Annotated in this window: 48 protein-coding genes and 2 pseudogenes (2 of these 50 only partly in view); 32 read left to right on the forward strand and 18 right to left on the reverse strand. The window is 67.8% G+C overall.

Annotation, left to right across the window (positions count from 1 at the left end; all coding sequences use genetic code 11):
* Positions 1-248: the 5' portion of a DUF6697 family protein gene (locus OEJ37_RS07170; RefSeq protein WP_175943685.1), read on the reverse strand. Its footprint begins 124 nt before the window's first position; only the first 248 of its 372 coding nucleotides appear in the window; its start codon is at positions 246-248; the stop codon falls past the left edge of the window.
* Positions 249-667: 419 nt separating this feature from the next.
* Entirely contained in the window at positions 668-796 is a 129-nt protein-coding gene (locus OEJ37_RS07175; RefSeq protein ID WP_263343737.1) for a hypothetical protein, read from the reverse strand.
* 227 nt (positions 797-1023) lie between these two features.
* Here OEJ37_RS07175 and OEJ37_RS07180 point away from each other — a divergent pair, with 227 nt between their 5' ends.
* Positions 1024-2172, forward strand: coding sequence for a porin (locus tag OEJ37_RS07180; RefSeq protein WP_174420330.1), 1149 nt, complete (start codon positions 1024-1026; stop codon positions 2170-2172).
* A 155-nt stretch (positions 2173-2327) separates the two neighbouring features.
* Here OEJ37_RS07180 and groL read toward each other — a convergent pair whose 3' ends face one another.
* The 3 genes from groL to OEJ37_RS07195 all read right to left on the reverse strand — a co-directional run bounded on the left by groL (position 2328) and on the right by OEJ37_RS07195 (position 5384).
* Positions 2328-3968 (reverse strand): chaperonin GroEL, encoded by a 1641-nt coding sequence (gene groL, locus OEJ37_RS07185; RefSeq protein WP_111019568.1) that lies wholly within the window; start codon positions 3966-3968, stop codon positions 2328-2330.
* A 12-nt stretch (positions 3969-3980) separates the two neighbouring features.
* A complete protein-coding gene (locus tag OEJ37_RS07190) occupies positions 3981-4271 on the reverse strand; it encodes a co-chaperone GroES (protein WP_011694564.1) in 291 nt (96 codons plus the stop codon).
* Between the two features lie 153 nt (positions 4272-4424).
* On the reverse strand, positions 4425-5384 hold the full coding sequence (locus OEJ37_RS07195) for a LysR substrate-binding domain-containing protein (RefSeq protein WP_174420328.1): 960 nt from the start codon (positions 5382-5384) through the stop codon (positions 4425-4427).
* 184 nt (positions 5385-5568) lie between these two features.
* Between OEJ37_RS07195 and OEJ37_RS07200 the strand changes: the two genes are divergently transcribed.
* From OEJ37_RS07200 to OEJ37_RS07210, 3 genes are read left to right on the forward strand one after another with little or no spacing between them, the layout of a single operon-like run.
* The gene (locus tag OEJ37_RS07200) at positions 5569-6690 is read left to right on the forward strand and encodes a M20 aminoacylase family protein (protein ID WP_263343865.1); all 1122 of its coding nucleotides are present in this window, start codon (positions 5569-5571) and stop codon (positions 6688-6690) included.
* Between the two features lie 59 nt (positions 6691-6749).
* Positions 6750-7532, forward strand: a complete 783-nt coding sequence (locus tag OEJ37_RS07205) for an ABC transporter substrate-binding protein (RefSeq protein WP_174420327.1) — start codon at positions 6750-6752, stop codon at positions 7530-7532.
* Between the two features lie 60 nt (positions 7533-7592).
* Positions 7593-8777: a porin gene (locus tag OEJ37_RS07210; RefSeq protein ID WP_174420326.1), complete on the forward strand. Its 1185-nt coding sequence runs from the start codon at positions 7593-7595 to the stop codon at positions 8775-8777.
* Between the two features lie 44 nt (positions 8778-8821).
* Here OEJ37_RS07210 and OEJ37_RS07215 read toward each other — a convergent pair whose 3' ends face one another.
* Positions 8822-9841 (reverse strand): zinc-dependent alcohol dehydrogenase family protein, encoded by a 1020-nt coding sequence (locus OEJ37_RS07215; RefSeq protein WP_263343739.1) that lies wholly within the window; start codon positions 9839-9841, stop codon positions 8822-8824.
* A gap of 126 nt (positions 9842-9967) precedes the next feature.
* Here OEJ37_RS07215 and OEJ37_RS07220 point away from each other — a divergent pair, with 126 nt between their 5' ends.
* From OEJ37_RS07220 to OEJ37_RS07250, 7 genes and pseudogenes are all read left to right on the forward strand, one after another.
* Positions 9968-10879 (forward strand): LysR substrate-binding domain-containing protein, encoded by a 912-nt coding sequence (locus tag OEJ37_RS07220; protein WP_263343740.1) that lies wholly within the window; start codon positions 9968-9970, stop codon positions 10877-10879.
* 177 nt (positions 10880-11056) lie between these two features.
* Positions 11057-11776, forward strand: a complete 720-nt coding sequence (locus OEJ37_RS07225; RefSeq protein ID WP_263343741.1) for an SDR family oxidoreductase — start codon at positions 11057-11059, stop codon at positions 11774-11776.
* A gap of 147 nt (positions 11777-11923) precedes the next feature.
* Positions 11924-13882, forward strand: coding sequence for an arylsulfatase (locus tag OEJ37_RS07230; RefSeq protein ID WP_263343742.1), 1959 nt, complete (start codon positions 11924-11926; stop codon positions 13880-13882).
* Positions 13883-13982: 100 nt separating this feature from the next.
* On the forward strand, positions 13983-15032 hold the full coding sequence (locus OEJ37_RS07235; protein ID WP_263343743.1) for a formylglycine-generating enzyme family protein: 1050 nt from the start codon (positions 13983-13985) through the stop codon (positions 15030-15032).
* The gene (locus OEJ37_RS07240) at positions 15029-15841 is read left to right on the forward strand and encodes a MetQ/NlpA family lipoprotein (protein WP_263343745.1); all 813 of its coding nucleotides are present in this window, start codon (positions 15029-15031) and stop codon (positions 15839-15841) included. The genes OEJ37_RS07235 and OEJ37_RS07240 overlap by 4 nt, the downstream gene beginning before the upstream one ends.
* Positions 15748-15966 (forward strand): annotated as a pseudogene (locus OEJ37_RS07245) (flagellin N-methylase); the annotation flags it as partial. The gene OEJ37_RS07240 and the pseudogene OEJ37_RS07245, both read left to right, overlap by 94 nt.
* Before the next feature lie 40 nt (positions 15967-16006).
* Positions 16007-16333 (forward strand): antibiotic biosynthesis monooxygenase family protein, encoded by a 327-nt coding sequence (locus OEJ37_RS07250; RefSeq protein WP_174420319.1) that lies wholly within the window; start codon positions 16007-16009, stop codon positions 16331-16333.
* A gap of 354 nt (positions 16334-16687) precedes the next feature.
* Here OEJ37_RS07250 and OEJ37_RS07255 read toward each other — a convergent pair whose 3' ends face one another.
* Positions 16688-17620, reverse strand: coding sequence for a LysR family transcriptional regulator (locus OEJ37_RS07255; protein ID WP_263343747.1), 933 nt, complete (start codon positions 17618-17620; stop codon positions 16688-16690).
* Positions 17621-17825: 205 nt separating this feature from the next.
* Between OEJ37_RS07255 and OEJ37_RS07260 the strand changes: the two genes are divergently transcribed.
* The 3 genes from OEJ37_RS07260 to OEJ37_RS07270 all read left to right on the forward strand — a co-directional run bounded on the left by OEJ37_RS07260 (position 17826) and on the right by OEJ37_RS07270 (position 23745).
* Complete coding sequence (locus OEJ37_RS07260) at positions 17826-18599, forward strand: putative hydro-lyase (protein WP_174420318.1); 774 nt, start codon at positions 17826-17828, stop codon at positions 18597-18599.
* Positions 18600-18686: 87 nt separating this feature from the next.
* Positions 18687-19985 (forward strand): MFS transporter, encoded by a 1299-nt coding sequence (locus OEJ37_RS07265; protein ID WP_174420317.1) that lies wholly within the window; start codon positions 18687-18689, stop codon positions 19983-19985.
* 121 nt (positions 19986-20106) lie between these two features.
* Positions 20107-23745, forward strand: a complete 3639-nt coding sequence (locus OEJ37_RS07270) for a hydantoinase B/oxoprolinase family protein (protein ID WP_263343749.1) — start codon at positions 20107-20109, stop codon at positions 23743-23745.
* A gap of 149 nt (positions 23746-23894) precedes the next feature.
* Here the strand turns inward: OEJ37_RS07270 and OEJ37_RS07275 are convergent, their stop codons facing one another.
* The gene (locus tag OEJ37_RS07275) at positions 23895-24257 is read right to left on the reverse strand and encodes a hypothetical protein (protein ID WP_263343751.1); all 363 of its coding nucleotides are present in this window, start codon (positions 24255-24257) and stop codon (positions 23895-23897) included.
* Between the two features lie 192 nt (positions 24258-24449).
* Here OEJ37_RS07275 and pdeR point away from each other — a divergent pair, with 192 nt between their 5' ends.
* On the forward strand, positions 24450-26453 hold the full coding sequence (pdeR, locus tag OEJ37_RS07280; protein ID WP_174420314.1) for a cyclic di-GMP phosphodiesterase: 2004 nt from the start codon (positions 24450-24452) through the stop codon (positions 26451-26453).
* Between the two features lie 60 nt (positions 26454-26513).
* On the opposite strand, the gene OEJ37_RS07285 is transcribed toward pdeR, so the two are convergent.
* Positions 26514-27377, reverse strand: coding sequence for a crotonase/enoyl-CoA hydratase family protein (locus OEJ37_RS07285; protein WP_174420313.1), 864 nt, complete (start codon positions 27375-27377; stop codon positions 26514-26516).
* A gap of 1038 nt (positions 27378-28415) precedes the next feature.
* Here OEJ37_RS07285 and OEJ37_RS07290 point away from each other — a divergent pair.
* From OEJ37_RS07290 to OEJ37_RS07350, 13 genes and pseudogenes are all read left to right on the forward strand, one after another.
* Positions 28416-29138: a winged helix-turn-helix domain-containing protein gene (locus tag OEJ37_RS07290; protein ID WP_174420311.1), complete on the forward strand. Its 723-nt coding sequence runs from the start codon at positions 28416-28418 to the stop codon at positions 29136-29138.
* Between the two features lie 4 nt (positions 29139-29142).
* Positions 29143-31746, forward strand: coding sequence for an ATP-binding protein (locus OEJ37_RS07295; RefSeq protein WP_263343753.1), 2604 nt, complete (start codon positions 29143-29145; stop codon positions 31744-31746).
* 157 nt (positions 31747-31903) lie between these two features.
* The gene (locus tag OEJ37_RS07300; RefSeq protein WP_263343754.1) at positions 31904-33181 is read left to right on the forward strand and encodes an ABC transporter substrate-binding protein; all 1278 of its coding nucleotides are present in this window, start codon (positions 31904-31906) and stop codon (positions 33179-33181) included.
* 68 nt (positions 33182-33249) lie between these two features.
* Positions 33250-34206, forward strand: a complete 957-nt coding sequence (locus tag OEJ37_RS07305; RefSeq protein WP_263343755.1) for a carbohydrate ABC transporter permease — start codon at positions 33250-33252, stop codon at positions 34204-34206.
* Between the two features lies 1 nt (position 34207).
* Positions 34208-35038, forward strand: coding sequence for a carbohydrate ABC transporter permease (locus OEJ37_RS07310; protein ID WP_096475105.1), 831 nt, complete (start codon positions 34208-34210; stop codon positions 35036-35038).
* Positions 35039-35073: 35 nt separating this feature from the next.
* Positions 35074-36210, forward strand: a complete 1137-nt coding sequence (locus OEJ37_RS07315) for an ABC transporter ATP-binding protein (protein ID WP_263343756.1) — start codon at positions 35074-35076, stop codon at positions 36208-36210.
* A 98-nt stretch (positions 36211-36308) separates the two neighbouring features.
* Positions 36309-37118, forward strand: coding sequence for a ThuA domain-containing protein (locus OEJ37_RS07320; protein WP_174420306.1), 810 nt, complete (start codon positions 36309-36311; stop codon positions 37116-37118).
* Positions 37115-38263 (forward strand): Gfo/Idh/MocA family protein, encoded by a 1149-nt coding sequence (locus OEJ37_RS07325; protein ID WP_175917450.1) that lies wholly within the window; start codon positions 37115-37117, stop codon positions 38261-38263. The genes OEJ37_RS07320 and OEJ37_RS07325 overlap by 4 nt, the downstream gene beginning before the upstream one ends.
* A gap of 148 nt (positions 38264-38411) precedes the next feature.
* Complete coding sequence (locus OEJ37_RS07330; protein ID WP_263343758.1) at positions 38412-39830, forward strand: maltoporin; 1419 nt, start codon at positions 38412-38414, stop codon at positions 39828-39830.
* Positions 39818-40759, forward strand: coding sequence for an aldo/keto reductase family oxidoreductase (locus tag OEJ37_RS07335; protein ID WP_411859243.1), 942 nt, complete (start codon positions 39818-39820; stop codon positions 40757-40759). The genes OEJ37_RS07330 and OEJ37_RS07335 overlap by 13 nt, the downstream gene beginning before the upstream one ends.
* 39 nt (positions 40760-40798) lie before the next feature.
* Positions 40799-41806, forward strand: a pseudogene (locus OEJ37_RS07340) (glucokinase); the annotation flags it as partial.
* Between the two features lie 342 nt (positions 41807-42148).
* Positions 42149-44119 (forward strand): APC family permease, encoded by a 1971-nt coding sequence (locus OEJ37_RS07345; RefSeq protein ID WP_263343760.1) that lies wholly within the window; start codon positions 42149-42151, stop codon positions 44117-44119.
* Between the two features lie 21 nt (positions 44120-44140).
* A complete protein-coding gene (locus OEJ37_RS07350; RefSeq protein WP_263343761.1) occupies positions 44141-44266 on the forward strand; it encodes a hypothetical protein in 126 nt (41 codons plus the stop codon).
* Between the two features lie 6 nt (positions 44267-44272).
* Here OEJ37_RS07350 and OEJ37_RS07355 read toward each other — a convergent pair whose 3' ends face one another.
* Positions 44273-44416 carry a hypothetical protein gene (locus tag OEJ37_RS07355; RefSeq protein ID WP_165948047.1) on the reverse strand — a complete coding sequence of 48 codons (144 nt, stop codon included), beginning with the start codon at positions 44414-44416 and terminating at the stop codon, positions 44273-44275.
* A gap of 235 nt (positions 44417-44651) precedes the next feature.
* Between OEJ37_RS07355 and OEJ37_RS07360 the strand changes: the two genes are divergently transcribed.
* Entirely contained in the window at positions 44652-46583 is a 1932-nt protein-coding gene (locus OEJ37_RS07360; protein ID WP_263343762.1) for a DUF3857 domain-containing protein, read from the forward strand.
* A 56-nt stretch (positions 46584-46639) separates the two neighbouring features.
* A complete protein-coding gene (locus OEJ37_RS07365; protein WP_263343763.1) occupies positions 46640-46807 on the forward strand; it encodes a hypothetical protein in 168 nt (55 codons plus the stop codon).
* Positions 46808-46861: 54 nt separating this feature from the next.
* Here the strand turns inward: OEJ37_RS07365 and OEJ37_RS07370 are convergent, their stop codons facing one another.
* From OEJ37_RS07370 to OEJ37_RS07380, 3 genes are all read right to left on the reverse strand, one after another.
* Positions 46862-48178 (reverse strand): MFS transporter, encoded by a 1317-nt coding sequence (locus OEJ37_RS07370; protein ID WP_174420299.1) that lies wholly within the window; start codon positions 48176-48178, stop codon positions 46862-46864.
* Positions 48179-48297: 119 nt separating this feature from the next.
* Complete coding sequence (locus OEJ37_RS07375) at positions 48298-49233, reverse strand: HpcH/HpaI aldolase/citrate lyase family protein (RefSeq protein ID WP_263343764.1); 936 nt, start codon at positions 49231-49233, stop codon at positions 48298-48300.
* Positions 49234-49274: 41 nt separating this feature from the next.
* Positions 49275-50504, reverse strand: a complete 1230-nt coding sequence (locus tag OEJ37_RS07380; RefSeq protein ID WP_263343765.1) for a Zn-dependent hydrolase — start codon at positions 50502-50504, stop codon at positions 49275-49277.
* Between the two features lie 141 nt (positions 50505-50645).
* On the opposite strand from OEJ37_RS07380, the gene OEJ37_RS07385 reads away from it, so the two are divergent.
* Positions 50646-51608 carry a LysR family transcriptional regulator gene (locus OEJ37_RS07385; RefSeq protein ID WP_263343767.1) on the forward strand — a complete coding sequence of 321 codons (963 nt, stop codon included), beginning with the start codon at positions 50646-50648 and terminating at the stop codon, positions 51606-51608.
* A gap of 19 nt (positions 51609-51627) precedes the next feature.
* On the opposite strand, the gene OEJ37_RS07390 is transcribed toward OEJ37_RS07385, so the two are convergent.
* The 5 genes from OEJ37_RS07390 to OEJ37_RS07410 all read right to left on the reverse strand — a co-directional run bounded on the left by OEJ37_RS07390 (position 51628) and on the right by OEJ37_RS07410 (position 56726).
* Entirely contained in the window at positions 51628-52554 is a 927-nt protein-coding gene (locus OEJ37_RS07390; RefSeq protein ID WP_263343769.1) for a 2-hydroxyacid dehydrogenase, read from the reverse strand.
* A 51-nt stretch (positions 52555-52605) separates the two neighbouring features.
* Positions 52606-53400, reverse strand: coding sequence for a class II aldolase/adducin family protein (locus OEJ37_RS07395; protein WP_263343770.1), 795 nt, complete (start codon positions 53398-53400; stop codon positions 52606-52608).
* A gap of 89 nt (positions 53401-53489) precedes the next feature.
* The gene (locus OEJ37_RS07400) at positions 53490-54137 is read right to left on the reverse strand and encodes an RraA family protein (protein ID WP_263343771.1); all 648 of its coding nucleotides are present in this window, start codon (positions 54135-54137) and stop codon (positions 53490-53492) included.
* A gap of 26 nt (positions 54138-54163) precedes the next feature.
* A complete protein-coding gene (locus tag OEJ37_RS07405; RefSeq protein ID WP_174420292.1) occupies positions 54164-55516 on the reverse strand; it encodes an MFS transporter in 1353 nt (450 codons plus the stop codon).
* Between the two features lie 160 nt (positions 55517-55676).
* Positions 55677-56726, reverse strand: a complete 1050-nt coding sequence (locus OEJ37_RS07410) for an AraC family transcriptional regulator (RefSeq protein ID WP_263343772.1) — start codon at positions 56724-56726, stop codon at positions 55677-55679.
* A 71-nt stretch (positions 56727-56797) separates the two neighbouring features.
* Here OEJ37_RS07410 and OEJ37_RS07415 point away from each other — a divergent pair, with 71 nt between their 5' ends.
* Positions 56798-57671, forward strand: the 5' portion of a protein-coding gene (locus OEJ37_RS07415) for an MFS transporter (protein ID WP_152856690.1). 329 nt of this gene lie beyond the right edge of the window; 874 of the gene's 1203 nt are visible here — the first part of the coding sequence; its start codon is at positions 56798-56800; its stop codon lies off the right edge, out of view.

The following is a 57671-nucleotide window of genomic DNA, read 5'->3' on the forward strand; positions in this document are numbered from 1 at the left end:
CGGAACGCATCCGTTTCCATCTTGATGAACACCGGAATCGCATCGCGTTGCGCGGCGAGCGTCCTGCCGGCCGCACGCGCGGACGCGCTGCCGTCGCAGAGGATCACGTCGGGTGCGTGCGGGTTGAGGTCCGTGCGCAGGCAGGCGGCCACGACCTTGCCGTTCTTCGTCGGCAGGAATGCCTGTTTGCTGCCGCCGCATGCGGTGTGAATGAATTCGCGTGTGTACTGCTTGTCGATCTCGAACATGGCCGGGCTCCGGTATCGGAAATTTCCGTGAATGAACTCAGGTATGCAAAGCAATCCGACCGGATCGGCATGCGGGATGCGGGCAAGCGATCGGTCATTGCTTTGGCGGCGGATCGATGGCGCGTCGTTGCAGCGGGATTCGTTGCGAGCACGCCTGAGCGCGCGATGCGCGATTACCGCATCGACGTCGTATTCAAGCGTGCACGGGAGTGACTACGGCGCGCACCGTCCGCCTGTCGGCAGGACGGTGGCTCGGGAAGGAGAGACGCAGGCGTCCTGCCTGTCAGGCAGAAAAGCAACTCGGGGGACGAGGACTTCGGATGCGCATGTCGCGTGCTCGGTGGTGGATTGCGAACATATTCTAGTGAACGCACGCGTGGCCGCAAGTAAAAAGGTCGTAAAGGCGCGTTGATCGCCTGCTACGTGCAATGCCGGAGGTGCACGCCGGTGCGGCACGGCGCACATCGGAACGTGTGGTTCGCGCCGCTGCTGCCCCACAGCCGTTCGCCGCCATCGACTTGCGGCAGGTTCGAATCGAGCTGCATCACGAAGCGCATCCTGCGGCCTCAATCCGGTGCGGACTCAGCCGGTCGATGCAACACGATGGAAGCCGCGCGGCCGCGACCGCCATTGTTGACGACGTTGCAAAGGTCCAATCCAGAATCGGCAATAGGTTCCGGGAAAATGACCGATTATTCTCCCGATCGCAGTGCCGGACTCCGGATGCGAGTGCTATCGGACTGCTTACAAAATCAATCGCTCAGGGAGGCCTTTCATGAAACGCATCGTCCTATCCGGTGGTATCGGCGCGGTGTTCGCCGTTGCAGCATCGTCCGCGTTCGCGCAGAGTTCCGTCACGTTGTATGGCCTCGTCGATACGGCGATCCGCTATCAGACCAATGCCGGCCCGGACGGCAAGGACCTGATCGGGATGACGGTCGGCCCGGAGACGCACAGCCGCTGGGGCTTGCGCGGCAGCGAGGATCTCGGCGGCGGGCTGTCGGCGATCTTCCGCCTCGAGAACGGCTTCGAGCTCGGCGACGGCAAGCTGCACGTCGCGAACACGCTGTTCAGCCGGCAGGCGTACGTCGGCCTGTCGAGCAACCGCTACGGTTCGCTGACGTTCGGCAACCAGTACGCGCCGCTGTACGACACGATGGGCGACATCTTCGATCCGATGACCGTCGGCGACTATTGGCAGGACAGCTGGGCGTACAACGGCATCGGCAACTACCTGACGGTGCCGAACTCGGTGAAGTACCAGTTCTCGTACAACGGCTTGAGCGTCGACGCGATCTACGGCTTCGGCAACCATGCCGGTGCGATGGGCCTCGACAGCACGTACGGCGTGGAGCTGACCTATGCACACGGGCCCGCGTCGATCAACGCGGGCTATCAGCAGACTTCCGTGTCGTCCGTGAACGGCAGTTCGGTCAACGGCGCGAAGGTGAGCTTTGTACACGTGAGCGGCGCGTATCAGGTCACGCCGTCCGTGCGGCTGCTGGCCGGCTGGCTGCACGGCCAGGACAAGACGGGCACGACGGACTTCAACATGCAGCAGGCCGGTGCGCCGACGCTGGGCGGCGGCAGCCCGAACCGCATCGACGATACGTTCTACGTCGGCGCGAACTGGCAGGCCACCGCGCCGCTGCTGATCACGGTGGCAGGCTACTACGGCCACGCGCGCAACGCGGCGCGGCTCGACGGCACGCTCGGCTCGGGGATCAACTACTCGGCGACCGTGCTGGCCGAATATGCGCTGTCGAAGCACACCGAGGTTTACGGCACGGTGGACTTCGCGCGCGGCAACGGCGCGTTCGCCGCCGACTATCCGGGCGCCACCAACCGACTCACGGGCAAGGTCGACCAGATCGGCCGGACCAACAACGTCGGCGCGGCGATCGGTCTGCGCCAGATGTTCTGAAGTTCTGAAGACGGTTGGCCCGTTGCGGCGCGGCCGGAGGCGGCGTCGCGTCCGCAACCGCCGTGCGCATCAAAAACGCGTGGCGACCGAGGCCGTCACGCGTTGCATGCCCGAGCGTATCGCCGCCCGGTTCGGGCGGCGCGCCGCGCCTGTCGTCAGAAGTCGAACCCCGGCCCGCCCGCGCCCGGTCCGCCCGGCACCGCGGCCGGCGCCGCATCCTTCGGCGCTTCGAACACGGTTGCATCGGTCGTCAGCAGCAGCCCGGCGACCGACGCCGCGTTCTGCAGCGCCGTGCGCGTGACCTTGGTCGGATCGAGCACGCCCGATTCGACGAGGTCGCCGTACTCGCCGGTCTGCGCGTTGTATCCGAAGTTGCCCGAGCCTTCCGCGACCTTCGCGACGACGACGCTCGCTTCCTCGCCCGCGTTCGCGACGATCTGGCGCAGCGGTTCCTCGAGCGCGCGCAGCACGATCTTGATGCCCGCATCCTGGTCGGCGTTCACGCCCTTCAGCTCGCGGATCGCCTGACGCACGCGGATCAGCGCGACACCGCCGCCCGGCACGATGCCTTCCTCGACGGCCGCGCGCGTCGCGTGCAGCGCGTCGTCGACGCGGTCCTTCTTCTCCTTCACCTCGATCTCGGTCGCACCGCCGACCTTGATCACCGCAACGCCGCCCGCGAGCTTCGCGACGCGTTCCTGCAGTTTTTCGCGGTCGTAGTCCGACGTCGCTTCTTCGATCTGCACACGGATCTGCTTCACGCGCGCCTCGATGTTCTTCGCATCGCCCGCGCCGTCGATCACGGTCGTGTTTTCCTTGCCGACCTCGATGCGCTTCGCCTGGCCGAGTTCGGCGAGCGTCGCCTTCTCGAGCGTCAGGCCCGTTTCCTCGGCGACGACCTGGCCGCCGGTGAGGATCGCGATGTCCTCGAGCAGCGCCTTGCGGCGATCGCCGAAGCCCGGCGCCTTGACCGCGACCGTCTTCAGGATTCCGCGGATGTTGTTCACGACGAGCGTCGCGAGCGCTTCGCCTTCGACGTCCTCCGCGATGATCAGCAGCGGCCGGCCCGACTTCGCGACCTGTTCGAGCACCGGCAGCAGGTCGCGGATGTTCGAAATCTTCTTGTCATGCAGCAGGATGTACGGGTTCTCGATCTCGGCGATCTGCTTGTCGGGATTGTTGATGAAGTACGGCGACAGGTAGCCGCGATCGAACTGCAGCCCCTCGACGACGTCGAGCTCGTCGGCGAGCGACTTGCCGTCCTCGACGGTGATCACGCCTTCCTTGCCGACGCGGTCGATCGCTTCCGCGATGCGCTGGCCGATCGATTCCTCGCCGTTCGCGGAGATCGTCGCGACCTGCGCGATTTCCTTGCTGGTGGTGGTCGGCCTGCTGATCTTCTTCAGCTCGTCGACGGCCGCTGCGACGGCCTTGTCGATACCGCGCTTCAGGTCGAGCGGGTTGAGCCCGGCCGCGACGTATTTCTGGCCTTCGCGCACGATCGCCTGCGCGAGCACGGTGGCCGTGGTCGTGCCGTCGCCGGCCGCGTCGCTGGTGCGCGACGCGACTTCCTTCACGAGCTGCGCGCCGATGTTCTGCAGCTTGTCCGCGAGTTCGATTTCCTTCGCGACCGACACGCCGTCCTTCGTGACGACCGGCGCGCCGAAGCTGCGTTCGAGCACCACGTTGCGGCCCTTCGGCCCGAGCGTGACCTTCACCGCGTTCGCGAGAATGTTCACGCCTTCGGTCAGCTTCGCACGTGCGACGTCGCTGAAAATGATTTCCTTCGCTGCCATGATTGCGCTCCGTTATTGATTGACGACCGCGACGATGTCTTCCTCGCGTAGCACGAGGAATTCATTGCCGTCCACCTTGACGGCCTGGCCCGCGTACTTGCCGAACAGCACGCGTTCGCCCACCTGCAGGTCGGGCACGATGCGCTGGCCGTCCGTGTCCTTGCGGCCGGGGCCAACGGCGATCACTTCACCCTGGTCGGGCTTCTCCGCGGCGCTGTCGGGGATCACGATGCCCGACGCGGTGGTGGTTTCCTGATCGAGTCGCTTCACGATGACGCGGTCGTGCAAGGGGCGTAGGCTCATCTTTTCGTCCTGTGCTGTTCTGTCGAAATTGGTTGGCACTCTTCATCAGAGAGTGCTGACGAGTATAGAAACGCACGACGGCGCGATCCAATAACGGATTCGGAAAAGCATTTGCGCGGATGCGCTATGGACGGGAGACGGGCGGGGCGGAGGTCAGATCAGCAGCGATAACGTCCTGAACAGCGCAAGATCTTCCTTGCGCGCGGATCGCGCATGTCTGCGGATCACGTGCAGCAGGCAGTCGATGAAGCAGCGAGCGGCGTCGCTCAGCGTGCTGCTGCGGCGCGTGACGATCCCGAGGTCGCGCGGCTCGAACGTCTCCTTCAGTTGCAACGGCCGCATCCGTTCGCCGAACGGCGGCACGGCCGCGAGTATCGTCGGGCACCACGTGCACATGTCGGCCTGCTCGAGCATCGTCTGCAACATCGCGACCGACTGCGCGCGCACGATGCGCCGTTCGTCGATCCGTGCGCCGTGGCGCGTGAACAGGTAGTCGACGAGCGCGGCTTGCCCGTCGGCCGCGAAATTCAGCACCCAGTCGTGGTCGAGCAGGTCGTGGATCGATCGTGCGCGTTCGCGCGGATGGCCGGCGCGCACCATGACCGAGGTCTCATAGCGCAGCATCGGCTCGAACGCGAATTCCTGCATGCCGCCCGGTTGCACGTGCCCGAGCGCGAAGTCCATGCTGCCGTCGCGCAGCAGCGGCTGCGCGACGGCCATCAGCGCTTCGTAGAGTTCGAGGCGCACGTCGGGCATCCGCTCGCGAAAACGCAGCACGGCTTCCGCGAGGAACGTCATCGTGAGCCACGGCGTGACGCCGATGCTCAGCCGGCCCTCGACGCGGCCGCGCATGCGTTCGAGATCGCTCTGCGCGTGCTCGAGCTGCTTCAGCACGAGCTTCGCGTGCTGAAGCAGCGTCTTTCCGTATTCGGTGAAGCCGATGCCCTCCGGCGCACGCACGAGCAGCGGCAGGCGCTCGCTCGCCTCCAGCTCGCGCAGCGCGCGCGTGACGGCCGCCTGCGACAGCCCGAGCGTGCGTGCCGCGCCGCGGATGCTGCCGGCCTCCGCGCTCGCGACGAGCGCCTGCAACTGATGCAGCTTGATGTTGCTCATGGTGCGATACCCGACAACGAAAGGTTGTCATCATAACGAAACCGCGGCTGGTCGCCGGGATTTTCGCTGCATACGATTCGGCCACGATCGGTCATCCGGGCGATCGGCAAGCGGAATGCATCGGGGAGAATCGGGGTTGGACCAGAAACATATTCATCCGGAAATAGCGGGCATCGAGGCGGAGATGATCGCACTGCGTCACCGGCTGCATGCGCATCCCGAACTCGGCTTCGAGGAACACGCGACAAGCGATCTCGTTGCCGATTGCCTGACAACGTGGGGTTATCGGGTGACGCGCGGGCTCGGCGGCACGGGCGTGGTCGGCACGCTGACGCGCGGCGCCGGGAAACGGCTCGGGTTGCGCGCGGACATGGACGCGCTGCCGATCCGCGAGACGACCGGGCTGCCGCATGCGAGCCGGCGCGACGGCGTGATGCACGCGTGCGGCCACGACGGCCATACGGCGATGCTGCTTGCGGCGGCCCGCTGCCTTGCGGGGCGCGCGCGCTTCGCGGGCACATTGAACCTGATTTTCCAGCCGGCCGAGGAAGGGCTCGGCGGTGCGAAGCGGATGATCGACGACGGACTGTTCACGCAATTTCCGTGCGATGCCGTGTTCGCGATGCATAACGTGCCGGGCCTGCGGGCCGGCGTGCTCGGCTTCTGCGACGGCGCGGCGATGGCGTCGGCCGACGAGGTGCGCGTGCGCGTGATCGGACGCGGCGGGCATGGCGCCGCGCCGCACACGACGATCGATCCGGTGGTCGTGTGCGCGTCGATCGTGATGGCGTTGCAGACGGTCGTGTCGCGCAACGTGAATCCGCAGGAACTCGCGATCGTCACGGCCGGCTCGATCCATGCGGGCACCGCATCGAACGTGATCCCGCCGCATGCGGACCTTGAACTCAGCGTGCGTGCGCTGTCGCCGGACGTGCGCGAGCTGCTCGAGCGGCGCATCCGCGAGATCGTGGATGGGCAGGCCGCGAGTTACGGCGCGACGGCCGAGATCGACTATCGATACGGCTATCCGGTGCTCGTCAATCACGCGGCGGAAACGGCATTCGCGCGCGACGTGGCCCGCGAATGGGGCGGTGACGCGGCGCTGATTCCGCATCTGCGGCCGATCGCGGCCAGCGAGGATTTTGCATTCATGCTCGAGGCGTGCCCGGGCAGCTACCTGTCGATCGGCAACGGCGACGGTGCGGCCGGATGCGGGCTGCACAACCCCGGCTACGACTTCAACGATGCTTGCCTCGCGACGGGTGCGAGCTACTGGACCGCGCTCGCGGAGCGTTACCTCGCGTGACGGGGCGGCACGGATTCGATTCAAGCTTTCGATTCACGATTTACACAAGGAGACGGGCAATGAAACAGTGGATGGCGGCGCTCACGATAGCGCTGGCGGCAGGATCGGTGCATGCGGGCGACTGGACGGGCAAGGAGATCCGCCTCGCGGTCGATCCGACTTACCCGCCGCTCGAATACAAGCTGCCCGACGGCACGCTGACGGGTTTCGGGATCGACATCACGAATGCGTTGTGCGCGGAGCTGCACGCGCGCTGCGTGTGGGTCGAGTCGAGTTTCGACGGGATGATTCCGGGGCTGCTCGCGCGCAAGTTCGACGTGATCGCGTCGTCGATGACGATCACGCCGAAGCGGATGCAGCAGATCGCGTTCACGAACCGGATCTCGAACGCGCCGGCCCGGCTGATCGCGCACAAGGGCTCGCCGCTGCTGCCGACGGCCGAATCGCTGAAAGGAAAACGCGTGGGCGTCGAACAGGGTTCCGCGCAGGCCGACTACGCGGTCGCGAACTGGCAGCCGGCCGGCGTGCAGATCGTGTCATACCAGAACCAGGATCAGGTGTACGCCGATCTCGTGACAGGGCGGCTCGACGCGGCGTTCCAGGCATCGATCGCGGCCAGCGACGGCTTCCTGAAGAAGCCGCAGGGCAAGGACTTCATGTTCGCCGGCGCGCCGATCGACGACGTGAAGTACTTCGGGCAGGGCGACGGCCTTGGGTTGCGCAAGCAGGACAACGACCTGCGCGACGCGTTCAACCGCGCGCTCGCGACGATTCTCGCGAACGGCACGTACCAGCGGATCAACCGGAAGTATTTCGACTTCGATATCTACGGCGCGAAGTAAGCGGCAGCGCACGAAATGTGCGCGATCGACCATAAATAAATAAATAAATAAGGAATACGGATGAACTGGAGATCTATTTTTGTCGCGATTCCGGCGCTGTGCGCAGCGCCCGCGTTCGCGCAAGGCAGCGTCACGCTTTACGGCCTCGTCGATGCGGGCATCGACTATACGAACAACGTCGGCGGCCATGGCGCGTGGCAGATGGCGAGCGGCTTCGCGCAGGGCAGCCGCTGGGGGCTGAAGGGTACCGAGGATCTGGGCGGCGGCTACAGCGCGCTGTTCCAGATCGAGAGCGGCTTCAACGTGAACAGCGGCACGCTGGCGCAGGGTGGCCGCATGTTCGGGCGTCAGGCCTACGTCGGGCTCGGCAGCACGCGCTTCGGCACGCTGACGCTCGGCCGGCAATACGATTCGGTCGTCGACTATCTCGCGCCGACGACCGCGAACGGGAGCTGGGGCGTCTATCCGTTCTCTCACCCGCTCGACAACGACAACACCGGCAACACGTTCCGCACGAACAATACCGTGAAGTATGCGAGTCCGGATTTCTCCGGCTTCTCGTTCGGCGGCACGTACAGCTTCAGCAACGACACGGGCTTCGCGAACAACCGGGTATGGAGCGTCGGCGCGCAGTACGAGCAGGGCGGCCTGCTCGTCGGTGCGGCGTTCCTGAACGCGGACAACCCGGGCGCAACATCGGGCGGTGCGATCGCGGGTTCGGGGTCGGTCGGCGCCGATGCGAATTTTGCGTCGGCACGGCTGCGGATCTTCGGGGCGGGCATCAACTACACCGCAGGGCCCGCGACGGTCGGGTTCGCGTACACGAACAGCAACGTCACGCGGCCGACCGCGAACGTCGGTTACCTGTTCGGCGACGAAACGATCGAACCGGTGACGGGGCCACTCGCAGGCGGTACGGTGACGGCGATCAAATATCAGAACTTCGAGGTGAACGGCAAGGTCCAGTTCACGCCGGCGTTGTTCGTCGGCGCGCAATACGTGTACACGACGGTGCGCTACGACGCGACGACCGGCGCCGCGAAGCCGAAGATCCATTCGATCGGCTTGATGGCCGACTACAACCTGTCGAAGCGCACGGATGTGTATCTGATGGGTGCGTACCAGCGGATCGCCGGAGACGCGACCGGCTCGTCGCTCGATCAGGCGTATATCCCGGGTGCGGCCGATCTGTCGTCGACGTCGAAGCAGTTGATGGTGCACGCGGGAATTCGGCACAAGTTCTGATTGAACCTGCCGGAAAGAAGGCGGCGGCTAACCGCCTTCATCCATCACGAAGCGACGCGAATCACGACCTTGCCGAAATGCTGCCCCGACTGCAGGTACGCATACGCTTGCGGCGCTTCGTCGAAGCCGAACACGCGATCGACCACCGGCTTGATCTGTTTCGCATCGACGAGCCGCACGACGTCGTCGAGCATCGCGCGGCTGCCGACCATGATCCCGTGCAATTGCCGAATGCCGCCGATCAGCGACAGCAGCCCGAGTTCGGGGCCGCCGAACCCGCTGACGCCGCCGATCACCGACACGATGCCGCCCAGCTTCGTCGCGGCGACCGAGCGCGGCAGCGTGTCGTGTCCGCCGACTTCCAGGACGAGATCCGCGCCCGCGCCGCCGGTGAGCCGCAGCACTTCGTGCTCCCACTCGGGCGTCGCGCGATAGTTGATCGTGGCGTCCGCACCGAGTGCGCGGGCGCGGTCGAGCTTCGCGTCGCTCGACGACGTGACGATCGTGCGCAACCCCGCCGCGTGCGCGAGCTGCAGCGCGACGATCGATACGCCGCCCGTGCCGAGCAGCACGACGGTCGAGCCCGGCCCCGCGCCGCCGTCGGCGAACAGCGCGTTCCAGGCTGTGATGCCCGCGCACGACAGCGTCGCCGCTTCGTCGTAGTCGAGATGCGCGGGGATCGTGACCAGCGCCGCTTCGTCGGACACGAAGTGTTCGGCCAGCACGCCGTCGAATTGCGCACCGGGTGAGCCCGAGACTTTCTGCGGCGTGGGCGGCCCGTCGATCCAGCGCGGGAAGTACGTGTTGATCACGCGATCACCCGGCTTGAAGCGCGTGACGTCGCGGCCGGTCTCGACGACTTCGCCGGCGCCGTCGGCGACAGGAATCAGCGCGTCTTTGCCGATGCCGAGATAGTCGCCGCGCGCGAACATCAGGTCGCGGTAGTTCAGTGCGGCCGAATGAATCTTCACGACGACGTCGGTCGGCCCGACCGGCCGGCGTGTCGCGTCGATGCGCCGGAGCCCGGCAATGCCGTCGCCGGGTTTGACTTGCCATGCGTGCATGTCGACTCCTTTTTGAGATAGACCGGCTTATCATAGTGGCGCGCACGGGGACGCATTGGCGAGATTTCGGCCAACGACTGTCGCCTTCACGGACACAAACCTGTTTTCCAACCGGAGCGGAATCGCATGGACGAGCGGCTGAGAGGCGTCGCCGAATTTGTCGACGTCGTGGAGTCGGGCAGCTTCGCGGCGGCGGCGCTGCGCCTCGGCGTCACGCGTTCGGCCGTCGCGAAGGTGGTCGCGCGGCTCGAACGCCGTCTCGGCGCGCGGCTCCTGCAACGCACGACGCGCCAGCTCAGCCTGACCGACGAAGGGCTCGTCTATTACGAGCAGTGCCGGCGGCTGCTGGCCGAACTCGGCGATACGGAGGCCGCGCTCGACGCGGGCCGCCGCGAGCCGTCGGGGCGGCTGCGCATCAGCGTGCCCGTGCTGTTCGGGCGGCAATGCGTGGCGCCCGTCGTGCGGCGCCTCGTCGAGCGTCACCCGCGGCTCGAAATCGACGTGTCGTTCAGCGATCGCGTGGCCGACCTGATCAACGACGGTTTCGACATCGCGGTGCGCATCGGCGAGCTCGCGGATACGAGCACGCTCGTCGGGCGGCGGCTCGGCGTGCAGCGCATGGGCATTTGCGCATCACCCGCGTATCTCGAACGGCATGGCTGGCCGACGGGGCCCAACGAACTCGCGTCGCACGTCGGCATCGTGTATGCGCGCGGCGGGCAGCCCGCGCCGTGGCGGATCATCGGCGCGGACGGCGCGGTGCACGACCATCGCGCGGCCGGCCGCCTGCGGTTCGACGATCTGCAGGCGATCGCCGATGCGGCCGCTGCCGGCGCGGGCCTCGCGTGGCTGCCGTGCTGGTTGATGGCGCCTTACCTGCGCGACGGCCGCCTCGCGCTCGTGATGGACAGCAACAGCGTGTCGGGCGCCGAGGTGTTCGCGGTGCGGCCGTCGTCGCGCCACGTGCCGTCGAAGGTGCGTGTCGTCATCGATGCGTTGGTCGACGAGATTCCGGGGATGCTGGCGTCGGATGACTGAGGCGAGCAGGCGCGCCGCACAAGCGCGCACCGCATTCGGGCGGAGCGGCTGAACGATGCGGGTGCCGGCGACAGTACGCGTTTTTCCGGCACGATGCACAATCGTCCGGAACGCGCATGCGCCGCGTGGCTGCGTACGCATCGCGACTTCTTCGCTTCCTTCCACCAAGGCACGAACATGTCATTTCGCACCTATCTCGTCACCGGCGCGTCGCGCGGCATCGGCTTCGCGGTCAGCACGTTTCTGGCGCAGCGCGGCCATCGCGTCATCGGTCTCGCGCGGAATACGCAGGACATAGACTTCCCCGGCGAATTGCTCGCATGCGATCTCGCCGACATCGAACAGACGGCGGCAACCCTCGCGCGCATCGGCGAGCAATACGACGTCGACGGTATCGTCAACAACGCCGGCATCGCGTTGCCGCAGCCGCTCGGGAAGATCGATTTCCGGTCGCTGCAGGCCGTGTTCGATCTCAACGTGCGGGCCGCGATCCAGGTCACGCAGCACTTTGCGGACGCGATGAAGGCGCGCGGTCGCGGGCGCATCGTCAACATCTGCAGCCGCGCGATTTTCGGCAGCCTCGATCGCACCGCGTATTCGGCCGCGAAGAGTGCACTCGTCGGCTGCACGCGCACGTGGGCGCTCGAACTGGCCGAGCATGGCGTGACCGTCAACGCGGTCGCGCCAGGCCCGATCGAGACCGAACTGTTCCGGCAGACGCGGCCGGTCGGCAGCGAAGCCGAACGCAAGGTGCTCGCGACGATTCCCGCGCGTCGGCTCGGCACGCCCGACGACGTGGCGGCCGCGATCGCGTTCTTCCTGTCCGACGAAGCCGGTTTCGTCACGGGGCAGGTGCTGGCCGTGGACGGCGGCGGCAGCCTCGGCGGGCGGAGCTGACGCATCGCGGCGCGGGCCGCGCCAAACGGCCCGCATCGGGCCGGCATCGCATATTCCCGCACCCCGTTAGCATGTGACGAATCCGACTTTGGGCGCCGCGCGCGCGACGCTAAGATCGCCGATCCCGTAGATCGAGCGCTCACGATAATGAAAAAGTCCGCGTCGCCGTTGCATGCTTTCCGTTTCCGTGTCGTCTGCGCCGCGATCGCCGGCGCGTTGTCGCTCGCATCGTGCGGCGGCGTCGACAGCGATTCGCCGCCTCCGCAGGCCGGCACGACACCGCCGCAGGCCGCAAAGCGCCCGAACATCCTGTACATCATGGCCGACGATCTCGGCTATTCCGACATCCATGCATTCGGCGGCGAGATCAACACGCCGAACCTCGACGCGCTCGTCGCATCGGGCCGCATTCTGTCGAACCATCACACCGGAACCGTCTGCGCGATCACGCGTGCGATGCTGGTGTCCGGCACCGATCACCATCTCGTCGGCGAAGGCACGATGGGTGTGCCGACCGACGAGCGGCGCGGGCTGCCCGGCTACGAGGGCTACCTGAACGACCGCGCGCTGTCGTTCGCACAACTGCTGAAAGACGCCGGCTACCACACGTATATCGCGGGCAAGTGGCACATCGGCTCGGGGATCGTCGGCAGTGCGACGGGCAGCGGGCAGACGCCCGACCAGTGGGGCTTCGAGCGCAGCTACGTGCTGCTCGGCGGTGCGGCGACCAACCACTTTGCGCACGAGCCGGCCGGCTCGTCGAACTACACGGAGGACGGCCGCTACGTGCAGCCTGGCCAGCCCGGGCAGCCGGGCGGTGCGGGCGGCAGCCCGGCCGTGTTCTATTCGACCGATTTCTATACGCAGAAGCTGATCTCGTACATCGATTCGAACCAGCGCGACGGCAAGCCGTTCTTCGCGTACGCGGCGTACACGTCGCCGCACTGGCCGCTCCAGGTGCCCGAACCGTGGCTGCACAAGTACGCGGGCGTCTATGACGCCGGCTACGACGCGATCCGCAACGCGCGGATCGCACGGCAGAAAGCGCTCGGCCTGATTCCCGCCGACTTCAAGCCGTTCGACGGCCTGCCCGAAACGACGGCGGCGTCGCCCGCGACCGCGAACAACGGCACTGCGAGCGCGAAATACATCAGCGCGGTGCATTCGGCCGCGGACGGCTACAGCGACTACGGCACCGGCAAGGTCGACAAGCTGTGGTCGAGCCTGTCGCCGGCCGAGCGCCGTGCGCAGGCACGCTACATGGAGATCTATGCCGGGATGGTCGAGAACCTCGACTACAACATCGGCCTGCTGATCCAGCACCTGAAGGACATCGGCGAATACGACAACACGTTCATCATGTTCCAGTCGGACAACGGCGCGGAAGGCTGGCCGATCGATTCCGGCGCGGACCCGACGGCGACCGACACCGCGAACGCGCAGGAGCCGACCTATTCGGCGCTCGGCACCGACAACGGCAAGCAGAACGCGCAGCGCCTGCAGTACGGGCTGCGCTGGGCCGAAGTGAGCGCGTCGCCGTTCCGGCTCACGAAGGGCTATTCGGCCGAAGGCGGCGTATCGACGCCGACGATCGTGCGCCTGCCCGGCCAGTCGCAGCAGTTGCCGACGCTGCGCGCGTTCACGCACGTGACCGACAACACGGCGACTTTCCTCGCGATCGCGGGCGTCACGCCGCCGTCGCAGCCGGCGCCGCCGCTCGTCAACACGCTGACGGGCGTCGACCAGAACAAGGGCAAGGTGATCTACAACAACCGCTACGTGTATCCGGTCACGGGCCAGTCGCTGCTGCCGGTGCTCACCGGCTCGGCGACGGGCGAGGTGCATACGGTGCCGTTCGGCGACGAAGCGTACGGCCGCGCGTACCTGCGCAGCGCCGACGGCCGCTGGAAGGCGCTTTGGACCGAGCCGCCGCTCGGGCCGCTCGATGGTCACTGGCAGCTGTACGACCTCGCATCGGATCGCGGCGAGACGACCGACGTGTCGGCGCAGAACCCGTCGGTGATCGGCACGCTCGTCGACCAGTGGAAGACCTACATGAGCAACGTCGGCGGCGTCGAGCCGTTGCGTCCGCGCGGTTATTACTGAGCGCCCCCAGACCTGTCTCTTCGCTCCAGGCCCCTCACGGGGACTCCCTTCGGGGCGGAAAACCTGGAGCGGGCAGGCGTTTTCTTGAAAGGACGACACGATGCGGTTCCGGTTCTGGACGATCGGCGCGGCGCTCGCTGCCACGCTGTTCGCCGCCGCGTTCGCGGTGGGCTATTCGAATCCTGCGGCGCCGGCGGGCGGCGCATTTGACGATGCGAATCGCGGCCGCACGCTCGCGCCGCTCGGCTCGGAGCGGCAGTGCGAGCGCTATTCGGGGCTGCCGGCCAAGTGGCGCGACGACCCGAAGGCCGGGATGGTGCATCTGCGCGGCGGCGCGTTCGTGTTCGGCAGCACGCGCGGTTATGCGGACGAGCGCCCGGTCGGCGATGGCCGCACGCGCGTCGGCGGCTTCTGGATCGACCAGACCGACGTGACGATCGCGCAGTTCGCCGCCTTCGTGCAGGCGACCGGGTACGTGACCGAGGCCGAGCAGCAGGGCGGCGCGGCGGTGTTCCATGTGCCGACGCGCGATGAGATGAATGCGCGCGACCTCGCATGGTGGTCGTGGGTGAAGGGTGCGTCGTGGCGTCATCCGCGCGGGCCCGGCAGCGGCGTCGACGGGCTCGGCAACCTGCCCGTCACGCTCGTCACGCAGCGCGATGCGCTCGCGTATGCGCGCTGGCTCGGCCGCGATCTGCCGACCGAGGCCGAATGGGAATACGCGGGCAAGGCCGGCCGCGACGACGCGTCGCTCGACGCGGCGCCGCGCGATGCGCAGGGCAAGCCGGCCGCGAACTACTGGCAGGGCGCGTTCCCGGTGCTCGATACGGCCGAGGACGGTCACGCGGGCCTCGCGCCCGTCGGCTGTTATGCGGCGAACGGCTTCCGCCTCTACGACATGATCGGCAACGCATGGGAATGGACGAAGGACGCATATACGGGCCCGCATCAGCCGCACACCAACGGCGACACGTCGGCCGTCGCGCCGTCGACGCGCCGGCACGATACGCCGACGGTCATCAAGGGTGGTTCGTTCCTGTGTTCGCGCGATTACTGCGTGCGCTATCGCGCGTCGTCGCGCGAACAGCAGGAAGCCGATCTCGGCGCCTCGCACATCGGCTTTCGCACGATCCTGAGGGATGCGTCATGAGGAAGGCTATCGTGCGATCCGTCTCCGTATGGCTGCTGGCCGCGTGCGGTCTCGTGCATCAAGGATCGGCCGTCGCGGCCGAAACGGCGGCACCGGCGGTGCGCGTCGGCGTGACGCGCGGCGTGCATGCGCAGATCCTGGACGAAGTGAAGCGGGTCGCCGCTGCACGAGGGTTGGGCGTCGACGTCGTCGAATTCGACGATGCGTCGCGCATCGATGCGGCGCTTGCCGACGGCCGGATCGACGCGGCCAGCTTCGAGGATGCGCAACAGCTTGCTGCAACACGCGCGCGGAAACGCTACGCGCTGACCGAAGTCGCGCCGACCGTCACGCTGCCGATGGCGCTTTATTCGCGCAAGCTGAAAAACCTGAACGAATTGCCGCCCGGCGCGACGGTCGCGATTCCCGCCGATCCGCGCGGGATGGCGCGCGCGCTCGTGCTGCTGCAGAACGACACGCTGGTGACGCTGCGCGAGCAGGCCGGCCTGCATGCGACGCTGCGCGACGTGACGGGTAACCGGCTCGGTCTGAAACTCGTCGCGCTGCGCCGCGATCGCCTTTACGCCGCGCTCGACACGGCTGCGTTCGTTGCAATCGACAGCGACGATGCCGCACGCGTCGGGCTGCAACCCGCACGCGACAGCATCAGCCTCGAAGATGCGCGTTCGCCGTACGCGAACGTGCTGACGGTGCGCAACGCCGATCGCGCGAAACCGTGGGTCGCGCAACTCGTTGCCGCGTATCACTCGGACAACGTCTCGCGCTTCATCCTCACGCGCTATCAGGATTCGGTTCGGCGGCCGTGGTAGACACGTATCTGCTCGCGTGCAATGCATGCGGACGCTGCTGCAACAGCGCGCCGACGCTGTCGCTGCGCGAACTGTTCCGGCATCGGCACCGCTTCGTCGGCGCGCTGACGATCCGTCGCGTGCCTTACACTTGGCGCTCTTTCAATCGATTCCGACGGAGCGGGCATGTACGCGTCGACCTTCATTTTTCGTGCCGGGCAATACGATGACGAATTCCACCGGCTCGACCGGCAGATCGCCGACATGGCGCGCGCGACGCCCGGCTATCTCGGCGAGGAGACGTGGGAGAGCGCCGAAGCGGGGCTGATCCAGAACGTCTACTACTGGGAATCGGAGGCGGCGCTGCAGCAATTGATGCAGCATCCGGCGCATCTCGAAGCGAAGGCGAAGCAGGCGCGCTGGCTCGACGGCTATCGCGTCGTGATCTCGAAGGTGCTCCGCGAGTACGGCGACGGCAAGCTGACGCAGCCGCATGCGGGGCAATCCGCGTGACCGGCTGTCTGATTCATTTCTTTCGTATTACGGATAAATAACGGGAGGCCGCGCGCGGCCTCCCGTATGCGCATGCGGGCTTCCGCGGCATCGCGTGCAATCAATTCTTCATCAAGCATGGCCGAGACGGCGGGGCTTCGCGTCGTCAGTCTGTCCACAAAGGAGGCGCGATCGCCAGGTTCGGCGGCCATGCCTTCGAACGTTGCCGCGGCCCACGTTCAGTCGGTACGTTGCGTTTCGCCGTCTTTCGGCGCAGCTTGCGCCGCGCGCTTCCGGATCGGGAACATTGCGTTCCGGATCGACGCCTGCGCGTCGATGACCTTGCGGCGACCGGCCGTGCCGGCCCGCACCGCCTCAAAGCGCCTCAACCAACCGCCGCGTACTCTTCTCGCAGTATTCATGACACGCAGCCCGCGCGGCAATCGACGCGCCGTGCACGAACCGCGGCGCATCCGCGCGCCGCGACATCGACACGACGATCGACGGCGGCGACGGTTGCAGCGGCAGCTCGACAACCTCACCACTCTCGATCAGCGCATCCACGAACAGCACCGGAATCGCGGCGACGCCGAAGCCGTCGCGCACGAGCTGCACGATCACCGAGATCGACGGCGAGCCGGTAATGCGCGTGTCCGACAGCGGCACGCCATGCGCATGCGCGAGCGTACGGACGATGTCCTCGAGCGCGCGGTGGGGCGCGGTGCCGCGCCCGTAGGTCAGGATCGGCTGGCGCAGCACCTGCCGCGCAAGGCCCGTGCGCGTGTTCGGCAGCAGCCCCGCGCGCGCGATCCAGCGCACCGGATAGTTCGCGAGCGCGTCGCAGACGACCGACGCCTCGTCGCTGCCCTCGACGCGGATGATCAGGTCGAGCTCGCCGGCCATCAGCCGGCGCTGCAGCACGACGCTGACGTCGACGGTCAGGTCGATCTCGAGCTGCGGATAGTCGGCCGCGAGGCGGCGCATATAGTGCGGCAGCCAGCTATGCACGACGGTCTCGATCACGCCGAGGCGCAGCTTGCCGCGCAGCGCGCTCTCGCCGGACGCGGCGGCCTGCAGCTCCTGCGTCGCCTCGACCACGGCTTTCGCATAGCCGAGCAGGTACTCGCCGTTCGGCGTGAGCCGGAATTCGCGGCTGTCGCGGTCGACGAGCACGGTATGCAATTCGTCCTCGAGCGCCTTCAGGCGCTGCGAGATCGCGGCCGGCGTCGCGTGCAGCGCGGCGGCCGTCGTGCGGAAGTTGCGGAGCTTCGCGAGCGTGACGAAGGTTTCGAGAAAACGCGTGTTCATGGCGGTCGGCAAGGCATTGGGCGCGCAGCTTGCCCCGCTGAAAAAATGAACGGGACCGGGGAAAACCCGAAGATACGTTAAGAAATTCTATACGCGCAGCGCAAAAAAACTCGTTGGCGACAAAATTTTTTCTTTTCTATTCTTCGCCGTATCCGATGACACAACACCGTCATCCCGACCACATCCCGATCTGCCATCGACTCTCATGACGCCTTCCGAATTCCGCCAGTCCGTGCGCCGCGGCGCGTTCCGGGGCCCGACCGCAGGCCACTGCGGCCCGTTCGCGCAAGCCAATCTCGCGATCCTGCCCGATGCGTACGCGCACGATTTCCTGCGCTTTTGTCAGGCGAACCCGAAAGCGTGCCCGCTGCTCGGCGTCGGCGAACCGGGCGCGTTCCGGATCGACGCGCTCGGCGAGGATCTCGACATCCGCACCGACGTGCCGAGCTACAACGTATACCGCGACGGCCGCCTGACCGAGCGCGTCGAGTCGCTGGAAGCGCTGTGGCGCGACGATTTCGTCGTGTTCGCGATCGGCTGCTCGTTCTCGTTCGAGGACATGCTCGCCCGTGAAGGGATCGGGCTGCGCCACGTCGAGGAGGGCCGCAACGTTCCGATGTACCGCACGTCGATTCCGAACCGGCGCGCAGGCATCTTCGGCGGCCGGCTCGTCGTGTCGATGCGGCCGATGCGCGGCGCCGATGCGATCCGCGCGGTGCAGATCACGAGCCGGTTCCCGGGCGTGCACGGCGCGCCGATCCATATCGGCCACCCGCAGGAACTGGGCATCGCGGATCTGAATGCACCCGAATTCGGCGACGCGGTGACGATCCGCGACGGCGAACTGCCGGTGTTCTGGGCGTGCGGCGTGACGCCGCAAACCGCGCTGATGGACGCGAAGCTGCCGATCGCGATCGCGCATACGCCCGGCCACATGCTGATGACCGACATCACGAACGCGTCGCTGGCCGTGTTCTGATCCGGCATCGCGGCGACGTGCGCGACGCACGCACGACACACGACACACCACACGCAATTGACGGCGCATAACGACAGGAGCACCACCATGGAAAGCAAGACCCTCGCGGCACCCGCCGCCGAGCCCGCGAGCCACGAGCGCAGCGGCCTGTTCTCTTGGTACGCGGACGCACAGCCGCGCGAGCGCCGCGCTTTCTGGAGCTGCAAGGTCGGCTACATGCTCGACGGGATGGACACGCAGATGCTGTCGTTCGTGATCCCGACGCTCGTCGCGACCTGGGGCATCTCGCTTGCGGATGCCGGCTTCATCGGCACGATCACGCTGCTCGCATCGGCGCTCGGCGGCTGGATCGCGGGCATCCTGTCCGACCGGATCGGCCGCGTGCGCACGCTGCAGCTCACGGTGCTGTGGTTCGCGGTGTTCACCGCGCTGTGCGGGCTCGCGCAGAACTATCACCAGTTGCTTGCGGCGCGCGCGCTGATGGGCTTCGGCTTCGGCGGCGAATGGACGGCCGGCGCGGTGCTGATCGGCGAGGTGATCCGTGCGCGCGATCGCGGCAAGGCGGTCGGCCTCGTGCAGTCGGGCTGGGCGATCGGCTGGGGGCTGTGCGCGCTGCTGTATGCGCTGTTGTTCTCGGTGCTGCCGGCCGAGCAGGCTTGGCGCGCGCTGTTCCTCGTCGGGCTGGCGCCCGCGCTGCTGGTCGTCGCGATCCGCCGATACGTGAAGGAGCCGGACGTCTACGAGAAGGAGAAGGCCGCGCAGGCGACGGTGGCCGACGCGCCGCGCATCACCGAGATCTTCGCGCCGAAGCTGATCACGACGACGCTGCGCGCGGCGCTGCTGACGACCGGCGCGCAGGGCGGCTACTACGCGATCACGACGTGGCTGCCGACCTTCCTGAAGACCGAGCGGCACCTGACGGTGATGGGCACCGGCGGGTATCTCGCGATGATCATCTTCGGCTCGTGGGTCGGTTACCTGACGAGCGCATACCTGACCGACCGCCTCGGCCGCAAGCCGAACTTCATCCTGTTCGCGGTCGGCTCGATGGTGATTGCGTTCGCGTACACGTCGCTGAACCTGACCAACGCGTCGATGCTGTGGCTCGGCTTCCCGCTCGGCTTCTTCGCATCGGGCATCTTCTCGGGGATGGGCGCGTTCCTCACCGAACTGTTCCCGACCCGCGTGCGCGGCTCGGGCCAGGGCTTCTGCTACAACGTGGGCCGCGCGATTGGCGCACTGTTCCCGTTCCTGATCGGCGCGCTGTCGAAGCAGTACGGCCTCGGCACGAGCATCGGGATCTTCGCGGTTGCCGCGTACGGCGTGGTGATCGTCGCCGCGCTGACGCTGCCCGAGACGCGCGGCCGCGAACTCGACGCCGCGTAAGCGGCAGCGGCCCGCGCGGCTCTTTCACCCCTTTTCCCCTTTTTACCGGCACCACCACGCGGCGCGCGACGCGCGCCGTGCGGCGGCGCTCGTCCCGCGATTTCACGACGCATCGACCATCATGACCGACCGACACCTTTCTCCCGTTCCCTCTGACGCCGCGCGCTGGCAATTCTGGATCGACCGCGGCGGCACGTTCACCGACATCGTCGCGCGCCGGCCCGACGGCACGCTCGTCACGCACAAGCTGCTGTCGGAGAACCCCGAGCAATACCGCGACGCGGCGGTGGCCGGCATCCGCCACCTGCTCGGCCTCGCCGACGGCGAGCCGATCACGCCCGAGCGCGTCGACATGGTGAAGATGGGCACGACGGTCGCGACCAACGCGCTGCTCGAACGCAAGGGCGAACGCACCGCGCTCGCGACGACGCGCGGCTTTCGCGATGTGCTGCGCATCGCGTACCAGAACCGGCCGCGGCTGTTCGATCTCGACATCGTGCTGCCCGATGCGCTGTACGAGACCGTCGTCGAGATCGACGAGCGCATCGGCGCGCACGGCGACGTCGTCGTACCGCTCGATGCACCGGATGCCGAAGCGTCGTTGCGCCGCGTGTTCGACACCGGCGTGCGTGCGCTCGCGATCGTGCTGATCCACGGCTACCGCTACACGGCGCATGAACGCGCGCTCGCGGAGCTCGCGCGCCGCATCGGCTTCACGCAGGTATCGGTGTCGCACGAGGTGTCGCCGCTGATGAAGATGGTGTCGCGCGGCGATACGACCGTCGTCGACGCGTACCTGTCGCCGATCCTGCGTCGTTATGTCGAGCAGGTCGCGCACGAGATGCCGGGCGTGAACCTGCAGTTCATGCAGAGCAGCGGCGGGCTGACGCGCGCCGATGCGTTCCAGGGCAAGGACGCGATCCTGTCGGGCCCGGCGGGCGGCATCGTCGGGATGGTGCGCGCCGCGCGCGCGGCCGGCTTCGGCCAGGTGATCGGCTTCGACATGGGCGGCACGTCGACCGACGTGTCGCATTACAACGGCGAATTCGAGCGCGTGTTCGAGACGCAGGTGGCCGGCGTGCGGATGCGCGCGCCGATGATGAGCATCCACACGGTCGCCGCGGGCGGCGGCTCGGTGCTCGGCTTCGACGGCGCGCGGCTGCGCGTCGGGCCCGAATCGGCCGGCGCGAACCCGGGGCCGGCGGCGTACCGGCGCGGCGGCCCGCTGACGGTGACCGACTGCAACGTGATGCTCGGCAAGATCCAGCCCGATCATTTCCCGCGCGTGTTCGGCCCGCACGCGGACGAGCCGCTCGACCGCGACGGCGTGGTCGCGAAGTTCGAAGCGCTTGCCGATGAAATCCATGCGGCGACGGGGCGGCGCGAAACGCCGGAGGCGCTCGCCGAGGGTTTCCTGGAAATCGCGATCGGCAGCATGGCGAACGCGATCAAGAAGATCTCCGTGCAGCGCGGCCACGACGTGTCGCGCTATGTGCTGACGACGTTCGGCGGCGCGGGCGGCCAGCACGCGTGCGGCGTGGCCGACGCGCTCGGGATGACGCAGGTGTTCGCGCATCCGCTCGCGGGCGTGCTGTCCGCATACGGGATGGGCCTCGCCGACCAGACCGCGATGCGCGAGCGCGCGGTCGAGGCCGTGCTGTCCGATGCATCGCTGCCGGCGCTGAACGCGGCACTCGACCGGCTGGCCGACGAGGCCGTCGGCGCGCTGCTAGAACAGGGCGTACCGCCGGAGCGGATCGCGACCGAGCGGCGCGTGCACCTGCGCTACCAGGGCACCGATTCGGCGCTCGACGTGCCGGCCGGCAGCGTCGACGCGATGCGGCAGGCGTTCGAGGCCGCGTACCGGCAGCGCTACGCGTTCCTGATGCCCGGCACGCCGCTCGTCGCCGAGCTGGCGTCGGTCGAGGCGATCGGCCGCTCCGACGCGCCGGTGGACATCGCGCCGCTGGCCCCGCGCGGGGACGGCGCTGCGCCGCGAGCCGATTCCGCCGTGCGCTTCTATTCCGGCGGCCAGTGGCACGACGCGGCGCTCTATGTGCGCGACACGCTGCTCGCAGCCGACGCGATCGACGGCCCGGCGATCATTGCGGAGAAGAACGGTACCACCGTCGTCGAGCCCGGCTGGCGCGCGCGGATGACCGCGCAGGGCAACCTGGTGCTGACGCGCACGACGCCGCTGCCGACGCGCCGCTCGCTCGGCACCGATGCCGATCCGGTGCGGCTCGAGATCTTCAACAACCTGTTCATGTCGATCGCCGAGCAGATGGGGCTGCGGCTGCAGAACACCGCGTACTCGGTGAACATCAAGGAGCGGCTCGACTTCTCGTGCGCGATCTTCGACGGCGACGGCAACCTGATCGCGAACGCGCCGCACATGCCCGTGCATCTCGGCTCGATGGGCGAGAGCATCCGCACGGTGATCGAGCGCAACCGCGGCCGCATGCACGACGGCGACGTGTTCATGCTGAACGACCCGTATCACGGCGGCACGCACCTGCCGGACGTGACCGTCATCACGCCGGTGTTCGCGGACGGCTCGGACGCGCCGCTGTTCTACGTCGGCTCGCGCGGCCACCATGCGGACATCGGCGGCACGACGCCGGGCTCGATGCCGCCCGATTCGACGCATATCGACGAGGAAGGCGTGCTGATCGACAACTGGCAGCTCGTGTCGGCCGGCGTGCTGCGCGACGCCGACACGCGCGCGCTGCTCGCATCGGGCCGCTACCCGGCGCGCAACGTCGAGCAGAACATGGCCGACCTGCGCGCGCAGGTCGCCGCGAACCAGAAGGGCGTCGACGAACTGCGCCGGATGGTCGCGCAGTTCGGCCGCGACGTCGTGCTCGCGTTCATGGGGCACGTGCAGGACAACGCGGAAGAGGCGGTGCGGCGCGTGATCGGCGCGCTGCAGGACGGCGCGTACCGCTACCCGCTCGACAACGGCGCGGAGATTCGCGTCGCGATCCGCGTCGACCGCACGGCGCGGTGCGCGGAGATCGATTTCACCGGCACGTCCGCGCAGCTCGACAACAACTTCAACGCGCCGAAGGCGGTGTGCATGGCCGCCGTGCTGTACGTGTTCCGCACGCTGGTCGGCGACGACATCCCGCTGAACGCCGGCTGCCTGAAGCCGCTCACGGTGATCGTGCCGGCGCGCTCGATGCTGAACCCCGAGTATCCGGCCGCGGTCGTGTCGGGCAACGTCGAGACGTCGTCGGCGATCACCAACGCGCTGTACGGCGCGCTCGGCTGCGTCGCGTCGAGCCAGGGGACGATGAATAACTTCACATTCGGCAACGATCGCTACCAGTACTACGAGACGATCGCGGGCGGCAGCGGCGCGGGCGACGGCTTCGCGGGCGTCGGCGCGGTGCAGACCCACATGACGAACTCGCGGCTCACCGATCCGGAGGTGCTCGAATGGCGCTACCCGGTGCGGCTCGATTCGCACCGGATCCGCGCCGGCTCGGGCGGCGGCGGGCGCTGGCGCGGCGGCGACGGCGCGGTGCGGCGAATCCGCTTCCTCGAACCGATGACCGCGTCGATCCTGTCGAACAACCGGATCCACGCGCCGTTCGGCGCGGCGGGCGGCGCGGCCGGCGCGCTCGGCCGCAATACGATCGAGCGCGCGGACGGCACGGTCGAGACGCTCGACCATATCGGCCGCGCGCAGATGGCGCCGGGCGACGTGTTCGTCGTCGAAACGCCGGGCGGCGGCGGATACGGCGCGGCCGGCTGAGCCGCGACCGACGCGCGGCAGCGGCGACGGCGGGTGTTCGTGCGCAACGGCGGACGCCCGCCGCACGTCTCGCGCGCCGGTCGCGACGGCGGCCGTACCGGTTCCACCCGCGCTGCCGTCCGGCCAGGGAATTCGACGACGCTACGGGATCAGATAAAACACGTCGCATCGGCAGCGTCGCGATATTGCAACCGACTGTGGAATAAAGCGGCGCATTCACGCCAGAACAGAAACAAATTGGCCGGATTTCGCGTCGCCGGAACACGATCCGACCCTGCCGCCGTGGTCCGGAATTTTATCGGTCCCCATATTTTTGGGATTTCCAGAAACCCCTTGTGGATCAAGTGGTTACGATCATCGCGCCGACTCCTCGGCGCATTGCTCCATCCGCTCTTGAGCATGCCGCCAATCATGAAAAATCCGGCTTGCCAATCGAGTCCCGATTCCTTGACACTCTGCTCTAAATGTGAGTGCCAATCCTCATCGTCATTTGATAAGATGGCTCTCATCATTCGTTAGGCAGAACCTGCGCGCTTCACGCGCGAACGCCGGGTCGCATTAGTTGGAAACAAGTACGGATCGAGGGCCATTGGCACGGCATTACGGCTGCCCTGCCGGGAACGCGCGCTGCGCGGCCCGGGAAGGCGGTCGGCCAACTCGCCTCCGTCTACACTGTGCGTTTTTTTCTGGATCGGGGCGTGTCCATGGATGACGAAAACGATAGCGCGGTGCTCGAGGCGCATGTCGGTACGCGCAGCCCCTGCTGGCGTCTCGGCAGCGACAGCAATGCGCTCGAACTGGCCGCCGTCCGCGGCCTGACCAACGTCGCCATTTCGCTGACGGTCGAGCAGGCCGCGCGCATTCGCGAGCTGACGGGCGTCACGTCGCACCTCGTGCTCGACATCGCATTGTTCGGCGAGCGGGTCAGCCTCCATCTCGTCGGCAGGAAGGTCAACACGACCGACTGGGCCGGCACGGCCTCCGCCTATTCCGATGCCGTGTCCGTCGCGGAAGATCTCTCGCACGGGCTCGCGTTCGCCGAGCAGGTCGTGTCCGAAGTGAATTCGCTGGTCGTGATCCTCGACCGCAACGGGATGGTGCAGCGCTTCAACCGCCTGTGCGAGGAAGTGACGGGCAAGCGCGAGGTCGACGTGATCGGCCGCAGCGCGTTCGAACTGTTCATGAGCCCTGAGCAGGGCGCGCAGTCGCGCAGCAACATCACGGGCTTTTTCGCGAGCAACCACTCGTTCGCGGTCGAGCGCTACATCAATACGGTCAACGGGCCGCGCCTGTTCCAGTTCCGCAACAAGTTCGTGCAGAGCGGCAGCGGCGTCGAAGAGCAGTTCCTGATCTGCTCGGGCATCGACATCACCGAGGAGCGCAACGCGCAGCATCGGCTCATCGAGCTCGCGAACACCGACGTGCTCACCGGGCTGCCGAACCGCCACGCGATCAGCGAGCGCATCCATGCGGCGATCGCCGCGGAGAGCGCCGCGTCGCGCGGCCAGGTCGGCATCCTGTTCCTCGATCTCGACAACTTCAAGCGCGTCAACGATCACTACGGCCACATCACCGGCGACCGCCTGCTGCAGGACGTATCGACGATCATCAGCGGCTGCCTGCCGTCCGGCGCGACGCTCGCGCGGCTCGGCGGCGACGAATTCCTCGTGCTGTTCGAGCACGGCACGCGGCCGCTGCTCGAAGCGACCGCGCAGATCATCCTCGAACGGATGCGCACGCCGATCCACCTCGGGCTGATGGAGGTCTACACGAGCTGCTCGATCGGCATCGCGATGCATCCGCAGCACGGCGATTCGCTCGAGACGCTGATCCGCAGCGCGGACACCGCGATGTACGTCGCGAAGGAAGAAGGCAAGCACACGTATCGCGTGTTCTCGCTGGAGATGAACCAGAAGGTCGCGAAGTACATGTGGCTCGACACGAACCTGCGCAAGGCGCTCGAGGAAGAGCAGTTCGTGCTGCACTACCAGCCGGTCGTCGATATCGCGACCGGCGAAGTGCATGGCGCCGAAGCGCTGATCCGCTGGCAGTCGCCCGATCGCGGGCTCGTCGCGCCGGTCGAGTTCATCCGCTTCGCGGAGGAGTCGGGGCTGATCGCGCCGCTCGGGCGCTGGGTGATGCGCACCGCGGCCGCGCAGGCCGCCGCGTGGAAGGCGAAGGGGCTCGGCATCCGGATCGCGGTGAACGTGTCCGCGCGGCAGTTGCAGGACATGAACGTCGTGCACCAGTTCTCGTCGATTCTCGACGGCGCGGGGCTCAAGCCCGGCCTGCTCGACATCGAGCTGACCGAGAGCTGCTTCATCGAGGACGAGGAGGCGGCCATCGGGCTGATGCGGCAGTTCCGCCAGCTCGGCGCGGAGATCCATCTCGACGATTTCGGCACCGGCTATTCGTCGCTGTCGCAGTTGTCGCGCCTGCCGCTCGACGCGATCAAGCTCGATCGCACCTTCATCACTGGCATTGACCGCAATCCGCGCTCGCAGGCGCTGGTGCGCTCGGTCGTGTCGCTCGCGAAGGCGCTGAATTTCGCGGTGGTCGCCGAAGGCGTCGAGACGCATGCGGAAGCCGACTTCCTCAAGCAGCTCGACGTCGATCACGCGCAGGGCTACTACTACGCCCGGCCGATGCCGGCGCAGGCATTCGAGGCGTGGCTCGCGGAGACGAGAAAGCTCAGGCTGATCGCCTGAGCTTCGTTCCGCGAAGAGGGGCGCCGCCGGCAACCGGCGGCGCCCGCCGCCTTACACGCCTTACACCGTGCGCAGCTTCGACACGCGCCGGTTCTGCAGCATCACCAGGCGTTCCATGTACGCGAGGTCCTTCGGCTCGATCGTGAACGCCGCATGCACCCACGCTTCCGTGATGTCCATCAGCTCCGAGCGCGACAACTGGAACACGCGCTCGCGTGCACGCAGCATCGCTCGCACGCCGTTCAGCTTCGGCTTCATCACGTCGATGAACGTGCGCGTCGCGAGATACGCGTCACCGGCGTCGAACGTCTGGTCGATCAGCCCGCGGTCCTCGTACCACTCGGCCGCATGCGTTTCGCCGGTCGAGATCAGCGATTCCGCGAGGCCGCGGTCCGCCTTGCGCGCGACGAGCGAATAGCCGCCCATGCCCGGGAACAGGTTGAACGCGATCTCGGGGAACCCGAGCTTCACACCCTTCTGCGCGAGCACGTAGTGATGCGCGAGCGCGGCCTCGAAGCCGCCGCCGAGCGCGCTGCCCTCGACCATCGCGATCGAGATTGACCCGGTGCCGAAGCCCGTGTAGATCTCGTACACGCCGTCGATGCACGAGCGCGCATAGGCCATCAGCTGATCGCGCCGGCCGCTGCGGATCGCGTCGACGAAGAAGCTCAGGTCGCCGCCGACATTGAACAGCTCGGGGACGAGCGAGCCCGTCACCCAGAAGTCGAACGGCAGGCCCGAGTCGCGTGCGACGCGCGCGAGATGGATGATGTCGGTGACGAGTTGCTGGTTGAAACACGGCCGCGGCTCCGATCGCAGCATCATCCACATGACGTTGCGTCCTTCTTCGTAAAAGGCAGTCAGTTGCGTGAGTTCGCCGGCTTCATAAAACGGGCGGCACGCCGGATGGGATTGGAGTTGCATGGTATGTCCTCGTGAGTTGTGGTTTGCGTTTGAAGAACCGTCGCGTGTCCGTTCCATGCGAATGCAAGAAGGCCGCATGGCACCGGTCGCGCGGCATCGCCATTGTTGCGCGCACAAACTCGGCCGCTTTGTTGAATGGGCCACCCGATCGCGCGTTGGCGATCGCGAGGCAGCAGGAAAATCGGTTACATGCGACCGTATCGATGCGCGTGACATCCATGCGATGCAGGAAGCCGGTTTCTCGCGGATTTCGCGCAGGGCATGCGCGCCTCGGCAGGCCGTCGACGTTTCGGCGACGGAAATGGCGATGCGGCGCGGAGGTCGTTTCCGGTGTGTGCCGGAGCCGTGAAGCCGGCAGACCGCGCTGGTATTTCGCGTGTGAATTTTTTATCGGGAAGCGACAGCGACAGCGACGGCGACGCGGAGCGATCGCCGCTACGACGGAAACCGGACGGGCCACGAGTGCGTGAGTGCGTGAGTGCGTGAGTGCGGTGAACGCCGTGAACGGCACCGTGACGCCGAACGCGGCACGCGCGATCATGATCGGAAAGCGGCAGCGCGACGTCGATTTCATTCGTCATGCAGATCGATCGACGAGATCGCCGCGGATCGATGCGCTCGTCGGGCGCGCGTGACGTGTCGGCGGCCCGATCGTGTTCGGGCGTCGGGTCGCCTGCGCGGTCGGCGTCCCTGCGTGGCCGGCGCGCCCGGTTGCCGTACGCACCTCGGCTCGCCCGTTCGGACGGCGGTCCGGGCAGGGTATTCACCGATCGCGGCGCGGTTCCGCCGGGATTTTGCGACGTTAGAATCCCGCGCGCGTTTTATATGCACCACGCGAAGGCGAAAGGGGCGCCCCGCCCATCCTTATGCCGATTCGCGTTCGAGGGAACTTGCCAGGATTGGCCCGAATCGGCCACCATTCGCTTCCGGCCCGACTGCGTCATACACCGCAGCCCGGCCTCATACCGACAGAAATGCCAGTCCGCACCGCGCGGCCGATCGAATCGGCGCGCGCGATGGGCTTGGAGGAGAACACCCATGTCAGAAAAACATCGGATCCTGGTGCTGGACGACGACCCGGAAGTGCGCGCCTGGCTGAAGGGCGTGCTGGAAGAGGCCGGGTTCGAGGTCTCGGCGGTCGACAGCGCCGCCCGGATGCAGCAGCAGCTCGCGGCCGCGCCGCACGCGCTCGTGATTCTCGACCTGAAGCTGCGCGGCGAGGACGGCCTGACGGTCGCGCGCGAACTGCGGCGCCGGTCCGACGTGTCGATCATCATGATCAGCGGCCTTGGCGACGAGACGGATCGCGTACTCGGCCTTGAGACCGCGGCCGACGATTTCGTCACGAAACCGTTCTCCGGGCGCGAACTGATCGCGCGGGTGCGGGCCCAGCTGCGGCGCACGACCGAACTGTCGATGCCGCGCCCTGCGTCGAACGGCGGCGGCCCGCGCTACTGCTTCGACGGCTGGACGATGGACGTGGCCGCGCGCACGCTGACGCACAACGGCGGCCCGTGCGCGCTGACGCAGGGTGAATTCGAGCTGCTCGCCGCGATGGTGCAGCAGCCGTCGCGCGTCTGGTCGCGCGACCAGTTGCTCGAACATACGCGTGGCTTCGGCATCGACGTGTACGACCGGACGATCGACGTGCTGATCCTGCGCCTGCGCCGCAAGATCGAGCCGAATCCCGAGCAGCCGACCTATATCCGCACGCAGCGCGGCATCGGCTACGTGTTCGCGGTGCCCGTCGTGCGCGTGTGACCCGATGCGCACGACGTTCAGGCTGTTGCCGCCGTGGAGTGTCCGGGCCAAGCTGATCGCGACGTTCCTGCTGCTGTTCGGCATCACGCTCGCGGTCGTGGTGGTGGGCGTGCTCGGCATGCGCGCGAACCAGAACGCACTCGACGAATACGAGGCGAACGTGGTGCCGGAGATTGCCCGCGCGCTCGAGTTGTCGGACAAGGTCGCGCAGCTCGCCGCAGTCGCGCCGAGCATGATGCTGACCGATTCGCCGGACTTGCTGCACAACGACACCGAGCTGATGCGCGGCCTGCTCGGCGACATCCGTCGGCTGTCGCCGGGTTTCGGCAAACAGCCGGGCCCCGCCGCGAAGGCGGGGGAGCAGCTCGCGGTGATCGACGATCTCGACGCGATCGACCAGGATCTCGCCCGGCTGCTGATCGTGTCGGGCCGGCAGCGGCAGCTCAAGGAGGAGTTGGGCGAACTGCGCGTCGCGAACGACCGCATCGGCGACAGCATCGCGCGCGACAAGAGCGTGATCGCGCAGCGCGCGCCGACGCTGCTCGAGATCTGGGCCCGCACGGCCGGTGCGCTGCAGGCGGCGAACGCGGCGGAGCTCGGCAGCGCGGAAAGCGATAACGAGGCGCTGTGGCTGCGCGTGCGCGAACGCGGCGAAGACCGCCGCCAGCCGGCGCTCGCCGACGCGCTGCAGCGCCTCGATGGCGGCGCGCGCAGCGTGTTCGCGGTGCGCCGCGCGTTCCTGTCGAGCGAAGCGCAGACGGGCTATCTCGTCACGCTCCTGCGCGGCCATGCGGATCACCTGAGCGGCAAGTCGGCGCGCTACGTCGAGCGGTTGCGGCAGATCGCCAGCGAGCGCAGCGACAAGGTGCGCAAGGTCGCGGTGTCCAGCCAGTCGGGCCTGCTGCTGCTGGCCGTCGCGGGCGTCGCGGTGGCGCTGCTCGGCGTCGCGTATGCGAGCCGCATCCTGCACAAGCTGCAGGCGATGACGCGCGTGATGGCGCGACTCGCGAAAGGGATCACGTCCGACCGGATGCCGTCGACACACCGGCCGGACGAAATCGGCGAGCTGGCGCGCGCGTTCGAGGTGTTCCGCACCAACCTGATCGAGAAGGAGCAACTGACCCAGGGGCTCGAGTCGCAGCGCCGCCTGCAGGAGTCGGTACTCAACTCGATGAACGACGGGGTGTCCGTCCACGACACGCACGGCAGCCTGATCGCGTGGAATCCGACCTTCGCGACGCTGCTCGGGATCGATCCGGGCGCGCTGCATGCGGGCCTGTCGCTCGCGACGCTGCGGCAGGCGATGCATCAGCCCGCGCGCTGGCGCCAGGTATCGCGCGAGACCGCGACCCGCACGTCGGACGGCGCGCGCATCGCCGCGTCGGCCGAACTGCACCTGCGCGACCAGCGGACCCTCGAATTCCACTGCCAGCCGCTTCCGGACGGCGGATGGGTGGCGGTCTGCCGCGACCTGACGAGCCGGCGCGCGGTCGAGGCGGAGCTGCGCCAGGCGCAGAAGATGGACGTGCTCGGCCAGCTGACGGGCGGCGTCGCGCACGATTTCAACAACTTCCTCGTCGCGATACTCGGCAACCTGGAGCTGCTGCTGCCACGGCTCGACGGGCAGCAGGATGCGCAGACGATGGCCGAGCGGGCGCGCCGCGCGGCCGAGCGCGCGTCGCGGCTCACGCGGCGGCTGCTCGCGTTCGCGCGGCGCCAGCCGCTGCAGGCCGAGCGCGTGTCGGTCAGGGCGATGCTCGCCGAGATGCTCGATCTCGTCGAATACTCGGCGGGCCAGCGGGTGGCCGTCGTGCTGGAGCCGGCCGCCGAGCCGATGTGGGTGCACGTCGACCGCGGCCAGCTCGAGAACGCGGTCCTCAACCTGGCGCTCAACAGCGCCGCCGCGATGCCGGGCGGCGGGACGCTGGCGCTGGCCGCGCGCCGCGAACCGGCGGCCGACGGTGCCGCCGCGCCGCATGCGATCGTGCTGAGCGTCACCGACACGGGCTGCGGGATCGCGCCGGTGCTGCTCGACAAGGTGATCGAGCCGTTCTTCACGACCAAGGCGGCGGGCGAGGGGAGCGGGCTCGGGCTCAGCAGCGTCTACGGCTTCGTGCGCCAGAGCGGCGGCGATCTGCGCATCCACAGCGAGGTCGGCCACGGGACGCGCGTCGAACTGTGGCTGCCCGAGAGCGCGCCGCCCGAACGGCGCGGCGCGCCGGCCGACACGGCGGCCGCGCCCGTTGTTGGGCAGGCCGGTGCCCGCGTGCTCGTGGTCGACGACGATCCCGAAGTGCGCGACACGGCGCTCAGCCAGTTCGCGGCGCTCGGCGCGCGGGCCGACGCGGTGGCGACCGGCGACGCGGCATTGCGCTGGCTGGCCGAGCACGGCCCCGTCACGCTCGTGCTGTCGGACATCTCGCTCGGCGCGGGCGGCAGCGGCATCGCGTTCGCGGCGCGGCTCGCCGAGCGCTGGCCGGCGCAGCGCGTCGCGCTCACCTCGGGCCTGCCGCCCGAGATTCATCAGACCCATCCGGACTGGCGCGCGGACCTGCCGTTCGTGCCGAAGCCGTTCGACCTGGCGGCACTTGCCGCGCTGCTGGGCTGACGCGCGACGGCGATTGTTTCGATTGTTAATGGCGCGACGCGTTTCCGAAATTTTCGATTAACCGGACTGGAGTCTCATAGACCCACGGCACCCGGCGACGCGCTCGCGACACCGTGGCGCACGATTCGAACGATTCGAAAAAAACCGGAGACACCGAATGATGAAGCTCAACGCAGGTTTGCTGACGACGGCGCTCGCGATGACGGCCGCCATGGCCACCACAGCTGGCGCGGCGACGCTGCGGATCGCATGTGGCGCGGCCGGCGTCGACCAGGACATCTGCCAGGTCTCGGCGAAGCGCTGGGCCGAGAAGACCGGCAACGAGGTCGAGTTCATCAGCATGCCGAATAACTCGAGCGAGACGCTGGCGCTCTATCAGCAGCTGCTCGGCAGCGGCTCGGACAAGATCGACGTGATGCAGATCGACACGGTCTGGCCGGGCATCCTCGCGAACCACCTGATCGACCTGAAGCCGTACAGCAAGGGGCTGGAAAGCCAGTCGTTCCCGAGCATCGTCGCGAACGATACGGTGAACGGCAAGCTGGTCGCGATGCCGTGGTTCATCGATACGGGGCTGCTCTACTACCGCAAGGATCTGCTCGACAAGTACCGCGTGAAGGTGCCAGCGACATGGGAGGAGCTCGACGCCACCGCGCGCAAGGTCCAGTCGGGCGAACGCGCCGCCGGCAACGAGAAGGTCTGGGGCTACGTGTGGCAGGGGCGCGCGTACGAAGGGCTGACCTGCGATGCGCTCGAATGGATCAGCAGCTACAACGGCGGCACGGTGGTCGACGACAAGGGCCGCGTGACGATCGACAACCCGGGCGCGATCAAGGCGCTCGAGCAGTCGGCGAAATGGGTCGGCACGATCAGCCCGAAGGCCGTGTTGAACTACGGCGAAGAGGAGGCCCGCGGCGTGTTCCAGGCCGGCAACGCCGTGTTCATGCGCAACTGGCCGTACGCATGGGCGATCGCGAATCGCACGGGCAGCCCGATCAAGGGCAAGGTCGGCATCGCGCCGCTGCCGAAGGGCGGCGCCGACGGCCGCCCGGCCGCCGCGCTGGGCGGATGGCAGCTCGCCGTGTCGCGCTACTCGCCGAACCCGAAACTGGCCGCCGATCTCGTGATGTACCTGGGGAGCGCCGAAGTGCAGAAGATGCGCGCGATCCAGGGGTCGTACAACCCGACGATGCCGGCGCTCTATCGCGACAAGGACATCCTGCAGGCCAGCCCGTTCATGGCCGACCTGCTGCCGACCTTCGGCACCGCAGTCGCGCGGCCGTCGACCGTGACCGGCGCGAAGTACAACCAGGTCAGCAACCAGTTCTGGAACGCCGCGCACGACGTGCTCGCCGGCAGCGATACCGCATCGGGCGCGCTCGCGCGGCTCGCCGCCGCGCTCAACCGGCTCGCGCCGGGCGGCACCTGGCACTGAGCGCCGCGGCGCGCGATTGATCGATCGGGCCGGCTGCCGCATGGCGCCGGCCTGACAGGAGACATCGAATGAGAACCGGAAGCATCGAGATCAGTAGTACTCCTGCATTCGTGCAGGCACCCGCCCGGGCCCGCGCGGGGCTTGCCCACGCGCGCCGGCGCCAGGCGTGGCTGCTGGTGGCGCCCGCACTGCTCGCGCTGGCGGCGATCGCCGGCTGGCCGCTGCTGCGCACCGCGTGGTTCAGCCTGACCGACGCGCAACTGTCCGACCTGTCGCAGCGTCATTTCGTCGGCCTCGACAACTATCTCGGCGCGACGGGCGTGCTGCGCGACCCGGCCTGGTGGCAGGCCGTCGGCAATACCGTGCTGTTCGCCGTCGTGTCGGTGGTGCTCGAGACGGCCGCGGGCCTCGGCGTCGCGCTGCTGCTCGACGTGCCGTCGCGGCTGCGTACGCTGCTGCGCGCGGCCGTGCTCGTGCCGTGGGCGATCCCGACCGTCGTGTCGGCGAAGATCTGGAGCTGGATGCTCAACGACCAGTTCGGGATCGTCAACGCGATGCTGATGTCGATCGGCGCGATCCACGAGCCGCTCGCGTTCACCGCCGACGCTCAACTCGTATTCCCGACCATCGTGCTCGTCGACGTGTGGAAGACCACGCCGTTCATGGCGCTGCTGATGCTCGCCGCGCTGCAGACCGTGCCGCGCGATTGCTACGAGGCCGCGCGTGTCGACGGCGTGCCGCGCTGGCGCGTGTTCCGCTCGGTGACGCTGCCGCTGATCCTGCCCGGCGTGCTGGTCGCGATGATCTTCCGTTCGCTCGACGCATTGCGCGTGTTCGACCTGATCTACGTGATGACGTCGAACAGCCGGATCACGAAAAGCATGTCGGTTTATGTGCGCGAACAGCTGATCGATTTCCAGCAGGTCGGGTTCGGGTCGGCGTCGGCGATGCTGCTGTTCGCCACGATCGTGCTGTTCACCATCGGCTACATGGCGGTCAGCCGCCGCCGGATTCAGGAGGCGTGACTTGAAGAAGCATCCGCTCGACATCGCGATTCACGGGCTGCTGTCGGCACTCGTGCTGGTGATCGCGCTGTTTCCGTTCGTCTACATGATCGGCACGTCGATCAAGCACGGCGACGCGTTGTTCGATACGTCGCTGTTCCCGGCGAGCCCGTCGCTCGACAACTATCGCCAGCTGTTCCGCGGCCAGCCGTTCGGCGCGTACCTGCTGAACTCGGCGCTCGTCGCGGGCGGGGCGGTCGCGCTGTCGCTCGCCGTGTCGGTGCTCGCCGCGTATGCGCTCGGCCGCGTGTCGTTCCGCGGGCGCGGGGTGCTGATGATGTGCATTCTCGGCGTGTCGATGTTTCCGCAGGTGGCGATCCTGTCGGGCCTGTTCGAGCTGGTCCGCGCGCTCGGCCTGTACGACCACCTCGGCGCGCTCGTGCTGTCCGACCTGATCTTCACGCTGCCGTTCACGATCTGGATTCTCGTCACGTTCATGCGCGAGTTGCCGCGCGAGCTGGAGGAGGCGGCGCTCGTCGACGGCGTCGGCGTGTTCACGCTGATCTTCCGGATCTTCCTGCCGCTGCTGCGGCCGGCGCTGGCCGCGACGTCGCTGCTCGCGTTCGTGTCGGCATGGAACGAGTTCCTGTTCGCGCTGACTTTCATGATCTCGTCGGGCCAGCGCACGGTACCCGTCGCGATCACGATGATCTCGGGCGCGAGCAGCTACGAGTTGCCATGGGGAACCATCATGGCCGCATCGGTCATCGTTACGGTGCCGCTCGTGCTGCTGGTGCTGGTGTTTCAGCGGCATATCGTCTCCGGCCTGACTGCCGGCGCGGTCAAGGGTTGACGCGTTTCGATCCGATCAGGATCAAGAGGGAAAACATGAGTCAGATCAAGTTGAGCGGTCTCCACAAGCAGTTCGGCACGGCCCCCATCCTCAGCGACGTGAATCTCACGGTCGAGCCGGGCGAGTTCTGCGTATTCATCGGCCCGTCGGGCTGCGGCAAGTCGACGTTGCTGCGGATCGTCGCCGGCCTCGAGGAACAGAGCGCGGGCGACGTATGGATCGATGGCCGCTGCGTCAACACGTTTGCGCCCGCGCAGCGCGACATCGCGATGGTGTTCCAGAGCTATGCGCTCTATCCGCACATGTCCGTCTACGAAAACATGGCATTCGGCCTGCGTCATCTGCGCTTGTCGAAGGATGAGATCGACCGGCGGGTGCGGCTCGCTTCCGAGTCGCTGCGCCTCGGTGAGCTGCTCGAACGCAAGCCTGGCGCATTGTCGGGCGGCCAGCGGCAGCGCGTCGCGATCGGCCGCGCGATCGTTCGCAAGCCGAAGGTATTCCTGTTCGACGAGCCGCTGTCGAACCTCGATGCGGCACTGCGCGTGAAGACGCGCGTCGAGATCGCGAAGCTGCACCGCAGCCTCGACAGCACCAGCATGATCTACGTGACGCACGACCAGGTCGAGGCGATGACGCTCGCCGACAAGATCGTGCTGCTGCGGCCGCTCGAAGGGCGCAGCGGGATCGCCAGCATCGCGCAGATCGGCACGCCGCTCGATCTGTATCACCGCCCGGCGAGCCAGTTCGTCGCCGGTTTCATCGGCTCGCCCGCGATGAACTTCCTGCCGGCAAGCGTCGCGGCGGCCGGCAGCGGCGAGGTCCGCGCGTTGGCACGCGACCTGCCGCTGAGCGCCGATGTATCCGGCGACGGTCTCGAGACGGGCACGGGCGTGACACTCGGCATCCGCCCCGAGCACGTACGGGTCGGCACCGGCGCCGTGACGGGCGAAGTCGCGCACGTCGAGCAGATGGGCGAACACACCTATCTGTATCTCGACACGCCGCTGTGCGGCCAGCCGATCGTGGCGAAGACCGATGCCGGCGGCGCGCGGATCGGCGAGCGGCTGCGCGTCGATCTGCCGGCCCGCGCGCTGCATCTGTTTCATCCGGACGGACGCGCGGCGGTACGCACGCCGCGCGAGCCTGCCGCACCGGCGCTCGCGATCGCCTGAGCGACGCGCGACGCCCGGCGAATCCGGCCACAGGTTTCAGGCGGCCACGGCGCATGGCCGCTGTCGAATTGGCGCCAAAACATCGATAAAGGATAGTCATGCTAAACAAGAAGCTTTCAGTGATCGTGTGGAACGAGTTCGAGCACGAGCGGGAAAACGCGGGCGTGCGCGCGATCTACCCGGACGGCCTGCACCAGGTGATCGCCGGTGCGCTCGCCGAAACGCCGGCGCTCGGCCACGGCGCGTTGCCGCTCGAGATCGGCACCGCGACGCTCGACCAGCCCGAGCACGGCCTGAGCGAAGCGCGGCTCGCCGCGTGCGACGTGCTGATCTGGTGGGGGCACAAGGCGCACGCGAAGGTCTCCGACGAGATCGTCGAGCGCGTGCAGCGCCGCGTGCTCGAAGGGATGGGCCTGATCGTGCTGCATTCCGGGCACTTCTCGAAGATCTTCCGCCGCCTGCTCGGCACGAACTGTTCGCTGAAGTGGCGCGAAGCGGCCGAGAAAGAACGGCTGTGGGTCGTCGAACCGTCGCATCCGATCGCGGCCGGGCTCGGCGAGTATTTCGAGCTGCAGCACGAGGAGATGTACGGCGAGCGTTTCGACATTCCGCAGCCGGACAGCACCGTATTCATCTCGTGGTTCGAAGGCGGCGAGGTGTTTCGTTCGGGCTGCTGCTGGGAGCGCGGCCACGGCCGGATCTTCTATTTCCGCCCCGGGCACGAAGCCTACCCGACCTATCACGACCGCAACGTGCAGCGTGTGATCGCGAACGCGGTGCAGTGGGCCGCGCCGCGCGTGAACCTCGCCGACCGCTGCCCGAACTCGCCGCCGCTCGAGACGCTCAGCGAGAAGAGCGGGCAGTTCGCGCACGTCGGCATCCAGCAAACCGCGGGAGACCTCGCATGAACGACGACTACAAGGTGGAGCTGCCGGAAGCGGCGGCGATTGCGCGCGGCCGTCGCCTGCGCGTGGGCGTGATCGGGCTCGGGATCGGCCGCAAGCATATCGAAGGCTGGCGGGAGCATCCGGACGTCGACGTGGTTGCGATTGCCGACCCCGACGCGAAACGGCTCGCGAAAGTCGGCGACGCGTTCGGCATCGACGCTCGCTACGCATCGGCCGATGCGATGCTCGCAGCGGAGAGGCTGGACGTCGTCAGCGTATGCACCCCGAACAAGTTCCATCGCGAGCTGACGCTCGCCGCGTTCGACGCCGGCTGCCACGTGCTGTGCGAGAAGCCGATGGCGCTGAACGCGGACGAGGGGCGCGAGATGCTGATCGCCGCACAGCGCGCCGGCAAGCGGCTGATGATCAATTTCTCGTACCGCTTCAGCGCGCAGTCGCGCGCACTGAAGGCGCAGGTCGATAGCGGCCTGTTCGGCGATTTCTATTTCGGGCGTACGGTCTGGCATCGCCGGCGCGGGATGCCCGGCTTCGGCGGCTGGTTCGGCACGAAAGCGCTGGCGGGCGGCGGGCCGCTGATCGATCTCGGCGTGCATCGGCTCGATCTCGCGCTGTGGCTGATGGGTTATCCGAAACCCGTGTGGGTGATGGGCAGCACCTACGATCCGATCGCGCGCGAGCTCGCGACGCGCGCCGGCAAGACGTTCGACGTCGAGGACCTCGCGGCCGCGCTGATCCGCTTCGACAACGGCGCGACGCTCGCGCTCGAGGCATCGTGGGCAACCAACATCCAGGAAGCGGAGCTGATGGAAACCCGCCTCCTCGGCACGCGTGCAGGGCTGTTGCAGAAGAACCTGAACGAGGGCTACACGTTCGACGCGCACGTGTTCATCGAGCAGAACGGCGCGCAGTTCGACATGCGCCTGAATCCGCCCGCGGAAGGCGCGCATTCCGCGATGTACGACTACGCGGAAGCGATCCTGTGCGACGTCCCGCATCCCGCGCCCGGTGAGGAAGGGCTGATCGTGATGGAAATTCTCGACGCGATCTATGCGAGCGCGGCCGCGGGCGAGCCGATCCGCATTCACGCGCCGGGGCCGGCGGCCGTCAGCGCGCCGCCCGTGCTGGATCTCGACGTCGCGGGCTGACGTCGCCGGTCGACTTCACACCGGGCCGGCGCGCGGATCGTCCACCGCGCCGGCCCGTCGATGGCGAAACGGACGACGCAGCACACACACCTATTCGATGACGCCGCGCATCGCACGCGGCGCACTGACAACGTTTGGAGACACGTTCATGATCGACGAAGCAGGCCGCGCCGCGCGCGCCCCGGCACGCACCCCGCTCAGGCTCACGCGGCTCGCCGCCGCTTTCTCGCTGGCCGTCGCATCGGCCGCGCTGCACGCGGCGCCGGATCCGGCGACGACGGTCGCCGCGGACAGCGCGCCGGGCGGCCTCTCGCAGGCAACCGGCGTCGTGCCGGCCGACACGAGCCCCGCCAACGTGGCCACGCCGACGCCGTCGTCGGCCTGGAACCAGCTGACGCCGTGGACGCAGTTCCACGGCTATATGCGGGCCGGCATCGGCACGAGCGACAGTCACTCGCAGGCCTGCTTCCAGCTGCCGGGCGCGCAGAGCAAATACCGGCTCGGCAACGAATGCCAGATCTACAGCGAGCTGGAGATCGACCAGACGCTGTACAAGTTCTCGAACGGCATGCAGCTGTCTGCGGTCGGCATGGCGAGCCTCGTCAACGATCTCGACCGGACGCCGACCTTCGACGGCAATCACGGGCGCGTGCGCCTGCCGCAGTCGTATGTACAGCTCACGAACTTCCCGGGGCTCGACGACATGCGCATCTGGTTCGGGCGAATCTACTACCGTCGCAACGACGTCCACATCAACGACTTCTATTACTGGAACCCGAGCGGCCTCGGCGCGGGCATCGAGAACGTGCCGATCGGCGGCGGCCTGAAGCTCAGCTACGCGCTGTTTCGCGAGGACTACATCGACCAGCCCAACTATGCGACGCGCCACGACCTGCAACTGTCGGGCGTGCACCCGAACCCCGGCGGCGAACTGCAGTTCGGGCTGTCGTACATCCCGGCCCGCGCGCCGGTGCTGAACGCGGGCGGCATGCTGCAGGACGCGCACAGCGGCTGGTCGTTCACGGTCCAGCACGTGCAGACCAACCTGCTCGGCGGCAAGAACAAGCTCGCGTTCCAGTACGGCGTCGGTCCGGGCACGGGCCTCGGCTACACGGGAACGCTGACCAACGACAACCGCTACAAGAGCCTGCGCGTGCTCGACGCGTTCGACTGGCAGGCGACGCGCGACTTCAGCGGACAGGTGGTCGGCATCTACCAGCGCGACATCGCGCCGTCGGGCGGGTCGCAGACCTGGGTATCGATGGGCGTGCGGCCGGTGTATGCGTTCACGCAGCACATCAAGCTGCAGGGCGACCTCGGGCACGATCGCGTGACGCCGTCCGGCGGCCCGACGCGCACGCTGCTGAAGGCGAGCGTCGCGTTGACGCTCGCGATGGACCGCTCGTTCTGGTCGCGGCCCGAATTCCGCGTGTTCTATACGTATGCACGCTGGAACAAGGCCGCTCAGGATGCGGCGGCGCCGGGCGATCCGCTGTCGACGACGGGCATCTTCGGCACGTCGCGTACGGGTTCGACGGTCGGCGCGCAGGTCGAATGGTGGTGGTGAGCGCGATGACGGAACGCTGTACGACGATATCGATGGGTGCCGATGCCGCGCCGTTCTCGCGCATCGTGTTCGGGATGTGGCGGATCGGCGACTGGGCGTTGTCGGCGCGCGAGCGCCGTGCGCTGATCGAGGCGGCGCTGGAACTCGGCGTGACGAGCTTCGACCATGCGGACATCTACGGCGACTACACGGCCGAGGGCCTGTTCGGCGACGTGCTGGCCGATGCGCCGCACCTGCGCGAGCGGATGCAGATCATCACGAAATGCGGGATCCGGCTCGTGTCCGCGCGCCGGCCCACGCACGGGATCAAGCACTACGACACGCGGGCCGCGCATGTCGTCGCGTCGGTCGAGCAGTCGCTGCGCGCGCTGCGCACCGAGCGGCTCGACCTGCTGCTGCTGCATCGTCCCGATCCGCTGATGGATGCCGACGAAGTCGCCACGACCTTCGCCGCGCTCCGGCGCGACGGCAAGGTGAGGGCATTCGGGATATCGAACTTTATGCCGGCGCAGGCCGAGTTGCTGCAGGACCGGATGGCGGCGCACGGGATGTTGCTCGCGACGAACCAGGTCGAATGCTCGCTGCTGCATCTCGCGCCGCTCGACGACGGCACGTTCGACCAGGCGCAGCGCTGGCGCTGTCCGCCGATGCTGTGGTCGCCGCTCGCGGGCGGACGCCTGTTGACGGAGGCGTCGCCCGCCGCGACGCGCGTGCGCGCGACCGCGGCGCGGATCGGCGACGCGCTCGGCGTGCCAGCGACGACGGTGCTGTTCGCGTGGCTGCTCGCGCTGCCGTGCCGGCCGCTGCCGATCGTCGGGTCGAGCCGGATAGCGGCGCTGCGCGAAGCGGTCGACGCGACCCGCATCTCGCTCGGGCGCGAGCACTGGTTCGAACTGCTGGCCGCGGCGCGCGGCGTGGACGTGCCATGACCGTTGCGATCGACACACGATGACAATCCGGGAGATACGATGAGCGAAGCGACCCTGAACGGTCATCCGGTTGCGCCGTGCGGCGTGCGCACTGGCGAACCCCGCTTGCTGGCGGACATCGGCGGCACGCACGCGCGCTTCGCGCTGGAGACCGCGCTCGGCGGGATCGGCGACGTGCGCGTCTATCGATGCAGCGCCCATGCCGGCGTGGACGCCGCGGTGCGCGCGTTCCTGCGCGACGCGGGCGGCGTGCGGGTGCGGGATGCGGCGATCGCGATCGCCAATCCCGTGGACGGCGACATCGTCAGCATGACCAACCATGACTGGCGCTTCTCGATCGACGCGACACGCCGCGCGCTCGGATTCGACACGCTGCACGTCTTCAACGACTTCGCGGCGCTGGCGATGGCCGTGCCGCATCTGTCCGCGGGGCAGCGGCGGCAGGTCGGCGGCGGGTACGTGTCGCCCGCGGGTACGATCGGTGTGCTTGGTTCCGGAACGGGGCTGGGCGTCTCGGCGCTCGTGCGCGCGGGCGACGCATGGGTGCCGCTGTCCGGCGAGGGCGGGCATGTGTCGTTCGCGCCCGCCGACGCACGCGAGGCCGACGTGCTGCACTACGCGCGGGCGCGCTGGCCGCACGTGTCGTTCGAGCGGCTGGTCGCGGGCCCCGGCATCGCGGTGATTCACGCGGCGCTCGCCGCGCGCGACGGCTGCGACGCACCCGAGGCCGACGCGGCCGATACGGCCGCCATCATCGATCGTGCGCTCGCCGGCGACGCACGCTGCGTGGCGACGCTCGATTGCTTTTGCGGGATGCTCGGCACGTTCGCGGGCAATCTGGCGCTGACCCTCGGCGCGACCGGCGGCATCCATATCGGCGGGGGCGTCGTGCCGCGCCTCGGCGCATTGTTCGATGCGTCGCCGTTTCGCGCCCGCTTCGAGGCGAAGGGCCGCTTTGCCGGCTATCTCGCGAGGATTCCTACCTTCGTGATCACCGCGTCGCATCCGGCCTTCGTCGGCGTGTCGCGCCTGCTCGCCCGTGCGTTGGGCGAGGCCGGCTGACGCGCTGCACGGGCCACCGGGTCCGTGCACGAAGGTGTGTGTCGCCGTCGAGCATGGATCCGATGAGCACTCGCATCGGCGCGCATATGTGTCCCGTTGCATGTCGATCGGCCGCGCCGCTGCCGCGCGCAACACGAGCGTGCCGCAGCCGCACTGTCATGTCCGGCTTGCGCGGTTGTAGTGCGACTGTCTGAAAAATGTCGGTGTGTTGAAAGAAAATCGGCATCACGCGCCGCCGCCCTATGGAATACGCCGACTGGAAGTCGTCCCGGAACTCATTTACTTTTAGAGCAGTGTCGCCGATGCGTCGTGCGTGCCGGAGGAGCCGTGACCACATTCCAGAAAGCGTGGCAGTTGCTGGTCGGAAAACCGTTGGACCCGCTCGATCCGCGCACGCGGCATGCGATCGCCGTGACGCCGTTGCTGGCCTGGGTCGGGCTCGGCGCCGACGGGTTGTCGTCGTCGTGCTACGGCCCGGAAGAGGCGTTCCTCGCACTGGCGCACCACACGCCGCTCGCGCTGTTTCTCGCGCTCGCGACCGCGGCCACGGTCTTCATCATCGCGCTCGGCTACAACCAGGTGATCGAGCTGTTCCCGACGGGGGGCGGCGGCTACCGCGTCGCGACCGCGCTGCTCGGGGCGAAGCCGGGGCTCGTGTCGGGCGCGGCGCTGCTGGTCGACTACGTGCTGACCGTCGCGACCTCGCTTGCGAGCGGCGTCGATGCGTTCTTCAGCCTGCTGCCGGTGAGTGCGCAGGCGTTCAAGCTCACGACCGAGATCGTGCTGATCCTGCTGATGACGGGGCTCAACTTCCGCGGGATGCGCGAATCGATCATGGTGCTGCTGCCGATCTTCATCGGCTTCGTCGTGCTGCACTTCGGGCTGATCGTGTATGGCGTCGCCGTGCACGGCAGCAACCTCGCGATGATCGTGCCCGATGCCGTGCACGAGGCGCACGGGATGTCGCAGTCGCTCGGCGTGTTCGTGATGCTCGCGTTGCTGATGCGCGCGTTCTCGCTCGGCGGCGGCACCTATACGGGCCTCGAGGCCGTATCGAACAACGTGAACATGCTCGCCGATCCGCGCGTGCCGAATGGCAAGGTGACGATGTGGTACATGTCGACGTCGCTCGCGTTCACGGCCGGCGGCATCATCCTGCTGTACATGCTGTGGCACGCGCATCCCGTCGAAGGCGAGACGCTCAACGCGGTGGTGTTCGGCAGCGTGATCGACCATCTCGGGCTCGGCTCGGCGTTCGCGCGACATGCGCTGCTCGCGGCCGTGCTCGCGTTCGAGGCCGGGCTGCTGATGGTCGGCGCGCAGACGGGCTTTCTCGACGGCCCGGCCGTGCTGTCGAACATGGCGTCGGATTCGTGGGTGCCGCGCCATTTCCGCGACCTGTCCACGCGCCTCGTGCGACAGAACGGCATCATCGTCGTCGGCCTGTCGAGCCTGCTGATCCTGCTGTGGACGCACGGCAGCGTCGACGTGCTCGTCGTGCTGTACAGCATCAACGTGTTCCTCACGTTCAGCATGTCGCTGCTCGGGCTGTGCACGTACTGGTGGCGCCATCGCAGCGAACGCGGCTGGTTCAAGCATTTCTTCCTGTCGGCGCTCGGACTGAGCGTGACGGCGACCGTGCTCGTCATCACGCTGGTCGAGAAGTTCACCGCCGGCGGATGGCTCACGGTGCTCGTGACGAGCGCGGTGATCGCGCTGTGCTTCATGATCAACCGCCACTACGCGTACACGCGCGCGCAGCTCGCGAAGGAAGATGCGCTGTTCTCCGGCAAGCCGCCCGAGGTCGACGAGGCTACCGCGCCCGGCAAGCCCGATCCGTCGCAACCGACGGCCGTTCTGCTGGTCGGCAAGCATCGCGGCGCGAGCATGCACGCGCTGCTGTGGGTGAACCGGCTGTTTCCCGGGCACTTCCGCAACGTGATCTTCCTCGCGGTCGGCGAGGTCGATGCGAAGGCGTACGACGGGCATGAACATCTCGAACGGCTGCGTCACTCGATCACCGAGGCGCTCGACTACTATGTCGCGCACTGCCGCCGCAACGGCATCGCGGCCGACTACCGGATCGCGTTCGGCACGAATCCGGTCGTGGAATTCATGAACCTCGCGTCGTCGACGCTCGACGAGTATCCGAATGCCGTGTGCTTCGCGAGCAAGCTGATCTTCCGGCGCGTGAATTTCCTGACCGCGTGGCTGCACAACCAGACGCCCGTCGAGCTGCAGGCGCGCCTGCATGTCGAGGGCAAGCAGATGGTGCTGCTGCCGATGAACGTCGGTTAGCGGCGGAGCGGCAACGGCACCGTGACGGGCGCGGTCACGCCGACGAGCCAGGACCTGAAGGGACGGTTGCGCGGGCAGCATGCGCAGGCCGGCGCGTACACGCTCGCGTGGACGTGGCGCGGCAAGCGCGTGGGCGACTGCCGGTAGCAGCCGTCACGGCTGATGATGCCGATGCGGGCGGTTGGGCCGCCGCAGCGGCGGATGATGGAATTTGGCCCTCAGCCGGTCGCGCCCCGGACGCTTGACGAAGAACAGCACGACGAGCGCGACAAACGCCAGCAGCACGACGACTTCCACGATTCCGTTTTCCATGGTGCCTCCCGGTCGCGCGCGGACGATCCTTCGCCGGCGTCAGGCATTCGAGCGTATGCCGGCGGCCGCACGCGACGATGCTTCCAAGTCTCATTGTAGGCCGGCGTGCACCGGCTTGACGCATGCGTATGCGTCGCCCACACTGGCCGACACGAGAGTCGCGCGGTTGCCGCTGTCCGCTGCGCGGCCGCGCTTTCCGTGAACCGCGACGAGGTGCGATGTGGTGCGCTTTTCTGTCGGCCTGGCCGGCTGGATGCTGGCATGCGCTGCGGCGTTCTGCGCATCGAACGCCGTCGGTGCGGCGCCGGGTGCGGGCACGAGCACGAGCACGGCGGCGGACGGCGCGAACGGCGTTGCCGACGAAGCGCCCGTCACGCTCGTCAGCGACGTCCACGAATTCGTGATCCGGCACGACGGATCGCTCGACGAGCACGACGATTCGACGCTGCGCGCGAACAATGCGAACGGCATCGACGCGGTTGCGCAGCGCTACGTGTGGTACGACAAGAATCTCGAGCAGGTCGACCTGCTCGCGGCCGAGACGATCGGCCGCGACGGCGTCGCGCATCCGGTCGGCGCTGACGGCATCCGCGACGTGCAGGAGCCGCGCTCGGCCGGCGCGCCGACGTTCCAGGACGGGCTGTTGCGCACGGTCGTGTTTCCCGGCGTCGAAGCCGGGTCGAGCACGCGCGTGGCGTTCCGCAAGACGCGCACGAAGCCCGTCAATCGCGGCTACTTCGGCTACTACGTCGAGCCGTCGCGCGAGCCCGTCGACAATCAGCGGCTGATCTTCGACGTGCCGGCCGACATGCCGCTGTACGCGGACGCGCGCGGCTATGTCGCGCTGCCGCCGGTCACGGCGAACGGCCGCACGCGCTACGAATTCGACTACCGGCACGGCCCGTACGACCGCATCGAGAACGGCGCGGTCGGCTACCCGACCTATGGCGACCGGCTCGTCGTGTCGACGCTGCCCGACTACGCGGCGTTCGCCGCGCGCTACCGCAACGCGGCCGTCGACCCGAGCGTGGACGATCCGGCCGTCGTGCAGCTGGCGCGCGCGCTCACCGCGGATGCCGCCGCGCCGCGCGACAAGGCGCGCATCCTGTACGACTGGGTGCAGGCGAACGTGCGCTACGTCGGGTTGTTCCTGGGCGAAACGGCCGCCGCGCCGCATCGCGCAACGGACATCCTGCGCAACCGCTACGGCGACTGCAAGGACCATGTCGCGCTGTTCGGCGCGCTGCTCGCGGCCGTCGGCATCCGCAGCGAACCGGTGCTGATCAATCTCGGTTCGGTGTACACGCTGCCGTCCGTGCCCGGTTACGGCGGCGGCGCGATCAATCACGCGATCACGTGGCTGCCCGATCTCGCGCTTTATGCGGATACGACGACAGCCGGCATCGCGTTCGGCTACCTGCCGCCGATCGTGATGGATCGCCCCGCGCTGCTGGTCGACACGGGCGTGCTGTCGCGCACGCCGGCCACGCAGCCGCGCGGTCGTATCGCACGGCTCGAGATCGATGCCGCGCAGCCCGGCGCCGCGCGCTTTCATGCGTACATCGCCGACGCAGGCTGGACGGCCGAACTCGAACGCAACCTGTTTCGCCGCGCGACGCACGACCGCATCGAGCAGCTCGCGACCGAGCGCCTGCGGCAAAGCGGCTTGCGCGGCCGCGCGCAACTGTCGACCAGCGACCGGCGCGTGACCGACGGGCCGTTCGACGTGACGATCACGGGCACGCTCGATCATTTCGTATGGTCCGACGGCACGACCGCGTTGCCCGCGCTGTCGAGCCTCACGGGCGGCATCGCGACGCAGGTCGAGAGCTGGCTGGCCGAACCCGTGCGTACGCAGCCGTGGGGCTGTATCGGCGGCAGGTTCGACGAGACCGGCCAGATCGCGCTGCCGGCCGACGTCGTCGTGACCGACCTGCCGGCCGATGCGGCCGTGCACGACCGCTTCGTCGATTTCACGTCGCATTACGTGTTCGACGCGGCCGCGCGCGTGGTGCAGGTCACGCGGCGGATGAACGCGGAGTTCGGCCGGCAGGTGTGCACGCCCGACGAATTCACGGCGCTGCGCGCGTCGCTCGAACGCATCGAGCGCGACACGCAGGCGCAGATCGTCGTGCGCGCGAAAGGGCGTTGAACGGGCAGCGGAAGTGAGCGCGTCGCGGCCATCGGCCGACGCGCAGGAGGGACATCATGACGGAACGGGACTACGAGATCGCCGATCTCTCGAAGGAATTGCTGGGCCGGATCGTGCAGGGCACCATCGCGAACGGTGCGGCCGTGGATGCGGAGCAGTGCGCGGAGCTTGCCGTGCAGTGCGCGACGGCGCTGGTCGACAAGCTCGCGGCGCGCAGCGGCTGAACGGGCCGGATCAATGCGCTACGCGAGCCGCCGACGTCGCTCGCCAGCCGGGTATTACGGACTTGTCGCTAGCGAGCCGTTGAGGATGGCGCGCTGACGCCGGCAGTACCGCCCGAGCCCGATGATGCCGACGAGGGAGACGAACGACAGCAGCGTGAAGAATGCCGCCAGCGGCAGCCATTGCCCGCGGAACTGCTGGGCAAGCAGCGTGCCGATCATCGGCGTCGTGCCGCCGGCGATCATCGCGCAGAGCTGGTAGGCGATCGAAATGCCGGAATAGCGGACGCGCGTCGGGAACGCCGGCGTGATGAAGCCGGCGATGACCGCGTAGACGGCCGACAGTGTGACGACCGCAAACGAGATGCCTGCGACGATTGCGACGGGGTTCTGGGTCTGAACGAGCAGGAACATCGGATAGGGTGTCGCCATCGACAGGAGCGCCGCGCAGGTCAGGAAGCGCGTCTCGCCGAACCGTTGCGCGAGCAGCGCGGAGACGGGCTGTGACAGCAACTGGATGACGGTGACGACGAACAGGCAATCGAGGATGAACGATTTGGACATGCCGAGGTAGGTCGTCACATACGAAATCATGAACGTGTTCGTGAAGAAGAAACCAGCCGAGCCGATCGTCGTCGCCGCGGCCGCCAGCAGGATCGGCGCCCAGGCCGTGCGCAGCACTTCGGCGACCGGGTACTTTGCCACTGCGTTGGTATCGCGTACGCGTTCGAATTCGGGCGATTCCTTCACGCCGAGGCGGATGGCCATCCCGATGAGGAGCAGCACGAAGCTCGCGAGGAAGGGCAGGCGCCAGCCCCAACTGACGAAGCTCTCATGGTCGAGCGACGTGACGAAGCGGAACGACAGCAACGACAGGATCAGCCCGGCCGGGCTGCCCATCTGCGGGAACGACGCGAAGAACGTCTTGCGCCCGGCCGGAGCATGTTCGCTGGCCATCAGGACGGCGCCGCCCCATTCGCCGCCGACCGCGATGCCCTGCAGTATCCGCAGCAACACCAGCAGGATCGGTGCCCAGATACCGATCGTCGCGTAGCCCGGCAGCAGGCCGATACCGGTCGTCGCGATGCCCATCAGGAACATCGTCAGGACGAGCATCTTCTTGCGGCCGATGCGGTCGCCGAGATGGCCGAACACCGCGCCGCTCAGCGGTCGGGCGACGAAGCCGACGAAAAAGGTGCCGAACGACGCCATCGTGCTCAGGTAATGGTTGCTGCTCGGAAAGAATACGTCGCCGAGCACGAGCGCCGCGGCGGTCGCGTACGTGTAGTAGTCGTAGAACTCGACGGCGGTGCCGATGAACGCAGCGGTGGCGGCGCGCACGGGTTGATGCGTGGTGGGGGTGGGTTGAGACATGGGCTGTCCTGTGGTTCGTCCTGTGGGGCGGTCGGCCACGGCAATGCGCTGCCTGCGGAGTTGCGAGGTGGCTGCGTGGTTTATCCGTCGCCGATATGCGTGCGTAAAATTCTGTTTTTTTAATCGCCAGCATTAGTGGTGCTTATGCTCGACCCCCTGGCGTGCACGTCGGCCATGCGCCGGCATTGCGTATGGCGTTCGAGCAGGCGGCGCGCGTTGTTCGCGTCCGGCGCGTCGATCCTGTCGGGCGCGGCGCCGTGGCCGGACGCTGCTTGCGCACGATAGGCGTCGAGCAACGCGCGTGCTGCATCCGCGTCGGCGTCGGTAGGCGTCAGCGCGCGGTTGATGGCGTCGACGTGTTCGGCGAACACCGCGCATTTCGACTGGAAGCCGAGCTGCGTCGACGTATCGAGGTCGAGCGCGAGCGTGTCCGGCGCGCGGTAGGTGCAGGGCAGATCGATCGGTGCGCGACCGGCGGCGACGCACTCGATCAGGAACCGGCTGCGCGCATGCAGCAGTTCGCGCCCGTCGCGCGAGCGGCGTGCGCCGAGGCTGGCTGCGAGATCCTCGACCGCCAGCATCGCATGGCGGATGCGCGGGCTTGCGGTGAGCATTGCGCCGAGGTGCACGAGCCCGTATGCCGACTCGATCGTCGGCACGATTTCCGTCGACCCCTCCGGAATACCGTGATGCGCTTCGAGCGCCGTCAACGCATCGGACAGCCGGGTGAGCTGCAGCGGGGTTTCCGCGTGAGGCAGGAAGATCGCCGCGGGCCGGCCAGGCATCACGCCATCGAGATCGTCGTGGCCGTCATGTTCCAGTTTGTTGATCCGCACCGCGCCGAGCGCGCCGCAGGCAGCCGCGTCGGCGAGCAGTGCGACGATATGCAGGCGGGCGGCCGGCCGGTCGGCGGGCACGGTCATTTCTTCCAGGTCGGCGACGATCGCGTCGGCAGACGTGCCGAGCGCGGCGACGTGGGCGGCGGTGTCGGCGCCGGGCACGAAAAGCCAGGCGCGTCGCAGCGTGGCGAGCGGTCGATGAGGGTAGCGTGTCATGGTCGGGGACGATTGCGGGGGCAGGAAGCGGACGGGATCGGTCACGCGCGACCCGCACGGGCGAGCATCGCATGCAGCAGCACGTCCGCGCCGCGCGCAACATCGGCTGGCAGCGCATCCTCGGCTTCGTTATGGCTCAACCCGCCGACGCACGGAATGAACACCATCGCGGTCGGGCAATGTTTCGCGAGATGGATCGCGTCGTGTCCCGCTCCGCTGATGATCCGCTGGTTCGGATAGTCCAGCCCGTCGACCGCGTGCTGAACGGCGTCGACGCAGGCCGGATCGAACGGCGTGGCCGGGCTGACCCAATGCTGGCTGATTTCGACCGTCACGCCGCGCCGCGCGGCCACCGCGCCGAAACGTGCGCGCACCGCGGCTTCCATGTCGGCGATCGCCGCGTCGTCCGGATGGCGCAGGTCGACCGTGAACGCGACGTCGCCCGCGATCGTATTGCGCGACGCATTGCGGATCTGCCATTCGCCGATTGTCGTCAGGCCCAGCGGAAAGAAATCGGCGGCGATCGCCTCCAGTTCGGCGGCCATGTCGGTTGCGGCGAACAACGCATCCTTTCGGTATTGCATCGGCGTCGTGCCCGCATGCGCGGCCTGGCCCGCGACACGCACGTCGAGCCAGCGGATCGCCTGGCCGCCCGTCACGACGCCGATCGGTACCCCGTTTTCCTCGAGCACGGGCCCCTGTTCGATATGCGCTTCGAAGTAGGCGTCGAACACCGTGCCCGGCACCGCGCGCTCGCCCGCGTAGCCGGTCGCGTGCAACGCATCGGCGACGCTTTCGCCCGCCGCATCCCGCGATCCGAGCGCGGCTTCCAGCGGCATCACGCCGGTGAACGCGGCGGAGCCGAGCATCGCCGGCGTGAACCGGGCGCCTTCTTCGTTGGTCCACACGACGATCTCGATCGGCCGTTCGGTGTCGATTCCCGCGTCGTTCAGCGTGCGCACGACTTCGAGCGCGGCGAGTACGCCGTATACGCCGTCGAAGCGCCCGCCTTCGGGCTGCGTGTCGAGGTGGCTACCGCTCGCGACGGGTGCGGCAGCGGCTTGCCGGCCCGCGCGCCGCGCGAACAGGTTGCCGACGCGATCGACGGACAGCACGAGCCCTGCTTCCCGGCACCACGTCTCGAACAGCGCGCGGCCGGCCGCGTCTTCCCGGGTCAGCGCGAGGCGGCGCACGCCGCCTTTCGTGGTCGCGCCCACCTGCGCCATATCCATGAGGCTCTGCCAGAGCCGTTCAGCATTGATCTTCAGCATCGTCGAGGTTCCTGATCGGTCGGCCGCCAGACGGCCGGAGTTCATCGTGTCGTCTTTATCGAAAATTCAAAATAATTAGTCCAATTTTTAATCGTTATCCTGAGTATAATTTTTGCGAATGATGAAGCCGTGAGACCCGCGATGAGCAAAGACCGCCCCGATACCTACCTGAACGACCGCCTCGACTGGAACCTGCTGCGGACCTTCCTCGCGATCGCGCGGGAGAAGAGCGTGAGCCGTGCAGCGATGCGCCTGCACCTCACGCAGCCGGCCGTGAGCCAGGCGCTGCGGCGGCTCGAGGAGCAGCTCGGCCTGCGCCTCGTCGACCGCCACGGGCCGCGCATCGAGGTCACGCAGGCGGGCATCGAGGTGCAGCAGATTGCCGAGGACATCTACGGCACGATCTCGCGCCTGTCGCTTGCCGACGTCGATCGCGATCACGACATCTCGGGCACCGTGCGCATCGGGATCGTCAGCGGCATCGACTTTCCCGCGTACGACGATTTCCTCGCCGAATTTCATCGGACCTATCCGCGCATCGAATTCGAAAGCCAGGTGATGCGCAGCGCCGACGTCGTCAACAGCCTGCAACAGAGGGCGCTGACGCTCGGGCTGACACCGCGTCGGGCGCTGCCGAAGCGCATCGACGCCCGCGTGTTCCTGCGCCAGCACTACGCACTGTTCTGCGGGCGTCATCATCCGCTGTTCGGTCGCGACGGTCTGCGCACGGCCGACCTGGCCGGCCTGCCGTTCGTGTCGTTCACCGGCGACAAGGTCGGCGACCACATGTCGCCGCTGACGATCTTTCGCGACGAGATGGGTTTCACCGGGCGCGTGATCGCGTCGTCGTCGAGCATGGCCGAGGTCAAGCGCTTCATCTTCGCGGGGCTCGGGATCGGCTGCCTGCCCGAGCACATCGTGCGGGACGACATCGCGCACGGACGTTTCCAGCGCTTGCCGCCCGACGAAGGCGTGGCCGACGTCGACATCCATTTCCTGTGGTCGCAGGACCGCAAGCTCAATGCGGCCGAGTCCGCGTTCGTCGACGCGCTGAATGCGTTTCTCGACCGCCAGGAGGCGCTCGACGCGCCGGCCGCGCAATGACGCGGCCGGCCACCGGCGTTCAGTAGCCGCGCGCGACATCCACCACGTTGTGCAGCGGCTCGCCGTCCAGCAGCCGCTGCACGTTCTGCGCGACCTGCTGGCCGATCGTGTCGGAACTGGCGACCGACGCCATGTGCGGCGTGACGATCAGGTTCGGCGCATGCCATAGCGGATCGTCGGCGGGCAGCGGCTCGACCGGGAACACGTCGACGAGTGCGCCGCCGAGCTGGCCGCTTTCGAGTGCCGCGGCCAGATCGGCGACGACGAGATGCTCGCCGCGTCCGACGTGGATCAACTTCGCACCCGGCTTCAGCCGGCCGAGCGTCGCCGCATTCAGGATGCCGCGCGTTTCGTCGGTCAGCGGCAACAGGCACACGAGGATGTCGGTGCCGGCGAGAAACGCGTGCAGGCCGTCGTCGTGCTCGAACAGTTCGACGCCGGGTAGCGCGCGCGGCTGGCGCGCCCAGCCGCGGACCGCGTAACCGCGCTGCTGGAGATCGACCGCGACACGGCCGCCGATCTCGCCGAGCCCCATGATGCCCACCGTGCATTGCGACGGATGCGCCTGTTCCGGGCGAAACCAGCGTGCTGCCTGCTGGTTGTGCATCGCGAGGTCGAGCCGGCGATGGAAATGCAGCACGCCCCACGTGACGAACTCGCTCATGCCGCGCGCATGCTGCGGATCGACGACGCGGCACAGCGGCAGCGCGGGCAGCGTGGCGTCGGCGAGGATGTTGTCGACACCGGCCGCGATGCTGTGGACGAGGCGCAGGTTCGGCATCGCGGCGAGCGCTCCGTGCGACGGATCCCAGCACGCGGCGACTTCCGCATCGGCGGCACCCGGTTCGCCGTGCATCACGACGTTGAAAGCCGGCGCGGCGCGCCGGATCGATTCGACGAGATGCGACATGTCGTAGCTTTTGCTGAGGAGTGCGATTGTAGTCATCGGAATCAGTGGCTGGGGCCGGCCGGATGGCCGGCACGTGACGAAGAGGTTTCAGCAGCGGTAGTCGGATGCGGGATCGTCGATCAGGCGCAGCGCGGCGCGCCACGCGGTGTCGGCGATGTCGGCCGAATCGTCGCGCGTGAATTGCGCGGCCGTGCGCCTGCAGACGTCGACGCTCGGCACGATCAGCTTTGAACCGCCGGCCATCGCCTGCACTTGCGCCTGGCATGCGCGTTCGAGGAAGTAGATTTCGTGGAATGCCTCCGCGGCTGTCGCTCCGCCCGCGAGCAAACCGTGATTGCGCAGGATCATCGCCTTGTGCGTACCGAGGTCGCGCACCAGCCGCTCGCGTTCGGCGAGGTCGAGGGCGATGCCTTCGTAGTCGTGATAGCCGAGCTTTTCGTAGAACTTGAGCGCATGCTGGCTGATCGGCAGCAAGCCGTTTTCCTGCGCGGAAACGGCGATGCCCGCGGCGGTATGCGTATGTACGACGAAGTGCAGGTCGTCTCGCGCGGCATGGACCGCCGAGTGGATCGTGAAGCCCGCCGCGTTGACGCGGAACCGGGCAGGGTCGCCGGCTGCGCGCGTGTCGATCACGTTGCCGTGCGCATCGATCTTCACGAGATCGGACGCGCGCATTTCGTGGAACAGCACGCCGTAGCGGTTGATCAGGAAGGTCGGCGTGTCGCCGGGCAGGCGCGCCGAGATGTGTGTGTCGATCATGTCCGTCATCCGGAAATGCGCGACGAGGCGGTACAGCGCCGCAAGGTCGGTACGGATCGCCCATTCGTCCGGCGGGCAGTCGTGCGTGCCGGCCGGCAGGCGTGCGTCTTCGAAGGATCGCATCGGTGTCTCTCCATGTTCAGGCATTGGTGGCGGGGTAGTGTTCGCCCGAGCGGGGCGGCCCGTCAATTTCATTGTGCTAATGCGCATCATTAGCGTGGCGAATGCTCGCGTTGCGCGGCGACGGACAGCACGTCGGATACCGGTTCGCCGGCCCGCAGGCGGGCCAGCAGGGCCGGCTCCGCGCGGTCCGACGCAAGTGCGGCTTCGATGACGGCGGCGAGCGTTGCTGCGTCGGCGAACAGCACGCCGTTGTCGTCGGCCACCACGATCGAGCCCGGTGCCACCGTCATGCCGCCGCATCGAACGGGCACGCCGAACGCGCTTGCGCCGTCGTCGAGGCGCTTGGTCGTCAACGCGCTCGTGCCGCTTGCGAAGACGGGCAGGCCGATCTGCCGGAGTTCGCGCAGATCGGTCACCACGCCGTCGACGACGATGCCGGCCGCGCCCATGCATTGCGCGGCCGTCGCCGTGACCGCGCCGACGCACGCATGCGCGTGGTCGCCGTGCATGTCGATCACGAGGACGTCGCCGGTCGTGAGCCGCGCCAGCGCGCGGTTGACCGCGATCGCGTCAGGGCTGCGCAGTTGCAGGGTCACCGCGCGGCCCACCAGCTTCGCGTCGGGGACGAGCGCCCGCAGTACGGGGTGCGCGAAGCCGGTTTCGAGAAAGTGGCCGAGCGTCGGGAGGCTCACGTCGCGCAGTTGCTGCGCGAGTGCGTGATCGAGGGAGCGTGTCACGGGACGCACCGTTCGGTTGGCCGGATTCATGCTCGCCCGCCGGCCGCTTCGTCGCGGTGCGTGTTCGAGGACAAATCGCGTTTCAGCGTTTCGGTGAGCAGCAGGAGGGCGAGCGCGGATACCAGTGCGGACGCAACCATGTACCACGCGACCGACGAGCCGCGCCCGGTCGCCGACAGCAGCGCGGTCGTCACGATCGGCGTGGCGGCGCTGCCGAGCAGGCCCGACAGCATGTAGCTGACCGACAGCCCCGAATAGCGCACTTCGGTGCCGAACAGTTCGGCGAGGAAGGTCGCGATCGGCCCGTAGTTCGCCGCGAACGCGGTCATCATCAGCAGGTAGCCTGCGAGCGCGAACGAGAATTCGCGGCTATCGAGCAGCCAGAACATCGGGAAGGCAAACAGCGCCTCGGCGAGAATGCCGCCGATGATGACGGGCTTGCGGCCGATCCGGTCGGAAAGACGGCCGAACAGCGGCAGCATCACGATGCAGAGCGCGCAGGAGATCAACGCGATCGACAGCATCGCGCCGCGCGAGAAGCCGAGCGTCTGGGTGCCGTAGGTGAGGCCGAACGCGACCATCAGGTTGAACGCGGTGCCGGTCGACATGGTCGCGACGCCGCCGAGCACGACTTGCTTGCCGTAGCGGCCAAGCACCGCGGCGATCGGAAGCTTCACCTGTGCGGCGGCTTCCTTGACCTTCGCGAAGGTCGGCGTTTCGCTCGTGTTCAAACGGATGTACAGGCCGACGCCGACGAGCAGCGCACTCGCGAGGAACGGAATGCGCCAGCCCCACGCGAGCAGCGACGCAGGTGTCAGCATCGTACTGCTGACGAGGAACGCGAGATTCGCGATCAGCGTGCCGGCGGGCACGCCGATCTGTACCCACGAACCGAACAGGCCGCGCTTGCCGGCAGGCGCATGCTCGACCGCCATCAGTACCGCGCCGCCCCATTCGCCGCCGAGCGCGAGCCCCTGGACGATGCGCAGCGTCAGCAGCGACACGGGCGCCCAGATGCCGATCGCGCCATAGCTCGGCAACAGGCCGATCGCGAACGTCGCGCAGCCCATCAGGATCAGCGACACCAGCAGCATCGACTTGCGTCCGAGCCGGTCGCCGAAATGGCCGAACAGCGCGGCGCCGACGATGCGCGCGAGATAGGCTGATGCAAAGGTGCCGAACGCGAGCAGCGTGCCGACGATCGGCACGAAGCTCGGAAAGAACACCTTGTTGAAGACGAGCGCGGACGCGGTCGCGAACACGAACAGGTCATACCATTCAACCGTCGTGCCGATCACGCTCGCGACGGCGATGCGCTTCAGGTCGTTGGGGGCCGCATGAAGCGCGGGGGATGAGGCGGCGGGACGAACCGTGGCCATGGCGTTCTCCGGGGTGGGGCGGTCAGCGTTGAGATGACGGGCCGCGCAGCGTGCGCGGCAGATGCGCCTTTATCGGAAGCCAAAAACAATAAGTAAAAGTGCGTTTTCTGATTCTTTGTATTAATGGCGTTGATGATCCGTCCAGCGGTTGCCGGGATTTTCATTGCTGGTCGGCTACCTCGCCGTCCGCGCGCACGGCGCCCGGCGGCTTTCCGACCACGCGCTTGAACGCGCGGCTGAACGCGGCGAGCGAACCGTAGCCGAGCCGGTACGCGACGGCTTCGATCGTCTCGCGGTCGCGCGCGATCCACTGCGCGGCGAGCCGCATCCGCAGCTCGGTCAGGTAGCGCACGGGCGTCATCCCGGTCGCCGCGAGAAAGCGCTCGGCGAACACCGAGCGCGATACGCCCGCTTCGGCGGCCAGCTCCGCGACGCTCCAGTTGCGGCCCGGGTCGCGATGCAGCGCGACGATCGCGCGGCCGAGCTTCGGCTCGCGCAGCGCCTGCACCCAGCCCGACGCGTCGCCGCATCCGCACTCGACCCAGCCACGCACGATGAATGCCGCGACCACGTCCGCGAGCCGCGCGAGGATGCCCGCGAAGCCCGCGCGCGCCGAACAGGATTCGCGCTCCATCGCGTCGAGCATCGGGCGGATTTCCGGGTAGCGCGCGAGCAGCGTGCCGACGTGCATGAACTCGGGCATCGTGCCGACCAGCGGCTGCATGCCGCCGAGGTCGAGCTCCATGCATGCGCTGAAGATCAGCGCATCGCCGGCGCCCGGCTCGGTCGTCGCGCCGGCCGCGGGCGACGTGCCGGCCGACGCCACCGACGCGACCGTATCGCAGATCTTCGCGACTTCGAAGCCGTTGATCTCGCGGCACGGCGCATCCGGATCGGACACCAGCGCATGCATGCGCCCGTGCGGCAGCAGGATCGCATCGCCGGCTTCGAGCCGCATCGTTGCGCCGGACGCATCGCGCAGCAGCACGGGCCCGCGCCCGACGAAATGGAACTGCGCGCGGCCCGGCGCCTGGCCGAAATTCAGCCCGAACGGCCGCGCGACCTGGATGCGGCGGTACTGGACGCCGCTCAGCCGCATCCCCAGCAGCAGCTCGCTGACGAGATCGTGCACGTCGGGGACGGGGGGGAGCAGCGGTTCGGACATGGCGAGATTCGGACGATCGATCAACAAGAACGGATTGTATGTCATAGACCGTCCTGCTGCCGGTCCTTACGATACGCCGTCATCAGTACTTTCCCTAGACGAAAACGGAACGCCACATGAATCCCGGAATTTCCTCGGCCGCCTCGACGGCGGCCACCCGCGAACCGGCCTGGGGCGCGGTATTCGCGATGACGCTCGGCGTCTTCGGGCTCGTCACGGCCGAATTCCTGCCCGCCAGCCTGCTCACGCCGATGGCCGACAGCCTCGGCGTGACCGAAGGCGTGGCCGGGCAGGCGGTCACGGCCACCGCGACGGTCGCGCTCGTCACGAGCCTGCTGATCTCCGCGTTGACGCGGACGATCGACCGGCGGCGCGTGCTGCTCGCGTTCTCGGTGCTGCTCGTCGCATCGAATCTGGCGGTCGCGTTCGCGCCCAACCTGACGACGCTGCTGATCGGCCGCGTCGTGCTCGGCGTCGCACTAGGCGGCTTCTGGACGATGGCGACGGCCACCGCGATGCGGCTCGTGCCGACGGCGATGGTGCCGCGCGCGCTGTCGATCATCTTCAGCGGCGTGGCGGTCGCGACGATCGCGTCCGCGCCGATGGGCAGCTACTTCGGTCACCTGATCGGCTGGCGCAACGTGTTCCTGATCGCGGCCGGGCTCGGCGGCGTCGCGTTCGTGTCGCAGGTGATGACGCTGCCGTCGATGCCGCCGAGCGGCACGACGCGGCTGCGCACGCTGATCGACGTGCTGCGCCGGCCGACCGTCGGCCTCGGGATGTTCGCGACGATCCTCGTGTTCACCGGGCATTTCGCGTTCTTCACGTATCTGCGGCCGTTCCTCGAACAGGTCGCGGGCGTCGGCGTGAACGGGCTGTCGGCGATCCTGCTCGGCTACGGCATTGCCAACTTCGTCGGCACGTCGCTCGCGGGCCGCGTGCTCGAACACCGGCTGCGGCCGATGCTGATCGGGATGCCCGCGCTGATGG

It is taken from the genome of Burkholderia sp. BKH01 (assembly GCF_025685725.1).
Classification (GTDB): Bacteria; Pseudomonadota; Gammaproteobacteria; order Burkholderiales; family Burkholderiaceae; genus Burkholderia; species Burkholderia pyrrocinia_C.

Bases quoted from the DNA above. Each gene is read 5' to 3' on its own strand.
- OEJ37_RS07180 (WP_174420330.1), top strand. From the start codon at position 1,024: ATGAAACGCATCGTCCTATCCGGTGGTATCGGCGCGGTGTTCGCCGTT.
- groL (WP_111019568.1), bottom strand. From the start codon at position 3,968: ATGGCAGCGAAGGAAATCATTTTCAGCGACGTCGCACGTGCGAAGCTG.
- OEJ37_RS07190 (WP_011694564.1), bottom strand. From the start codon at position 4,271: ATGAGCCTACGCCCCTTGCACGACCGCGTCATCGTGAAGCGACTCGAT.
- OEJ37_RS07195 (WP_174420328.1), bottom strand. From the start codon at position 5,384: ATGAGCAACATCAAGCTGCATCAGTTGCAGGCGCTCGTCGCGAGCGCG.
- OEJ37_RS07200 (WP_263343865.1), top strand. From the start codon at position 5,569: ATGATCGCACTGCGTCACCGGCTGCATGCGCATCCCGAACTCGGCTTC.
- OEJ37_RS07205 (WP_174420327.1), top strand. From the start codon at position 6,750: ATGAAACAGTGGATGGCGGCGCTCACGATAGCGCTGGCGGCAGGATCG.
- OEJ37_RS07210 (WP_174420326.1), top strand. From the start codon at position 7,593: ATGAACTGGAGATCTATTTTTGTCGCGATTCCGGCGCTGTGCGCAGCG.
- OEJ37_RS07215 (WP_263343739.1), bottom strand. From the start codon at position 9,841: ATGCACGCATGGCAAGTCAAACCCGGCGACGGCATTGCCGGGCTCCGG.
- OEJ37_RS07220 (WP_263343740.1), top strand. From the start codon at position 9,968: ATGGACGAGCGGCTGAGAGGCGTCGCCGAATTTGTCGACGTCGTGGAG.
- OEJ37_RS07225 (WP_263343741.1), top strand. From the start codon at position 11,057: ATGTCATTTCGCACCTATCTCGTCACCGGCGCGTCGCGCGGCATCGGC.
- OEJ37_RS07230 (WP_263343742.1), top strand. From the start codon at position 11,924: ATGAAAAAGTCCGCGTCGCCGTTGCATGCTTTCCGTTTCCGTGTCGTC.
- OEJ37_RS07235 (WP_263343743.1), top strand. From the start codon at position 13,983: ATGCGGTTCCGGTTCTGGACGATCGGCGCGGCGCTCGCTGCCACGCTG.
- OEJ37_RS07240 (WP_263343745.1), top strand. From the start codon at position 15,029: ATGAGGAAGGCTATCGTGCGATCCGTCTCCGTATGGCTGCTGGCCGCG.
- OEJ37_RS07250 (WP_174420319.1), top strand. From the start codon at position 16,007: ATGTACGCGTCGACCTTCATTTTTCGTGCCGGGCAATACGATGACGAA.
- OEJ37_RS07255 (WP_263343747.1), bottom strand. From the start codon at position 17,620: ATGAACACGCGTTTTCTCGAAACCTTCGTCACGCTCGCGAAGCTCCGC.
- OEJ37_RS07260 (WP_174420318.1), top strand. From the start codon at position 17,826: ATGACGCCTTCCGAATTCCGCCAGTCCGTGCGCCGCGGCGCGTTCCGG.
- OEJ37_RS07265 (WP_174420317.1), top strand. From the start codon at position 18,687: ATGGAAAGCAAGACCCTCGCGGCACCCGCCGCCGAGCCCGCGAGCCAC.
- OEJ37_RS07270 (WP_263343749.1), top strand. From the start codon at position 20,107: ATGACCGACCGACACCTTTCTCCCGTTCCCTCTGACGCCGCGCGCTGG.
- OEJ37_RS07275 (WP_263343751.1), bottom strand. From the start codon at position 24,257: ATGATGAGAGCCATCTTATCAAATGACGATGAGGATTGGCACTCACAT.
- pdeR (WP_174420314.1), top strand. From the start codon at position 24,450: ATGGATGACGAAAACGATAGCGCGGTGCTCGAGGCGCATGTCGGTACG.
- OEJ37_RS07285 (WP_174420313.1), bottom strand. From the start codon at position 27,377: ATGCAACTCCAATCCCATCCGGCGTGCCGCCCGTTTTATGAAGCCGGC.
- OEJ37_RS07290 (WP_174420311.1), top strand. From the start codon at position 28,416: ATGTCAGAAAAACATCGGATCCTGGTGCTGGACGACGACCCGGAAGTG.
- OEJ37_RS07295 (WP_263343753.1), top strand. From the start codon at position 29,143: ATGCGCACGACGTTCAGGCTGTTGCCGCCGTGGAGTGTCCGGGCCAAG.
- OEJ37_RS07300 (WP_263343754.1), top strand. From the start codon at position 31,904: ATGATGAAGCTCAACGCAGGTTTGCTGACGACGGCGCTCGCGATGACG.
- OEJ37_RS07305 (WP_263343755.1), top strand. From the start codon at position 33,250: ATGAGAACCGGAAGCATCGAGATCAGTAGTACTCCTGCATTCGTGCAG.
- OEJ37_RS07315 (WP_263343756.1), top strand. From the start codon at position 35,074: ATGAGTCAGATCAAGTTGAGCGGTCTCCACAAGCAGTTCGGCACGGCC.
- OEJ37_RS07320 (WP_174420306.1), top strand. From the start codon at position 36,309: ATGCTAAACAAGAAGCTTTCAGTGATCGTGTGGAACGAGTTCGAGCAC.
- OEJ37_RS07325 (WP_175917450.1), top strand. From the start codon at position 37,115: ATGAACGACGACTACAAGGTGGAGCTGCCGGAAGCGGCGGCGATTGCG.
- OEJ37_RS07330 (WP_263343758.1), top strand. From the start codon at position 38,412: ATGATCGACGAAGCAGGCCGCGCCGCGCGCGCCCCGGCACGCACCCCG.
- OEJ37_RS07335 (WP_411859243.1), top strand. From the start codon at position 39,818: ATGGTGGTGGTGAGCGCGATGACGGAACGCTGTACGACGATATCGATG.
- OEJ37_RS07365 (WP_263343763.1), top strand. From the start codon at position 46,640: ATGACGGAACGGGACTACGAGATCGCCGATCTCTCGAAGGAATTGCTG.
- OEJ37_RS07370 (WP_174420299.1), bottom strand. From the start codon at position 48,178: ATGTCTCAACCCACCCCCACCACGCATCAACCCGTGCGCGCCGCCACC.
- OEJ37_RS07375 (WP_263343764.1), bottom strand. From the start codon at position 49,233: ATGACACGCTACCCTCATCGACCGCTCGCCACGCTGCGACGCGCCTGG.
- OEJ37_RS07380 (WP_263343765.1), bottom strand. From the start codon at position 50,504: ATGCTGAAGATCAATGCTGAACGGCTCTGGCAGAGCCTCATGGATATG.
- OEJ37_RS07385 (WP_263343767.1), top strand. From the start codon at position 50,646: ATGAGCAAAGACCGCCCCGATACCTACCTGAACGACCGCCTCGACTGG.
- OEJ37_RS07390 (WP_263343769.1), bottom strand. From the start codon at position 52,554: ATGACTACAATCGCACTCCTCAGCAAAAGCTACGACATGTCGCATCTC.
- OEJ37_RS07395 (WP_263343770.1), bottom strand. From the start codon at position 53,400: ATGCGATCCTTCGAAGACGCACGCCTGCCGGCCGGCACGCACGACTGC.
- OEJ37_RS07405 (WP_174420292.1), bottom strand. From the start codon at position 55,516: ATGGCCACGGTTCGTCCCGCCGCCTCATCCCCCGCGCTTCATGCGGCC.
- OEJ37_RS07410 (WP_263343772.1), bottom strand. From the start codon at position 56,726: ATGACATACAATCCGTTCTTGTTGATCGATCGTCCGAATCTCGCCATG.